We start from the raw sequence: 50700 nt of genomic DNA on the forward strand, positions 1-50700 counted from the left end.
GAAGCCAGTCGCTGTCGAAAACTGCTTAACTCATTGTTTACCAAGGAGTTTTCCGTTTCGACTGCGCCGGAAGTGGGGCGAATTATAGACACTCAGATTTTGCCGTCAACACTTAATTTCGCTTTTCCCTAAGAATCTTCTTTTTACCCAGCAATCCAGGGATTCGACGGCTCACTGGCGGCAAACGCATCATCAAGAGCAGCGCACCTATAAACGCATAGATCGCCCACTCTTTCAGATCGGCACGCACGATCCACAGCATGTGCAGCAAACCCAGCCCGAGAATCACGTACGCCAGTCGATGCAGCTTCTTCCAGCGCGCCCCCAGTCGGCGCTGACTGTAGCGGTTTGAGGTCACCGCTAGCGCCAACAAACCGAGGAAGCCCAGCGAACCGACAATGATGTAGGGACGCTTACGCAATTCGACGCCCAACTGCGACCAATCAAAACCCAGGATAAATGCCATATAGCTGCAAAGGTGCACAACCACATACGCGAAACACCAGAGACCCAACTGCCGGCGGACAGCGATCCACCAAGCCCAGCCCGTCAACTTCTGCAATGGCGTCATGCCTAACGTGATCAACAACAACACCAATGTCCCAAGCCCGAGCCGATCAACCAGCACCTTGCCCGGATCTGGCCCAAGCAAATCCTCGAATGCCTGATACAACCACAGTAGCGGCCAAATCATGACCGCGATGAACACACCTGTACGCCACAACGGATATCGCATCAGTAGTTCTTCCGCAGATCCAGGCCTGTATATAGAGAAGCGACTTCGTCGGCATAGCCGTTGAACATTTGTGTATCTCGCACATTCGGCTTGAACAGGCTATTCGGCAGGCGTCGCTCTCGCGCCTGAGTCCAGCGCGGGTGATCGACAGTCGGGTTCACGTTCGCATAGAAGCCATACTCATCTGCCGCGATGCTCTGCCAGGTAGTCTTAGGCTGCTCGCTCACCAGACTGATACGCACGATGGACTTAACGCTCTTGAAGCCATATTTCCACGGCACCACCAACCGCAGCGGCGCGCCATTCTGGTTGGGCAACTCCCGCCCATACATTCCTACCGCCAGAATCGCCAACGGATTCATCGCTTCATCCAATCGCAGCCCTTCTATATAAGGCCAGTCGATCAAGGCAAATCCCGAACGTTGACCTGGCATGCTCTTCGGATCCTGCAACGTCTCGAAGCGAATGTATTTGGCCTTCGACGTCGGTTCGACCTGTTTGAGCAGCGCAGAGATGGGAAAACCGATCCACGGGATCACCATCGACCACGCTTCAACACAACGCAGCCGATAGATACGCTCTTCCAACTGATAGGGCTTCATGAAGTCTTCCAGCGCATAACGCCCTGGCTTGCCAACTTCACCATCTACCACAACGCTCCACGGTTCCGTTTTCAACGATCCCGCATTCGCCGCCGGATCACCTTTATCGGTGCCGAACTCATAGAAGTTGTTGTAATGGGTTGCATCTTTAAAAGGCGTGATCGCCTCATTCTTGACGCTGATGGCGCCCCACTGGGTCGATGACAGTTTTTCGGCGAACCATGCCGGCGCGTTTCCGGGCTCGACATCAGCGTATCGCGCCGCATCAGCAGCACCAGCCCAGCGCGGCAGACTGCTCACAGCCAGACCCGCCGCAGTCGCACCGAGCAATTGCCGCCGAGAGAGATAGATGGATTCAGACGTGACGTCCGACTCGTGGCAGTCGGACGCTTTGGGGACTTTGATCAGCATGACAACTCCGCAGCATTGGAGGACAGATACATCCATAGACTGCGGAGTATGGGGGAAATTACATCACTCGACGCTTTTGCGACGACGCAGGCGCAAAAGATACTGCACAGGGCCGGAAGCCGCGTAAACGAGAAACGCCAGCAGCAGAATGCGTGGCGGATCGCTGAACACCACAGCGAACACCAGCACCACGGCGAGAATCGCCACGAACGGCACACGCCCTTTCAGATCCAGCTCCTTGAAGCTGTTGTACTTGATGTTGCTGACCATCAGCATGCCCGCAGCCGCCACCATCAGCGCGACCAGGAATGACATCTTCGAGCCCTGAATGCCGTAATCGCTGAATGCCCAGACAATCCCCGCCACCACGCCAGCAGCAGCCGGGCTGGCCAGGCCGATGAAGTAACGCTTGTCCGCCGTACCGACCTGGGTGTTGAAACGCGCCAGACGCAAAGCTGCACCTGCCACATATATGAAGGCGACCATCCAGCCAACCTTACCCATATCACCCAGTGCCCAGCCAAATGCCAACAACGCCGGCGCAACACCGAACGCGACCATGTCCGACAGCGAGTCGTACTCGGCGCCAAATGCACTCTGGGTATTGGTCATCCGCGCAACACGGCCATCCAGGCCATCGAGCACCATGGCGACGAAGATCGCAATCGCGGCGAAGCCGAAATACTTGCTTGCGTCAGCCGTGTTACCAGCGCTCAGCGCAGCCTGGGCACTCATGGAATTGATGATCGAGTAGAAACCGGCGAACAGGTTCGCAGTGGTAAACAGGTTCGGCAGGAGATAGATACCACGATGCCGGACTTTACGACCTTCCGCGTCGTGCCCTTCTTCGATGTGCTCATCGATGGGCAGCAGGCTTTCGGCGTCAGGAGCCTGGTTCGGCTCTTCGGGACGTTCGCTCATGGACATTACCTTGCAACGGGTTGAAAAATTTCGACAGGCGTCTGGGACGACGGTTCGGCCACAAACGATGCAGCTTTATACCAGAACTGCCGGCCCAAACGAAAAAACGCGGCCTAGGCCGCGTTCTTCGTACAAGAATCGCTGACTTAGTTTTTGGCTTTGTCGACGATTTTGTTGGCACCGATCCAAGGCATCATGGAGCGCAGTTGCTCGCCGATGACTTCGATGCCGTGAGCAGCGTTGTTACGACGCTTGGCGGTCATCGAAGGGTAGCCGGTTGCGCCTTCGCTGATGAACATTTTGGCGTACTCGCCGTCCTGAATACGTTTCAGGGCGTTGCGCATGGCCTGACGGGATTCGGCGTTGATGACTTCCGGGCCGGTCACGTACTCGCCGTATTCGGCGTTGTTGGAGATCGAGTAGTTCATATTGGCGATACCGCCTTCGTACATGAGGTCAACGATCAACTTCAGTTCGTGCAGGCACTCGAAGTAAGCCATTTCTGGAGCGTAGCCCGCTTCGACCAGGGTTTCGAAACCAGCTTTTACCAGTTCAACAGTACCGCCGCACAGTACGGCTTGTTCACCGAACAGGTCGGTTTCGGTCTCGTCCTTAAAGGTGGTTTCGATGATGCCGGTACGACCGCCACCCACGCCTGCTGCGTAAGACAGTGCAACGTTTTTGGCGTTGCCCGAGGCGTCCTGGTAGATCGCGATCAGGTCAGGGATACCGCCGCCTTTGACGAACTCGGAACGCACGGTGTGGCCCGGTGCTTTCGGCGCGATCATGATCACGTCGAGGTCGGCGCGTGGAACAACCTGGTTGTAGTGGATCGCGAAGCCGTGGGAGAAGGCCAGAGTGGCGCCTTTCTTGATATTCGGCTCGATTTCGTTTTTGTACAGGGAAGACTGGAACTCGTCCGGGGTCAGGATCATGACCAGGTCAGCAGCAGCAACAGCGGAAGCAACGTCAGTCACTTTCAGGCCGTGGGCTTCAGCCTTGGCAACGGTCGCCGAACCTTTACGCAGACCAACGGTGACGTCAACGCCGGAGTCTTTCAGGTTGCACGCTTGAGCGTGACCCTGGGAGCCGTAACCGATGATGGCGACTTTCTTGCCCTGGATGATCGACAGGTCGCAGTCTTTATCGTAGAAAACTTTCATGAATTTCCCCTATATCCGGCCGTTCAGGCCATTCGCTAATTTGGTTTAGATGCTGAGTACTTTGTCGCCGCGGGCAATCCCGGTGACGCCACTGCGTACGGTTTCCAGAATCGAGGCAGTGCCGATCGATTGAATGAAGCTGTCGAGCTTGTCGCTGGTACCGGTCAGTTGAACGGTATAAACGCTGGCGCTGACATCGACGATCTGCCCACGATAAATATCGGTAGTGCGCTTGATCTCGGCGCGCTGGGCGCCGGTGGCCTTGACCTTGACCAGCATCAGCTCGCGCTCGATGTGAGCACTTTCCGACAGGTCGACCAATTTGACCACTTCGATCAATTTGTTCAGGTTCTTGGTGATCTGCTCGATCACTTCGTCATGCCCGACAGTGGTCAGCGTCAGACGCGACAGGGTCGGGTCTTCAGTCGGGGCCACGGTCAGGCTTTCGATGTTGTAGTTACGCTGCGAAAACAGGCCGACTACACGAGACAGAGCGCCAGGTTCGTTTTCCAGAAGCAAGGAAATAATGTGTCGCATGATTATGTACGCTCCGTCTTGCTCAGCCACATATCGCGCATGGAGCCGTCTTTGATCTGCATCGGGTAGACGTGCTCGCTGGTGTCGACCGAAATGTCGAGAATCACCAGGCGATCCTTCATGGCAAACGCTTCTTCCATCTTCGACTTCAAGTCTTTGGAGTCGGTGATGCGCATGCCGACATGGCCATAGGCCTCGGCCAGCTTGACGAAGTCAGGCAACGATTCCATGTAGGAATGCGAGTGGCGGCTGTTGTAGCTCATGTCTTGCCACTGACGAACCATGCCCAGAACACCGTTGTTCAGGATGACGATTTTTACCGGCAGACCATACTGCAGGCAGGTCGACAGTTCCTGAATGTTCATCTGGATGCTGCCTTCGCCCGTGACACAGGCAACGTCAGCGTCCGGGAAGCTCAACTGGATACCCATGGCCGCCGGGAACCCGAAGCCCATCGTGCCCAGGCCACCGGAGTTGATCCAGCGGTTCGGCTTGTTGAACTTGTAATACTGCGCGGCGAACATCTGGTGCTGACCCACGTCGGAGGCAACATAAGCATCGCCCTTAGTGACTTCGCACAGGGTTTCGATCACGGTCTGCGGCTTGATGACGCTGCCGTCGCCCTTGTCATACGGGAACAGGCCGCGATCACCGCGCCACTCATCAACCTGCTTCCACCAACTGGCAACGGAATCCTTGTTCGGGGTCTCGCCGATTTCCTTGAGGATCGCGACCATTTCGGTCAGGACGCTTTCCACTGGGCCAACGATCGGCACGTCGGCCTTGATGGTCTTGGAGATCGAAGCCGGGTCGATGTCGATATGGATGATCTTGGCGTTCGGGCAGAACTTCGCCGGGCCGTTGATCACACGATCGTCGAAGCGTGCGCCGACTGCCAGGATCACGTCAGCGTGGTGCATCGCCAGGTTGGCGGTGTAGCTGCCGTGCATACCCAGCATGCCGATGAACTGACGATCGGTGCCTGGGTAGGCACCCAACCCCATCAGGGTGTTGGTCACTGGCAGGTTGAGCATTTTCGCCAGTTCGGTGAGCGGCGCGGAGCCACCACCGAGGATCACGCCACCGCCGGCGTACATCACCGGACGCTTGGCTGCCAGGAGCATTTCTGCAGCCTTGCGGATTTGCCCCGAGTGACCGCGAACGGCCGGGCTGTAAGAGCGCAGCTTGGCTTTCTTCGGGAAGATGTATTCGAACTTCTCGGCCGGGTTGGTCATGTCTTTCGGGATATCGACCACGACCGGGCCCGGACGACCGGATTGTGCCAGGTAGAAGGCTTTCTTCATGACTTCCGGGATTTCCGAAGCGTGCTTGATCATGAAGCTGTGCTTCACGATCGGCCGGGAAATACCGATCATGTCGGTTTCCTGGAACGCGTCGGTGCCGACCATGGTGCTTGGCACCTGGCCGGAGATGATCACCATTGGAATCGAATCCATATAGGCGGTGGCGATACCGGTGATGGCGTTTGTGGCGCCAGGACCCGATGTCACCAATACCACGCCGGCTTTACCGGTGGCACGGGCATAGCCGTCAGCCATATGGGTAGCCGCTTGCTCGTGACGAACCAGGATGTGGCTTACTTCCGGCTCTTTGAACAGGGCATCGTAAACATGAAGAAGAGCACCACCCGGGTACCCGTAGATATATTTGACGCCTTCGTCACGCAAAAAGCGGACGAGCATCTCACCGCCAGATAAAAGCTCCACGTTGTTCACCTCTAAAACGCCAGAATACCGCCCACATAAACGGGGACGGGTCTTAATAGGTTTACTTCTCGGCAGAGCATGAGCGACGGTGGTCGCCGACTACGTCAGCACTGACTGAGCAAGTATTGGGATCGTCCCAAGTGTTGCGGGCTTCTCCCACCCAGCGCGAGGTAACGCGTTGCGGGTGTAACAGGTCGGCGCGGATAGGCGCCTCATGATCTGCCGAGTGGGTCTGCTTCTGGCAGTCCCTCTACAGCGGACTTTGGATTCTTCTGTTTCGCCCTCTCCAAGTCAAGTCGTCTGTGTGGTTAATTGTGGGTAAGCACATGAGAACGCAAGAAAAAACCCGGAAACCGCTACTCTGTTAGCTTCGATTGCGCAATTTTGCCAAGGAATCAGCATGCGAACGCTCCTCCTATGCCTTTTGATCGGTGTCAGCCCATGGTGCATGGCCGGTCAAATCTACAAATGGGTCGATGCCCAAGGTGTCACTCACTTCGACGCGCAACCGCCCCAGGGTCAGCCGGCCACCACCGTGCAAATGCCCTCCCCACCTGCCGTTCCGCCACGTGCGATCCCCGGCAGCGGCGCGATCGGCGACCAGCAGTCCATCGACAAAAACGTGAAAAAACAGGTGGCGGAGCAACAAGCCCAGCTCAAGGAGTTTTGTGAGCAGGCGCGCACGAACCTGGCGCAATTGCAGAACAATCCGCGTTTAAGAGAAGAAGTAGAAGGTGAAACACGGCGCCTGACCGATACGCAACGGCAAGAGCGCATCGGCGAGGCACAGCGACAAATCTCGGAAAACTGCCAGTAACCGATGTGTAGGAGCTGACGAGTGCAACGAGGCTGCGGCAGTTCCTACAGGACGATGGTGTCAGCGGGAGGCGGTGATCAGCAGGTCGAACTCTTTGAGCAACACCTGAAGCTGTCGGTCTTTGCCGCCGACATTGCGCGAGGCAAACACCATCTCGGCCATTTCCTGAATACCCGAAGCATTGGGCAACGGCAGATCCTGCTCAAGGATGATTTTCATCTTCGGCAGGAAGATCCACTGCAGCCATTGCTCGAAATCAAGCGTATCGACCGAGAACGGTTCGACGCTGCTCAGGGCTTCGTCGGACGGTCGAACGTCATCCCACCAACCTTGTGTACGCAACTCACGCTCGATCAGCAGCAACTGATCGGCAATTTTCGGGAAACGGACATCCATCACAGCGAAACCTTGGCCTTCTGACGGGCCAACGCGGCACCGGCGGAATCACCTTGTTTCTCACGCGCCTGAGCGATCAGTTCCCACAGGCTGGCCTGCAAGTCCGGACGACCATTGGCCATCGTCAATGCGCGACGGGCGAATTGCTCGGCTTGCGGCGCATCGCCCTGGGCCATGCGCACCTGCGCCAGACGATAAAGCACTTGCGGCTCACGCGGCGCCACACGCTGAGCGCGTTCAAGACTGGAGGACGCACCGTTCAGGTCGCCACCGGCCTGCTGTTGCTGCGCGGTGGTCAACAGCGCGAGTACAGGACCGTCTAGTTGTTCGTCTGCCGACAGACCACCGCCGCCGCTCGCCGACGGAGCTGCGCTCGGCTGCGAAGGCATGCTGTAGCTGCCGGAGCTGACCGGCGCAGAGTCAACCGGCGAAGGGTTGTAAGGCCCCGGGGTAATCGGGCCCGGCGTGATCGGCGCCGTGCTGATCGGGGTCGACGTCGCTGCGCCGCCACCCGGCACCATCACGACAACGCCGGTATCGCCTTGCGGAATCTCTTGCACCTGGCCTTGAGCCGGACGTTTCACCGTCGTCTGGCGGAAACCGCCATTGGCCGAGATACGTTCGCTGTTGGACACGGCGGTACCTGAATCCACCACCGGAATCGAACCGCGCTGCACGCTTGAGCAGCCGCTGAGCAAAGCCACGGCGGTCACTGCTGGGATCAACCACTTGTTCACTTGAAAACCTCTTCGCTTAGTTCATCCAGTCCTTGACCCAATCCATCACCGACTCCGGGGATGCCGGGTTTACGCTCGCGCAACTGGCGCCGGGTGGAGGTTCGCTGCCGCGAATATACGGCATCTGAACCGCGCCAGGACAGTTGGCATCGGAACCTTGCCCGGTGCGCGAATCAACCCAGGCCTGCACGACGTTATCCGGTTGCGGCATATCCAGCGGCAGCGGATCGGCCTTGCGCATGAAACTGCTCCAGACCTGCAACGCGCCGGTGGCACCGGTAAACGGCGTCTTCCCGTTGTCGTCGCGACCGAGCCACACCACTGCCAGCAGATCCTGACTGAAACCGGCGAACCAGCTATCGCGTGAATCGTTACTGGTACCGGTCTTGCCGGCCAGCGTCAGGTTTTTTGGCAGCACGTTATAAACCGAACTGCCCGTACCTTCACGCATGACCCGCTGCATGGCGTTCTGGATCAGATAGATCGACGCCGGATCGAAACGCTGCTCGATCTGGAACGGATATCGCTTGAGCGGCTCGCCCTCGGCGGTCAGCACGCTACGGATCCCTCGCATCGGCGTGTTGAAGCCACCGTTGGCGAGGGTCTGGTACATGGTCGCCACTTCGATCGGCGTCATGCCGCCCGCACCGAGCAGCATCGACGGGAATGCAGGAAATTCGCGGCTCACGCCCAGACGCGCCACGGTCTTCAGCACATTCGGCACGCCAACGGCCAGGCCCAGACGCGACGTCGACAGATTGTAGGAATGCGCCAACCCCTGATAAAGGAAGACCGTGCCGTGGGAGCGGCGATCGTAGTTCTGCGGCTTCCACACTTGACCGTCCGCCCCTTTGATCGATAGCGGATCGTCCGACAGCCAACTGGTCAGCGTGTACTGGCTCGGTTTCTCCAGCGCGGTCAAGTAAACCGCCGGTTTGATCAGCGAGCCGATCGGCCGCACCGCGTCCAGCGCCCGGTTGAAACCGGCAAAACTGGCCTGACGGCTGCCGATCATGGCCTGGACTTCGCCGGTTTCCGGATTGGTCACCACCATGGCGGCTTCCACGTCGTCGGAACCCTTGCGGCCCGCCAGACGCTTGAAGGTGTCATTGACCGACGCCTCGGCTTTCATCTGTAGGATCGGATCGAAGCTGGTGAAAATCCGCAAGCCTTCTTCGGTCAAGTCTTCGTCGCGATAGTCTTCACGCAGCTGACGCTTGACCAGATCGATGAAGCCCGGGAAGGAACTGTCGGCCAACTTGCCGCGCGTGGTCACACCCAACGGCATCTTCTTCGCGGCGGCGACTTGCTCGGCCGTTGCAACGCCCTGCTGCTCAAGGACATCGAGCACCAGGTTACGCCGCTCGAGCGCACGCTCCGGGTTGCGACGCGGGTTGTAATAGGACGGCCCTTTGACCATGCCCACCAGCAGGGCGACCTGATGCAACTTCAGTTCGGACAAAGGCTGGCCGAAGAAGAACTGACTGGCCAGACCGAAACCATGCACCGCGCGCTGGCCGTCCTGACCGACAAACACTTCATTAAGGTAAGCCTCAAGGATTTCCGGCTTCTTGTAATGCAGTTCAAGCAGCATCGCCATCATGGCTTCAGTGAGTTTGCGGCTCAGGCTGCGTTCACTGGTCAGGTAGAAGTTCTTCACCAACTGCTGGGTCAGCGTACTGCCGCCCTGAGTCATTTTTCCACCAGACGTGTTGACCCAAACGGCACGGGCGATCGATTTCGGCGAAACGCCCCAGTGGCTGTAGAAATCCCGGTCTTCCACCGCGACCAGAGTTTCCAGCAAGTACGGCGGCACCTGATCGATCTTGATCAGGATGCGGTCTTCAAGATTCTTCGGGTAAATCCCCCCGATCATTAGCGGCTCCAGACGCACCACGGACAATTTCGAGCCGTTGCTCGCGGAAAGCTCTGCCACGTAATCGCCCGAAAAACGTACACGCACCGATTGCGGCTTTTCCAGACCTTCATAGAACTGGAAGCCACGGGTATTCAGATCGACGGTGTTGCCGTTGACCGCTGCCGCGCCCGGGCCGTTGCTCACAGCTTCGCGGCGATAGCCCAAGGCATCGAGCTCGGTGAGAAAATCACCCTTGCTCAGCTTTTGTCCGACGAACAGCTCAAGCGGCCGCGCGTACACCTTGGCCGGGATCGTCCAGCGCTTGCCGGAGAATTTTTCCTGCACCACGGCATCGAGGTAAACGGCGAAGCCGGCCAGCACCACAAGGGCGACCAGGCTGAGTTTAAGGACCCAACTCATCCACGGGCGCAGGCCCTTGGACGGTGGCTTTTTGGGGGTACGGGGAGTTCGGGATCGAGTCATGGCGGCGGATTATACGCACTTTATAAATCCTCGACAGACGCGCTCCGAGGTTTGCGTCAGGCGGGCGAGCGGCCATAATGGCCGCCATCAATTCGCCCCAGACTCTGAAGGATCGCCCGTGAGCCAGTCACTGATCGCTGCCCTGCAAAACCCGGCCCTCTACCCGCACCCTGTCGATGGGTTCCAGGTCATCGAAACCCATATCTCTTGGGTGCTGCTCACTGGGCCCTTTGCTTATAAAGTGAAGAAACCGGTGAATTTCGGTTTTCTCGACTTCACCACCCTCGACGCACGTGAACATTTTTGTGGCGAAGAGCTGCGCCTTAACAAGCGCCTGACGGATGACCTGTACCTGGAAGTCCTGCCGGTCACCGGCAGCGTCGAAGCGCCACAGATTGGCGGTGATGGCCCGGCCATCGAATACGTGCTGAAAATGCGCCAGTTCCCACAGAGCGGTTTGCTCAGCACCCTGCAAGCCAATGGTGAGCTGACCACCCGGCACATCGACGAAATGGCCGAACAAATCGCCCACTTCCACCTCAATGCGCCGAAAGTACCCGCCGAACACCCTGCCGGCACGCCGGACAGTGTCATGGCGCCGGTGCGCCAGAACTTCGAACAGATCCTGCCGTTCCTCAGCGACAAAAACGATTTGCTACAACTCGAAGCCCTGCAAGCCTGGGCTGAAAGCAGCTTCGAACGCCTCAAGCCGCTTTTTACTCAGCGCAAGGCCGAGGGGTTCACCCGTGAATGCCACGGTGACATCCACCTGGGCAACGCCACGCTGATCGATGGCAAGGTCGTGATCTTCGACTGCATCGAGTTCAACGAACCGTTCCGCTTCACCGACGTGTACGCCGACACCGGTTTCCTCGCGATGGATCTGGAAGACCGTGGCCTGAAGTCCCTGGCCCGTCGCTTCGTCAGCCAATATCTGGAACTGACCGGCGACTACCAGGGCCTCGAAGTCCTGAACTTCTATAAGGCTTACCGTGCGATGGTTCGCGCCAAGGTCGCACTGTTCAGCATGCCGGCCGAAGCCACCCCGGTGCAGCGCGCCACCACGCTGCGCCAGTACCGCAACTACGCGAACCTGGCGGAAAGCTACAGCACCATTCCGTCGCGTTTCATGGCCATCACCCACGGCGTATCGGCCGTCGGCAAGAGCCACGTCGCCATGCGTCTGGTCGAAGCACTCGGTGCCGTGCGCCTGCGTTCCGATATCGAGCGCAAGCGCTTGTTCGGCGAGCAAACCGTGGCCAACGCCCCACAGGCCGGCATTTACAGCGCCGACGCCAGCACCGCCACCTATGCGCACCTGCATGACATTGCCGCGACCATTCTGCGTGCCGGTTTCCCGGTGGTCATTGATGCGACTTACCTCAAGCGCGAGCAGCGTGACAACGCTGCGAAGGTCGCCGAAGACACGGGCACACCTTTCCTGATTCTTGACTGCAATGCGCCACAAGCCGTGATCGAAAGCTGGCTGGCGCTGCGTCAGGCAGATAAAAAGGATCCGTCCGACGCTAATCTGGCCGTGATCGAAGCGCAACAAGCCACTCGCGAAGCACTGACGCCGGAAGAGATTCTGCGCAGCAAGCGTGTTCAGACCAACGAGTCCGGGACGCTGGACACCGTCGTCGCCCAGATTCGCCAGCGCCTGCCGGGCCTGTAAGAAACTATTTCAGCCGTGAAGCGCTCGCCCGCTTCACGGCTGCCAAATAGTGGCACTATACTGGCGTCATAAAACCAACAGGTGATCTGACATGAGCCAGCCGAAACTTCTCGACACCCCGCTGTATGCCCTGCTTCACAAGGACGACGTCAAAGGCTTCAACAATGAGCGCCCGAACGTCGGCTCTATCGACATGGTCGGCGGCGACTTTCGCGGGCTCGACCTGCGCGAGTTGAACGCCAACGGCGTGGATTTCCGTGATGCCTATTTCCGGTCCGCCGATTTGCGCGGCATCGACTTCCGCCAAGCGTTGCTGGAAGGCGCCAGCCTCGCCCATGCGCAGATTTCCGGGGCGTACTTCCCGCCGGAGCTGAGCGCTGACGAAATCCTCATGTCGATGAATTTCGGTACACGCCTGCGCTATCGGACCCGCTAAACGCCAACATTGCCTGACCTGTCCAGCGCCCCTGCCTTGCGCTGGACTGCCTGCTGCGTGGTTTTTTCCCACATCTCGTCGCCCTTCCTTCCTGCCGATCTAGCGCATGCTTAGAAGCATTTGCGACTAATCCGATCAAAGAATCACGCTTTTCCTACTGATGGCTACACTCCTGAGAAGCTCGTCCACGCACCATTCGGCCGTCGCAAGGAGGCTTGATGAATGATGAACTGCAACACCTGAAAAATCTTGGCAAGACGTCGGCGCAGTGGCTGCATGCCGTGGGTATTCACAGCGCCTCGGACTTGCGTCGCCTGGGCGCCGTAGACGCGTATCGGGCAGTGCGCACCCGTGGGTTTAGGGCGTCGAAGGTGTTGTTGTATGCGATCGAGGGCGCATTGATGGATGTGCACTGGAATGACATTCCCGCCGAACGTAAGGACGCCCTTAACAAACAGTTGGAAGCCATTTCCTCTCGCCACAAAAATTGAACAGGCATAGATCGCCATGTACCTGCTCGGAGAACAACCGGCGCATGCCGAAACGTTGATCAATCATTTGCAATGCCTTCCAGCGCAATGGCTGGAAGGCTTTGCACCTTGCGGACCCGCGTTAGCGTTATCTGAAACCCATGACTTGCAGGCCCAACTGCCCGACGATCAAGTGTTCCTGTTGTCGGAGGGATTGATCCACGGCTGGATGGGTGGGCGTGCCTTGTTCTACTGGCACCAGGGCGATCTGATCGGTTTGCAACAGGGACAGGCATGGACAGAGTGCCGTTTGAGCAGCGAGGGGCCGGTGCGTTTGACCCCGTATAAGCGAACGGAATTGTTTCAATATATTTATCAGGATCCGTTACGTGCCGAATCCTTCGTTCGTTACCTGACTGGTCAGCAGGCGCTACTCGCTCACGCCATTGCCGAGTTGAAACCCCGGGAGTTTCGCAGCACCAATGGCTTTAAACGTGTAGAGGCTGGCGACGTGTTGATCCAGCAAGGTGACACGGCCGACCACGTTTTTGTGATTATCGAAGGTCATGCCGAAGCATTCGTCGATGGGCGCAAGGTCGGTGACGTGCCGAAGGATGAAATCTTCGGCGCCATGGCGGTGTTCACGGGTGAACCGCACAATGCCACGGTGATTGCCCGCGAGGCGATTACGATCATGCTGATCCCTGGCGATCAGTTCCTGAGCCTGACACGCACTCATCCAAAAATCGCTCACAGCCTGATTGAAGGCATGGCCCGGCGTATTGGCCAACTGAATAAACAACTTACGCAGCGCTGAGCTTGCCCAATGTTTACGGGGCATTCTCGCCATGTGCCAGAACTAATTCCGGCAAATGAGAAATCAGCTGTTGACTCGGTAATGAGAATCGCTATGATTATCACAACTGGTCGCGAGATCAGTCGATTTTCTGAAAAGCCCTTGGTTCGGACTCTCAGATTATCTCCTCATCAGGCTAATCACGGTTATTTGACCCGGCTCTTGCCGGGTCTTTTTTGCCTGTGGAAAAGCGGGCGTCGCTGTCACGACTTGCCGAACTGTTTGCGCATTTGCGCGCAGTAGTCCTGCGGCGGCGTGGCCGCTGTGTACCAGACGTAATCGGCCATGGCCGACGTGACTTCGCTGCCCTCCTCTGCCAACAACAGAACCGTCGGCGCCCGTGACGCGCCTAGATCAAGTAGATGCAGCGGCACGCCAACATCCTTGCGCGCATGCCAGACACCGGCGAATAACAGCGACGGCTCAGGCGCCGCGAGCAGACGCTCGGCCATGCGCCGGTCGCGCTGTTGTTGCACAGCGAGCATCGCGGGCATTTGCGATTCAGGGAGCAACCCACAGTGGGACTCGGCGATTTGCTTGAGCAATTCGGCTTTCACTGTCGACGCATTGCTGCGCGCACCGCTCAGCGTCGGCGGCGTGCCATACAGCGCACGAATCTCCGGGTTATCAAGATTGGCCGCCAGCAACGGATAGTTCTGAATCAGGGCAAAGCGCACAATCGGGCCATAAAGATTCCAGTCCCAGCCATCCTGCCAATCGAGCGCAACGGGCAGATCGCCAGGCAATGGGCCTTGGTGCGCCGCATTCACCCGCGCCTGTTGATCCGGCGTCAGCATTTCCAACAGCAGGCTGCCTTGCGTTCGCCGCTCGCCCAGAGCCTGCAACAGCCACAGTTGCACTGCGTGGTGATCGGCATTGTCATGCTGCTCGCCGACAATCACTTGAGCAGGCATGGCCAACTGCTCCAACAATTCCTGTGCGCTGATGACCTCACCGCTGCGCAGATCGCGGATGTCTCCATTGACGGGAGGTGGCGGCGCGACATGTGAGCAGCCGCCAAGCAATAACACCACCAGCAGAAAGATCCCACGCATGCCTTCACCTCGATGACGTACTCAGCGGGCGATGATCAACGGATGCCCACGCTCCGGGTGCGGCTGCACCAATACTTCCAGACCAAACACCGCTTTGAGCGGTTCCGGACGCAGAACCTGCTGCGGCGTGTCCAGCGCCACCGGGCGCCCGCCTTCCAGCAGCAACAAGCGATCACAATAGCGCGCTGCCAGGTTCAGATCATGCAGGATCACCAGCACCGCCGCACCGCGATCGGCAAACTCGCGCACCGCTTGCAGGGTCGTGTGCTGATGCAGCGGATCAAGCATCGACGTCGGTTCATCGAGCAACAACGTCTGTCCGGCTGCGCCCGGCCATAACTGCGCCAGCACCCGCGCCAGATGCACGCGCTGACGCTCGCCACCGGACAGCGCCAGATAACTGCGGCCCAAGAGGTGCCTGGCGTCCGCAGCTTGCAGCGCGGCGGCGATAATTTCGTCATCGCGTACCCGACCGCTCTGATAAGGCAAGCGCCCCATGCCGACGACTTCTTCGACCCGAAAGGCAAAATCGAGCGTCGAGACCTGCGGCAACACCGCCAGTCGCCGGGCCCGCTCACTGCCACTCCAGTGGCTCAAGTCTTTGCCGTCGAGCAAAACTCCGCCGTCGTCGGCTGCCAGCTCACCGCACAACGCCCCAAGCAAGGTGCTCTTGCCGGCGCCGTTAGGCCCCAGCACGCCAAGCACTTCGCCGGCCTCTAGTTGCAGGGTGACATCGCTCAACACGGTCTTGCGTCCGCGGCGTATGTGCAAACTGTACGCAGACAACATCAGGCACGGCCCCGCAATAACAGGTAAAGAAAGAACGGCGCACCGATGAACGCGGTGACGATGCCGATGGGCAATTCTGCCGGTGCCAACGCGAGACGCGCCACCAGATCGGCCAGGAGCAACAAACTTGCGCCGGCCAACACCGAGGCGGGTAACAACGTGCGGTGATCGGGACCGGACAGCAAGCGCACCAGGTGCGGCACCACCAACCCGACAAATCCGATCATCCCCGCCGCCGCCACTGCGGCACCGACACCAAGCGCGGTACAGAACACCAGTTCACGCTTGAGCCGCTCGACATCGATGCCCAGATGCCCGGCTTCCGACTCGCCAAGCAGCAAGGCATTCAACGCCTTGGCTCGTCGCGGCAACCAAAGAGCTACGCCCACGCTGATCAACAGCAATGGCCACAATCGTGAATAACTGGCGCCATTGAGACTGCCGAGATTCCAGAACGTCAGCGTGCGCAAAGTCGCGTCATCAGCCAGATAAGTGAACAGCCCGACCGCCGAACCGGCCAGCGCCGTCAGGGCAATACCGGCCAGCAACATGGTCGCCACGTTGGTCTGACCGTTGCGCCGCCCCAGCCGATAAACCAGCGCCGTTACCCCGAGCCCGCCGAGAAACGCACACACCGACAACAGATACGGCCCGAACCACTCAGGCAACCCACCAAAGAACGAGCCGCCAACAATCGCCACCGCCGCCCCGAGCGCCGCGCCACTGGACACGCCGACCAGACCCGGATCGGCCAATGGATTGCGAAACAGTCCTTGCATCGCCACGCCGGACAAGGCCAGCACACCACCCACCGCCAGCCCTAGCAAGGTACGCGGCAGGCGGATCTGCCCGAGGATCAACTCCGCTTGTTCCAATCCCTGCGGAGCAATCGGCACGCCGATCAGGCGCAATGCCGCGCGCAAGGTATCGAACAGCGGCAGACTGACCGGCCCCAACGCCAGCGACAACCAAATCGCCAGCAAACACAGCAGGATCAGGCCAATAAACAAGCTGCGCGGTTTGACCAGAGTCATTGGCCGCTCGTGGCAGGATAGAAACCGTCAGACAGCGTTTTCAGCGCCGCCGGCAAGCGCGGCCCGAGTCCGCCGACCAGCAACGTCGGATCCAGCTCCAGCACCCGGCCGGATTTTGCCGCGCGGCTCGAGTTGAGAATCGGGTTTTCCTTGAACAGCGCAACCTTCGCCGCCTCGCCGGTCAAGGCGCGATCTGCAAACACCAACACTTCAGGATTAAGGCTGGCGAGGGATTCCACGGAAAACGGTTTGTAGCCGGAATGGGTCGCCAGGTTGTGCCCGCCGGCCTGTTGCAGCAACCAGTCAGCGGCGGTGTCCTTGCCGGCAATCAACGGCTTGCCTCCCGCATGCCCCAACAGCAACAGCACGCCCGGCGCTTTCTGTATTGTTTGCTTGGCGGCTACGCGGGTGTTTTGCGCATCGAGTTGCTGTTGATAACTTTGCAACTGTTGCGTCGCCTGGGTTTCAGCGCCGAGCAACTGCCCGAGACGTTTCAGGTTTTTCTCCAGCGTCGGCAAATCCGGTTGAGCCGAGAACAGTTCGACCTGCACACCCGAAGTTCGCACCTGCGAAATCACCGGTGGCGGGCCCATTTCCTCAGTGCCGATGAGGATCTGTGGACGCAGACTGAGAATGCCCTCCGCGGACAAGCTGCGTTGATAGCCGATGCTCGGCAATGATTTCAGCGCTGGGGGATGCTGGCTGGTGGTATCGACGCCCACCAGTTTCGATTCGCCGCCCAACGCGCTGACCCACTCCGACAACGCGCCACCGGCGCTGACCCAACGTTGCGGCAGGTCAGCCGACGCCGCCGAGTGGCTGACGAAAAGTCCGACACACAGCACGGCAACGCGGGTACTCAGGCGCATAAGCAGGTTCCTTGAAAGGTTTTCCCGGGCATCCGGATGACAGGCCAAGTATCCTCGGCAACTGGCGGCGCCCTGCGGACAAGGCGGCCATTTGATAATTGTTTGCATTTAAACGTCAAGCTCGGACATATCCGGACACGAGCCGACATCAGAGGATAGTCATGAAGTTTCTTTGCACAGGCGCCGATCTGGTTGAAGCCGAAAGTCGCGGTTTCGACATCGATGGCAAAAAGCTGTTCGCCGTGCGCCGCAGCGGTCGGGCCTATGTCTATCTCAACCGCTGCCCGCACCGAGGGGTCGGGCTGGAATGGCAGCCTGACCGGTTCCTCGACGCGAGCAACAGCCTGATCCAGTGCGCCACCCACGGCGCCCTGTTCCTGATCGAGGACGGCGAATGTGTCTCGGGACCGTGCGCCGGCCAATCACTGACCGCGATCCCTTGCCACGAGGATGCGCAAGGGCTGTGGATCGATGTCTAGTCGCCGAGAATGACGTCCAGTCGGCGGTCGATGACGACTTCTTCATGGCTCAAACGCACGCCATAGGCCAACACTTCGACGCCGCAGGCCACCGCTTCGCGTAACGCATCGGCGTAAGCCGAATCGATTTCCTGTGCAGGACGCACCGCCTCGATGCCGGTGAGATTCACGCAGTACAACTGCACCGCTCGGATGCCGTCTCGCGCCAGATGTGCCAGCTCACGCAAATGCTTGGTGCCGCGCTGGGTCACAGCGTCGGGAAACGCCGCCACCGCCGTACCGCCGAAGCCCAACGTGACACTTTTGACTTCTACATAAGCCGGACCATCCGGGTATTCGAGACGGAAATCAATACGACTGCTTTCCTGTCCGTAAGCCACTTCCCGCTTTAACGCAGTAAAGCCGTTCAGCTCGGTAATCACGCCTGCCTGCAACGCTTCTTCAACCAGCGCATTGGCGCGTCCGGTATTCACGCAAAACAGCCGGCCCTGCGGGGTTTCGCCAATTTCCCAGGTGCCGGGCAACTTGCGTTTCGGGTCGTTGGATCGACTGAACCAGACTTGCCCGCCCTCGACCTGGCAGTTGAGCATCGAACCGGTGTTCGGGCAGTGAATGGTCAACAACTCGCCGCTGACGGTTTCGATATCGGTGAGAAACCGCTTGTAACGACGGATCAGGCGCGCTTCTTCCAACGCAGGATAAAACCGCATCAGGCTTGCCAACTCTTCAAACCACGAGCAATTCGCTCCACTGCTTCTTGTAGGCGAGGAAGACTTTGGGTGTAAGCAAAGCGCACATGATGACTGGCCTGATAGCGACCGAAATCCAGCCCCGGCGTAATCGCCACATGCTCGGTTTCAAGGAAATGTCGGCAGAACGCGAAGCCATCGCCGCCGAACTGGCTGATATCGGCATAAAGGTAAAACGCGCCTTCCGGTTCCACGGCGATGTTGAAACCCAACTCGCGCAGGGCCGGCAACAGGAAGTCACGACGACGGCCGAACTCGGCGCGGCGCTCTTCAAGAATGGCAATCGTGTCCGGTTCGAAGCAGGCCAGCGCCGCGTGTTGCGCCATGCTCGGCGCGCTGATGTAGAGGTTTTGCGCGAGTTTTTCCAGCTCGCCGACCGCCGCTTCCGGCGCCACCAGCCAGCCCAGGCGCCAACCGGTCATGCCGAAATATTTTGAGAAGCTGTTGAGGACAAACGCGCTGTCATCGACTTCCAGCACACTGGCCGCATCAGTGCCGTACGTCAGGCCGTGATAGATCTCGTCCACCACCAAATGGCCATGCCGCGCCTTGATGGCTGTGGATAACCCGGCGAGTTCATCGCGGGTCAAAATTGTCCCGGTCGGATTGGCTGGTGAGGCTACCAGGGCGCCGACGCTGTCGTGATCCCAATGACGCTCCACCAGATCCGGCGTCAGTTGATAGCGCACGTCCGGGCCAACCGGCACCAACTGCGCCGCACCCTCGACCAGCCGCAGGAAATGTCGGTTGCACGGGTAGCCGGGGTCGGCGAGCAACCAGTGTTTGCCCGGATCCACCAGCAAGGCACTGGCCAGCAGCAACGCGCCAGAACCGCCGGGGGTGATGAGAATGCGTCGCGGATCGATCGTCAGGCCATAGCGCTGTTGATAAAAACCGCTGATCGCCTCACGTAATTCCGGGATGCCCCGGGCGGCCGTGTAGCGAGTCTTGCCCGCCGACAGCGCAGCCTGACCCGCGCGAATGATCGGTTCGGCGGTGGTGAAGTCTGGCTCGCCGATTTCCAGATGGATCACGTCGTGGCCTGCCGCTTGCAATTCATTGGCCCGCGCCAGTAACGCCATCACATGGAACGGTTCGATCGCACGACTGCGCGCACTGTAGGGCTGAGCCATTGGCCTTCCTTCGAGGGGAAAAAGAAACGATTCTACCCGCGTGCCGGAACGAGCGAGAACCCGCAGCGGTCACAGCCTCATGAACCCTGGCCGAAAACGCTCTAACGTCAGCACCAGGATTGACTAAAATCAGTCATTGAACAGGCCTCCAGCACCGCCAGACATGCCTTGCCAACTATTTGCAAGCCCCACGGGCCACCGGTTCGACATCCGGGAGTAGCGCGGCTCGAATTGATCTGGTAAGTTCGCCCGCTTGCAGTCGCAGGGCCGGCAGGTGTCGGTGATGGAGCAATCCTGCGCAATGGATTACAAGAGTAGAGGCGGTCTATTTCATGTCCACCCAGGCAAAACAACAGCAGCAATCGACGATCAGCGGCTTCGAACCCTACGTTCCGAAGGCCGGTGAAGAGTACATGGGCGCTCCGATGCGCGCGCACTTCACCAAGATCCTCAACAAGTGGAAACAGGACTTGATGAAGGAAGTCGACCGTACCGTTGATCACATGAAAGACGAAGCGGCCAACTTCCCTGACCCGGCCGACCGTGCCAGTCAGGAAGAAGAATTCGCCCTCGAGCTGCGTGCCCGCGACCGTGAGCGCAAGTTGATCAAGAAGATCGACAAGACGCTTGAACTGATTCAGGACGAAGAATACGGCTGGTGCGAATCCTGCGGCATCGAGATCGGCGTCAAGCGTCTCGAAGCCCGTCCGACCGCCGATCTGTGCATCGACTGCAAGACACTGGCGGAAATCAAGGAAAAGCAGGTCGGCAAATAATTCTGGCCTGAACGAAAAACGGAGCGTGCAAACGCTCCGTTTTTGTTTCTGCTTTTTGTGTAGGAGTGAGCCTGCTCCCGATGGCGGCTGGACTTCACATCAACGTTGACCGGCCTATCGCTATCGCGAGCAGGCTCACTTCTACAAGTAGACCCGTGCACGCCTGAAGAAGTAGTTTCGCGCCCATGACTGCCAAAAACCAACCCCACTACATCGGCCGCTTCGCCCCCACGCCCAGCGGACACTTGCACTTCGGTTCGCTGGTCGCCGCGCTCGCGTCTTATCTCGACGCGCGCTCCGGGGGCGGTCGTTGGCTCGTGCGCATGGAGGATCTCGATCCGCCCCGCGAAGAACCCGGTGCCCAGGCCGCGATCCTCAGGGCACTTGAGAGCTATGGTTTCGAATGGGACGGCGACATGGTGCGCCAGAGTGATCGCCACGACGCCTACGCTGAAGTGCTCAATCGCCTGTTCAATCACGGCCTAGCCTACGCCTGCACATGCTCGCGCAAACAACTGGAGCCGTATTACGGCATTTATCCGGGCTTGTGCCGCAACGCCGGCCACAGTCAGGAAGGGGCGGCGATCCGTCTGCGCGTGCCGGAGCTGGAATATCACTTTATCGACCGCGTGCAGGGCGAATTCCGTCAGCACTTGGGCCGTGATGTCGGCGATTTCGTGATCCGTCGTCGCGACGGCCTCTACGCGTATCAACTCGCCGTGGTGCTGGATGACGCCTGGCAGGGCATCACCGACATCGTGCGCGGCGCCGATCTGCTCGACTCGACGCCGCGTCAGTTATATCTGCAAGAACTGCTCGGTTTTCCTCAGCCGCGCTACCTGCACCTTCCGCTGATTACCCAGCCGGACGGCAACAAACTCGGCAAATCCTACCGCTCGCCGCCGTTGACTGAAGACCAGGCCACGCCCCTGCTGCTTCGGGCATTACGCGCACTCGGCCAAAACCCCGGCAGCGAACTGGCCCACGCCACGCCCGCCGAGCTGCTCAAGTGGGGCGTGGCCCACTGGGATGCGGCCAAAATCCCGCGCACACTGACGCTGCCCGAAGCGCAACTGACATGACGGCACTTGCAGTCGCGCGCCCATCCGTTACCATCGCCGCACGTTTTCGGGCACGCGCATAAAAAAGAGAGGCCGGGATGTACATCTATCGCTTGGTCCTGCTTTTGGTCGTGGGAATCTATCTGTTTTCTCCAGCCATCATGGATTGGTGGATCGACGCCACGGGCGCCTGGTACCGGCCGTATCTGCTCTGGCTGATCCTGATTGTCGTGACCTTCATTCTCCAGAGCCAAAAAGATGCCGATGAGCTTTAGCCTGACCCAGATGATCCTGGTCAGCGCCGCCTACCTGACGGTGCTGTTCGGCGTCGCGTGGATCAGCGAACGGGGCATGATCCCGCGGGCGATCATTCGCCATCCGCTGACGTACACCCTGTCGCTTGGCGTCTATGCCAGTGCCTGGGCGTTTTACGGCACGGTCGGCCTGGCCTATCAATATGGTTACGGTTTTCTGTCCAGTTACCTGGGCGTGTCCGGGGCGTTTCTGCTGGCGCCGGTGCTGCTCTATCCGATCCTGAAGATCACCCGCACTTACCAACTGTCGTCACTGGCCGATCTGTTCGCGTTCCGTTTCCGCAGCACCTGGGCCGGGGCGCTGACGACGATCTTCATGCTGATCGGCGTCCTGCCGTTGCTGGCCCTGCAGATCCAGGCTGTGGCCGACTCCATCGGCATTCTCACTGGCGAGCCGGTACAGAATCGCGTGGCGCTGGCGTTCTGTTCGCTGATCATTCTGTTCACGATTTTTTTCGGCTCCCGACATATCGCGACGCGCGAGAAACATGAAGGCCTGGTGTTCGCCATCGCTTTCGAGTCGGTCATCAAACTGATCGCCATTGGCGGCGTCGGCCTTTATGCGTTGTACGGCGTGTTCGACGGCCCGCAACAACTTGAGCTGTGGCTGCTGCAAAACCAGACCGCCCTCGCCGCCCTGCACACGCCGTTGCAGGAAGGGCCGTGGCGCACGTTGCTGCTGGTGTTTTTTGCCTCGGCCATCGTGATGCCGCACATGTACCACATGACCTTCACTGAAAACCTCAACCCGCGCTCACTGGTCAGCGCGAGTTGGGGCCTGCCCTTGTTCCTGTTGCTGATGAGCCTGGCGGTGCCGCTGATTCTCTGGGCGGGGCTGAAACTCGGCGCGACCACCAACCCGGAATATTTCACCCTGGGTATCGGCATCGCGGCCAACAGCAAGGCCTTGGCGTTGCTCGCCTACGTCGGCGGACTGTCGGCGGCAAGCGGCCTGATCATCGTCACCACCCTGGCGTTGTCCGGGATGGCGCTCAATCACCTGGTGCTGCCGCTTTATCAGCCGCCGGCCGAAGGCAACATCTACCGCTGGTTGAAATGGACGCGGCGGGCGCTGATCGTCGCGATCATCATGGCCGGTTTCGGCTTCTACCTGATGCTCGGCGCCGAGCAGGATCTGGCCAACCTCGGCATCGTCGCCTTCGTCGCCACCCTGCAATTCCTGCCCGGCGTGCTCTCGGTGCTGTACTGGCCGACCGCCAACCGTCGCGGCTTCATCGCCGGACTGCTGGCGGGGATTCTGGTGTGGGTGGTGACCATGCTGCTGCCGCTGGTCGGCAATCTGCAGGGTTTCTACATCCCGCTGCTGAACATGATTTACGTGCTGGACGACACCAGTTGGCACATGGCAGCCATTGCCTCGCTGGCAGCGAACGTGCTGATGTTCACCCTGATCTCGCTGTTCACCAATGCCAGCCCGGAAGAGGCCAGCGCGGCCGAAGCCTGCGCGGTGGACAACGTGCGTCGTCCGCAACGCCGCGAATTGCACGCCGCATCGCCTCAGGAGTTCGCCACGCAATTGGCCAAGCCTCTCGGCGCCAAAGCCGCACAGAAAGAAGTCGAGCAAGCCCTGCGCGACCTCTACCTGCCTTTCGACGAGCGCCGCCCGTATGCCTTGCGCCGTTTGCGCGATCGCATCGAGGCCAACCTGTCCGGCCTGATGGGCCCGAGCGTGGCGCAAGACATGGTTGAAACCTTCCTGCCCTACAAGGCCGGCGGTGAAAACTACGTCACCGAAGACATCCACTTCATCGAAAGCCGCCTTGAGGACTACCACTCGCGCCTCACCGGTCTTGCCGCCGAACTCGATGCGTTGCGCCGCTATCACCGGCAAACGTTGCAAGAACTGCCAATGGGCGTCTGCTCGCTCGCCAAGGATCAAGAGATCCTGATGTGGAACAGGGCGATGGAAGAACTCACCGGCATCGCCGCTCAACGGGTCGTCGGCTCGCGATTGAACACCATCGGCGAACCATGGAAGAATTTGCTGCAAGGTTTTATCGATCGTCCGGACGAACACTTGCACAAACAGCACTTGGCCCTCGACGGTCAGACCCGCTGGCTCAATCTGCACAAAGCGGCGATCGATGAGCCGCTGGCGCCAGGCAACAGCGGCTTGGTGCTGCTGGTGGAAGACCTGACCGAAACGCAGATGCTCGAAGACAAACTGGTGCATTCCGAACGCCTCGCTAGCATTGGCCGCCTGGCCGCAGGCGTGGCCCACGAAATCGGCAACCCGGTCACCGGCATCGCTTGTCTGGCGCAAAACCTGCGTGAAGAACGCGAAGAGGACGGTGAGCTGACGGAAATCAGCGGGCAGATTCTCGAACAGACCAAACGCATTTCCCGCATCGTCCAGTCGCTGATGAGCTTCGCCCATGCCGGCAGCCACCAGCACAGTGACGAGCCCGTCTGTCTGGCGGAAGTCGCGCAGGACGCCATCGGCCTGCTCGCCCTCAACCGGCGCAATTTCGAAGTGCAGTTCTACAACTTGTGCGATCCGGATCATTGGGTCGAAGGCGATCCGCAGCGCCTCGCCCAAGTGCTGATCAACCTGCTCTCCAACGCCCGTGACGCCTCGCCTGCGGGCAGCGCCGTGCGGGTCAAGAGCGAAGCCGGCGAACACACGGTCGATCTGATCGTCGAAGACGAAGGCAGTGGCATTCCGTCGAGCATCATGGATCGATTGTTCGAACCTTTCTTCACCACCAAGGATCCGGGTGAAGGCACCGGTCTGGGCCTTGCACTGGTCTATTCCATCGTTGAAGAGCATTATGGACAAATCACCATCGACAGCCCGGCTGATGTTCAGAGCCAGCGCGGCACCCGTATCCGGGTGACATTGCCGCGTCATGTCGAAGCGACGTCCGCTGTGAACTGAGACCGTCGAGAGTATCGAATCAATGCCGCACATTTTGATCGTCGAAGACGAAACCATTATCCGCTCCGCCTTGCGCCGCCTGCTGGAACGTAACCAGTATCAGGTCAGCGAAGCCGGTTCAGTGCAGGAAGCACAAGAACGCTTCAGTATTCCTACGTTCGACCTGATCGTCAGCGATCTGCGATTGCCAGGCGCTCCAGGCACCGAACTGATCAAGCTCGGTGAAGGTACGCCGGTGTTGATCATGACCAGTTACGCCAGCCTGCGCTCGGCCGTGGACTCGATGAAAATGGGCGCGGTGGACTACATCGCCAAGCCTTTCGACCACGACGAAATGCTGCAAGCTGTCGCCCGCATTCTGCGTGATCGCCAGTCAGCGCCAGCCGCGGGTGAAGTTGTGGCCGGCAAAGCGGGCAATGGCAGCGCCAAATCCGCCGCCGACAACAGCAATGGCGAAATCGGCATCATTGGTTCATGCCCGCCAATGCAGGATCTGTACGTGAAGATCCGCAAAGTCGCGCCAACCGATTCCAATGTCCTGATCCAGGGCGAGTCCGGCACCGGTAAGGAGCTGGTCGCCCGCGCACTGCACAATCTATCCAAACGCGCCAAGGCACCAATGATCTCGGTGAACTGCGCGGCCATTCCGGAAAGCCTGATCGAGTCCGAACTGTTCGGCCACGAGAAAGGCGCGTTTACCGGTGCCAGCGCCGGTCGTGCCGGTCTGGTAGAAGCGGCGGATGGCGGCACGCTGTTCCTCGATGAAATCGGCGAGCTGCCACTCGAGGCCCAGGCCCGTCTGCTGCGCGTGTTGCAGGAAGGCGAGATTCGTCGCGTTGGCTCGGTGCAGTCGCAAAAAGTCGATGTGCGCCTGATCGCTGCAACTCACCGGGATCTGAAAAGCCTGGCGAAGATCGGCCAGTTCCGTGAAGACCTTTATTACCGTCTCCACGTGATTGCCTTGAAATTGCCGGCCCTGCGCGAGCGCGGTGCCGACGTCAACGAAATCGCCAACGCCTTCCTCGCCCGGCAGAGTGCGCGCATCAACCGTACCGACCTGCGATTTGCCGCGGATGCCGAACAGGCGATCCGTCACTACTCCTGGCCGGGTAACGTGCGAGAGCTGGAAAACGCGGTCGAGCGTGCGGTAATCCTGAGCGAAAGCCCGGAAATCTCTGCGGATCTGCTGGGCATCGACATCGAGCTGAGTGACCTGGACGATGACGAGTTCATCGGCCTGCCGGCCCAGACCGGCGGCGGTACCAGTAATAACAGCCATGAACCGACCGAGGATCTGTCGCTGGAAGACTATTTCCAGCACTTCGTCCTTGAGCACCAGGATCACATGACCGAAACCGAGCTGGCACGCAAACTCGGGGTCAGCCGAAAGTGCCTGTGGGAACGCCGTCAGCGCCTTGGCATTCCACGGCGCAAGACGGGCGTGGCGAGCGAGAGCTGAACGTTACCTGTCGAGTGTGCGGGTAACCGCTGAGAATGTGAAAAAACTGTTACCTCAGTTTAGTCACGTAACAGAGGCCGGGGTTTACGGTAACGAAACCCCGGCTTTTTTTTGCCCCGCCAAAACGGTTATATCGACCTAACCCCTTGTTTTACTGGGCTTCGAAAAAGTTGGCACGCCCCCTGCTATATGTTTGGTACAAGAACAATAACAAGCAACGTAAAAGACAATAAAAATAAGACGAATCGACTCACGCACAATAAAAACAAGACGGCGAGAGGCGCAGCTAACTGATTCTTTTGGAGAGGCGTTGTATTTGGGGCTAGCCCCACGACCAGGCCGAGAACAACAAAAACTGTCCTAAGACAGAGCCTGTACTGGTTGGATCGAGAGATCACTGCAATTCAGCGACCAAAGCAATCCGTTTGCTCTTGGCTCCCGATTGGGAGGGTCATGAAGGGAAACCTCATGGCGAGGGCACTCAACAAAAACAAAAAGCCCGAATCAATAATAAAAAGAGCATGCAACTACTTTCTTGGGGAGCTTCGGCTCCCCTTGTAGTTTCTCCCGTTTCAAAATCCCCCTGCTTTCCCCCGCTCTACCCTTGCAGCTCGCGGCTTACAGCTCAAATCTGCGGCCTCCTACACCATCCCTCGACTAAATGCTAGAATCCCCGCCCATCATGCGGTCATCTTTCGTTATGGCCGAACATTCCTTCAAACAGTGCATCCCATGCTGAAGAAGTTGTTCCAGTCATTCCGTACTCCCGTGCGTCGTACGCAACACATCCGTAGCACCCCTGAAGTGCTCAACAGCGGCCAACATTCGCTGCAAAAGACGCAATTCAGCCGCTACGCGGTCAATATCGTCGAACGCCTGCAGGGTGCCGGTTACCAGGCTTATCTGGTCGGCGGTTGTGTCCGCGACATGATGTTGGGCATCACGCCCAAAGATTTCGACGTTGCCACCAGTGCCACCCCCGAGCAGGTCCGGGCCGAATTCCGCAACGCGCGGATCATCGGTCGCCGCTTCAAGCTTGTACATATTCATTTCGGTCGCGAGATCATCGAAGTCGCGACCTTCCGCGCCAATCATCCGGTCAACGAAGACGACGAAGACAGCAATCAGTCTTCGCGCAACGAGAGCGGGCGGATTCTGCGCGACAACGTTTACGGCACGCTGGAAGAAGACGCGCAACGTCGCGACTTCACCATCAACGCGCTGTATTACGATCCGGTCAGCGAGCGCATCCTCGATTACGCCAACGGCGTGCACGACATCCGCAACCACCTGATCCGCCTGATCGGCGATCCGAAGCAGCGCTACCAGGAAGATCCGGTGCGCATGCTGCGGGCCGTGCGTTTCGCTGCCAAGCTCAACTTCGGCATCGAAAAACACACCGTGCAACCGATCCGCGAACTGGCGCCGATGCTGCGCGAGATCCCGTCGGCGCGTCTGTTCGAGGAAGTGCTCAAGCTGTTCCTCTCCGGCCATGCCGCGATCACCTTCGAGATGCTGGTTGATCTGCAACTCTTCGCGCCGCTGTTCCCGTCCAGTGCCGAAGCGCTGGAACACAACCCTGAATACACCCACACGCTGATCAGCGAAGCGCTGGCGAACACTGATCTGCGCATCAAGCAGAACAAACCGGTCACTCCGGCGTTCCTGTTCGCCGCATTGCTGTGGCCTGCCCTGCCGGCCCGCGTATTGCGTCTCCAGGAACGTGGCATGCCGCCGATTCCGGCGATGCAGGAAGGCGCCCACGAACTGATCGCCGAACAGTGTCAGCGCATTGCGATTCCCAAGCGTTTCACCCTGCCGATCCGCGAAATCTGGGACATGCAGGAACGCCTGCCACGCCGCAGCGGCAAACGCGCCGACCTGTTGCTGGACAACCCGCGTTTCCGTGCCGGTTACGACTTCCTGTTGCTGCGTGAAAGCGCCGGCGAGCAGACCGATGGCCTCGGTGAATGGTGGACCGACTATCAGGACGCCAATGACAGCGAGCGCCGCGACATGATCCGCGACCTCAGCGGCAAGGGCGACGAAACCGGCGCACCGCGCAAGCGCCGTCGCAGCAGCGGCTCCAAGCGTAAACGCGCGGGCGCACCGAGCGCCGGCGAGTAAGGCATGGAACGCATCTATATCGGCATGGGCAGCAACCTGGCTGACCCGGCCGAGCAATTGCGCAGCGCTGTCGAAGCGTTGGCGCAACTGCCGGACACCGAACTGGCTGGCGTTTCGTCCTTCTACCAGAGCGATTCGCTGCTGCCGGGGCAACCGCGTTACACCAACGCGGTTGCCGCCCTCGACAGCAACCTCGCGCCGCTGGAGCTGCTCGATGCCCTGCAAGCCATCGAGAATGACCAGGGTCGTGAGCGTCTGCAACGCTGGGGCCCGCGCACACTGGATCTGGACATTCTGTTGTTCGGAGATCGCCTGATCGACGAGCCACGCTTGAAAGTCCCGCATTACCACATGCAGGAACGTGCGTTCGTCCTTTATCCCCTCGCCGAACTCGCGCCAGCCAATCTGCGCCTGGCTGATGGCCGAACCTTGGCAGATCTGCTCGCAGCTTGCCCATTCGTCGGCCTCGAGCGTCTCTGAAACACCGCCTCCGGGGAGCTGAATCGCATCAGTTACGCCGGTAACACTCCCCTCGTAACATCGCGGTAACACACATAATTGACTTCCCGGGTTCTCCTCACGACTATAGGCGTCCCGCTGCCGCCAACCCGGCACACACGGGCGCAATCCAGGCCTTATAAGCACGACAAAAGACCGTGCGCCTGAGTAAATGAAGAATCACGCGCGTTACTCGCAGTAGTTTCCAGAGCGCCTGAACGAGGATTTCTTACATGCCAGCCATCACCCTGACCACGCTCCAGAGCCTCAAGCAGAAAGGTGAAAAAATCACCATGCTCACCTGCTATGACGCGACTTTCGCCCACGCCTGCAACGAGGCCGGTGTCGAAGTGCTGCTGGTGGGCGATTCTCTCGGTATGGTGCTGCAAGGGCACGACAGCACCTTGCCGGTGACCACCGACGAAATGGCTTATCACGTCGCCTGCGTCAAGCGCGGCAACACTGACGCCCTGATCCTGGCCGACCTGCCGTTCATGGCCAACGCCACCCTCGAACAAACCATGACCAACAGCGCCAGGCTGATGCAGGCCGGTGCGCACATGATCAAGGTCGAAGGCGCGCTGTGGCTGGCGGAATCGATCCGTCTGCTCGCCGAACGTGGCGTGCCGGTGTGCGCGCACATGGGCCTCACACCGCAAGCGGTGAACATCCTTGGCGGCTATAAAGTGCAGGGTCGCAACGAAAACCAGGCGCGGCAGATGCGTGCCGACGCCATCTCGCTGGAACAGGCCGGTGCGGCGATGTTGTTGCTCGAATGCGTGCCGAGCGAACTGGCGGCCGAAATCAGCCAGGCGGTGAAAATCCCGGTGATCGGCATCGGCGCCGGTAGCGCGACGGATGGCCAGGTACTGGTGCTGCACGACATGCTCGGTCTGTCGATCAGCGGCCGCGTGGCGAAGTTCGTGAAGAACTTCATGCACGACCAGGACACCATTCAGTCGGCTCTCAAAGCCTATGTCGACGAAGTCAAAGCCGTCACGTTCCCAGGCATCGAACACGGATTCTCCGCATGAACACCGTAAAAACCGTACGCGAACTGCGCGCCGCCGTGGCCCGTGCTCGCAGCGAAGGCAAGCGCATCGGCTTCGTCCCGACCATGGGCAACCTGCACAGCGGCCATGTCGCGCTGGTGACCAAGGCCAAGCAACGCGTGGATTTCGTGGTCGCGAGCATTTTCGTCAACCCGCTGCAATTCGGCGCCGGCGAAGATCTCGACAAATACCCGCGCACGCTGGCCGCGGATCAGGAAAAACTCCTTGAAGCCGGTTGCGACCTGCTGTTCGCGCCCACTGTCGATGAAATGTATCCCGACGGCATGGCCGGACAGACGCGTGTGAGCGTGCCGCAACTGTCCGAAGGCCTGTGCGGCGCCAGCCGTCCGGGGCACTTTGAAGGCGTGGCGACGGTGGTCAGCAAGCTGTTCAACATGGTGCAGCCGGATCTCGCGATCTTTGGCCAGAAGGACTTTCAGCAACTGGCAGTGATCCGCGCGCTGGTGCATGACCTCAATATGCCGATCCAGATCATTGGCGAGCCGACCGTACGTGCCGCCGATGGCCTGGCGCTGTCGTCGCGCAACGGTTTCCTCAGTGAGGAGCAACGCGCCGTGGCGCCGGTGGTCTATCAAACCCTGAGCGCGATTGCCGACGCGATCAAGCAAGGCGAGCGCGATTTCCCGGCGCTGGTCGGCGCCCAGGTCAAACAACTGGAAGCGGCCGGCCTGCGTACCGATTACCTGGAAATCCGCCATGGCGTGACTTTGCGCCCGGCAACGGCTGAAGACCGTGATCTGGTGATTCTGGTCGCGGCGTTCCTCGGTACCACGCGGTTGATTGACAACCTGCACCTGAATCTCGATACCCCCGCCTGACCCCCTCCACCTTCTAGGAGCAGAGCTTGCTCGCGAAAGCGTTCTGACATTCAACGATGACGTTGACTGATCCGACGCCTTCGCGAGCTGGCTCGCTCCTACAACGGCTTTATTTCCTGCTTTCGATCCGTTTGTCGGCCATTTCCCGCTCTCGATGTTAAAAAAGTACAGGGATCTGGTCAGAAGAAGTCAAGACAGAACGCGGCGCGAGGTTTACTGTATTCGCCCTGCGCCTATCAATCGTGTCGACGCAGTTGATCGCACCCCCTAAACAGGCGTGACGGTCTGTTCCGTGTTCAAAAGGCCGTTCAAGTAAAAAGGAAAATCGCAGCGATGGCGTACTACCGCACTCCTCACGACGTTACCGCTCTGCCCGCCTGGCAAGCGTTGAAAGATCACCGCCAAGCCATGCAGGATTTCAGCATGCGCGAAGCCTTCAACGCCGATCCGCAGCGCTTCAATCAATTCACGCTTAGCAGCTGCGGACTGTTTCTCGATTATTCAAAGAATTTGATCAACGCCGAGACCCGCAATCTGCTGGTGGGCCTGGCCAATGAAGTCGATCTGAAAGGCGCGATCAAAGCGCTGTTTGATGGCGAAATCGTAAACGCTTCCGAGGGCCGCCCTGCCCTGCATACCGCCCTGCGCCGTCCCGTGGGCGACAAGCTGTCGGTCAACGGCGTCAACGTGATGCCGGAAGTGCACAAGGTGCTGAACCAGATCACTGATCTGGTCGGCCGCATCCACGACGGTCTGTGGCGCGGTTACACCGAGAAGCCGATCACCGACGTGGTGAACATCGGCATCGGTGGCTCGTTCCTCGGCCCCGAGCTGGTTTCCGAAGCGCTGCTGTCCTACGCCCAGAAAGGCGTGCGTTGCCATTACCTGGCGAACATCGACGGCAGCGAATTTCACGAACTGACGCAGAAACTGCGCGCCGAGACCACGCTGTTCATCGTCTCGTCGAAGTCGTTCAACACCCTCGAAACCCTGAAGAACGCCCAAGCCGCCCGCGCCTGGTATCTGGCCCAGGGTGGCTCAGAGGCCGAGCTGTACCGCCACTTCATCGCCGTATCGAGCAATAACGCGGCGGCCGTGGCATTCGGTATCCGTGAAGAAAACATCTTCCCGATGTGGGACTGGGTCGGCGGCCGTTACTCGCTGTGGTCGGCGATCGGCTTGCCAATCGCGCTGGCCATCGGCATGTCCAACTTCAAGGAACTGCTGTCCGGTGCCTACACCATGGACCAGCATTTCCAGACCGCGCCATTCGAACAGAACATGCCCGTGCTGCTGGCGTTGCTCGGTGTCTGGTATGGCAACTTCTGGGGTGCGCAAAGCCATGCGATCCTGCCGTACGACCACTACCTGCGCAACATCACCAAACACTTGCAGCAACTGGACATGGAGTCCAACGGCAAGAGCGTGCGCCAGGACGGCACCCAGGTGTCGACCGACACCGGCCCAGTGATCTGGGGCGGCGTCGGCTGCAACGGTCAGCACGCCTATCACCAGTTGCTGCATCAGGGCACCCAAGTGATTCCGGCCGACTTCATTGTGCCGATCGTCAGCTTCAACCCGGTCTCCGACCATCATCAATGGCTCTACGCCAACTGCTTGTCGCAGAGTCAGGCGCTGATGCTCGGCAAGACGTTGACGGAAGCCGAAGCCGAACTGCGCGACAAAGGCATGAGTGAGGAAGACGTACGCAAACTGGCGCCGCACAAGGTAATCCCAGGCAATCGTCCGAGCAACACGCTCGTGGTCGAACGCATCAGCCCACGGCGCCTCGGCGCATTGGTGGCGATGTACGAACACAAAGTCTTCGTGCAAAGCGTGGTCTGGGGCATCAATGCCTTCGACCAGTGGGGCGTTGAATTGGGCAAGGAATTGGGCAAAGGCGTCTACAACCGCCTGGTCGGCAGCGACGAAACCACCGCTGACGATCCGTCCACTCAGGGCCTGATCAACTACTTCCGTGGTCGTCACCGCGGTTAATTTGATGCTCGGCCCACAAACCCTGGATCAAACCCGGGGTTTTGTGGGCAGGCTCACTCCTACAGTAGTTTTGGGGTGATTGAAAAATCAGATCCAGCCATCAGATTCCTGATCCGACTTGAACCTGTTGTCCGCTCGGCGCATCTTTATCTTTGTCACAAAACAAGAATAAGGAACCGTCATGTTCGATATCAGCACGTTCCCCCAAGCCGATGCCGTCCGCCGGGCTGCACAGTTGAGTCAGGACGACTATCGGCGGCTGTACCGCCAGTCCGTCGAACACCCCAGTGAATTCTGGGCCGAACAGGCCACACGCTTCCTCGACTGGAACACACCGTGGCAATCCGTCCAGCGGTATGACTTGAAAACCGGTGAAGCCAACTGGTTTGCCGGCGCCAGACTCAACGTCAGCTACAACTGCATCGACCGCCACCTCGCACAGCGCGGCGAGCAGACGGCGCTCCTCTGGGAAGGCGACGACCCCGCCGAGTCGGCGCAGATCACCTACAACAAACTTCATCACCACGTTTGCCGGCTGGCCAATGTGCTGAAAAGCCGTGGCGTGAAGAAAGGCGACCGCGTGTGCATCTACATGCCGATGATTCCTGAGGCCGCCTACGCCATGCTCGCCTGCGCGCGCATCGGTGCGGTGCATTCAGTAGTGTTTGGCGGTTTCTCTCCGGATTCCCTGCGCGACCGCATTCTCGATGCTGACTGTCGCACGGTGATCACTGCCGATGAAGGCGTGCGCGGCGGCAGGTTCGTGCCGTTGAAACAGAACGTCGACAAAGCCCTGCAAAGTTGCCCGGGCGTCAGCACCGTGGTCGTCGTCGAGCGTACCCAAGGCAACGTCGACTGGGTCGAAGGCCGCGATCTGTGGTATCACCAGGCCGTGCGCGACGTCAGCGACGATTGCCCGCCGGAACCGATGGACGCCGAAGACCCGCTGTTCATCCTCTACACCTCCGGTAGCACCGGCAAACCCAAAGGCGTATTGCACACCACCGGCGGCTACTTGCTGCAAGCGGCGATGACCTTCAAATACGTGCTTGATTACCGTGACGGCGAGGTGTTCTGGTGCACCGCCGATGTGGGTTGGGTGACCGGTCACAGCTACATCGTCTACGGCCCGTTGGCGAACGGCGCGACCACGTTGATCTTCGAAGGCGTGCCGAGCTATCCGAGTTCCTCGCGCTTCTGGCAGGTGATCGACAAACACAAGGTCAACATCTTCTACACCGCACCGACTGCCCTGCGCGCATTAATGCGCGAAGGTGCCGGGCCGTTGCAGGACACTTCGCGGCAAAGCCTCAGATTGCTCGGCAGTGTCGGTGAGCCAATCAACCCGGAAGCGTGGGAATGGTATTTCAACGTGGTCGGCGAGCAGCGCTGCCCGATTGTCGATACCTGGTGGCAGACCGAAACCGGCGGCATCATGCTCAGCCCGCTGGTCAGCGCGCAACGGATCAAACCGGGTTGCGCCACGCAACCGATGTTCGGTGTGCAACCGGTGCTGCTCGATGAGTCCGGCAAGGAAATTAAAGGCGCCGGCAGCGGCGTGCTCGCCATCAAGTCGAGTTGGCCGGCGCAGATCCGCAGCGTTTACGGCGACCCGCAACGCATGGTCGACACCTACTTCAAACCGTATCCCGGCTACTACTTCACTGGCGACGGTGCCCGCCGCGACGAGGACGGCGATTACTGGATCACCGGGCGCATCGACGACGTCATCAACGTCTCTGGCCACCGCATCGGCACCGCCGAAGTGGAAAGCGCGTTGGTGCTGCACGACAACATCGCCGAAGCTGCCGTGGTCGGTTATCCCCACGACGTCAAAGGCCAGGGCATCTACGCATTCGTCACGCCCATGAACGGTGTCGAGCCCAATGACGACCTGAAGAAAGAACTGCTGAGCCACGTCAGCAAGGAAATCGGCAGCTTCGCCAAACCGGATCTGATCCAGTGGGCGCCGGCCTTGCCGAAAACCCGTTCAGGCAAGATCATGCGTCGCATCCTGCGCAAGATCGCGTGCAACGAACTCGACAGCCTCGGCGACACCTCGACCCTCGCTGACCCGAGCGTCGTGCAAGGTTTAATCGACACGCGCCTCAATCAGTAATACTGCGGGCGCGACCACAGGCTCGCGCCCGTCTCCACCACTGAGTTGTCATGGAATTCATCCGCACCCGCATCGAAAACCAGATCATGAGCCTGACCGGGCTGTCCCTCGGCAAGCTCGACCTGGAAAATCCTAAGGGCGATCCCGGCCTGTTCGGTCCCGACTCGATCAGTTGGCAAGTCCACGGCGACTTCAGCAGCATGCTCATCGGCGGTATCAGCGCCCTGATGCTGCAAGCCCTGCATCCACTGGCGCTGGCGGGCGTCTGGGATCACTCGAATTTTCGTGAAGACATGCTCGGCCGCCTGCGCCGTACCGGGCAGTTCATCTCCGGCACCACGTTCGGCTCGCGGCGAGACGCCGACTGGCTGATCGAGAAAGTGCGCACCATTCATCTGCAAGTCGTCGGCACCGCGCCGGACGGTCGACCCTATGCCGCCAGCGATCCGGACTTGCTGACGTGGGTGCACGTGGCCGAGGTGAGCAACTTCCTTGCCGCGCATCTGCGCTACCGCAACCCGCATTTATCGCCGGCGGATCAAGATCGTTATTACGCGGAAATCGCCATGGTCGCCGAACGTCTTGGCGCGCACGATGTGCCGCGATCCCGGCAGGACATTGCTGATTATCTTGAACGTGTCCGTCCGCAACTGCTGTGCGACGAGCGCAGCCGTGAAGTCTTGCGAGTGCTGTTGAACGCACCGTCACCCAGCCGCCTCGCCAAACCTTTCGGCGGCCTGATGATGCAGGCCGGCATTGATCTGTTGCCGGACTGGGCGAGCGCCCTATTTGGCGTCAGCCAGAACCCGCTGCAACGCAAACTCATCCGCGCCAGCGTCAACCGCAGCGCGCCGATGCTGCGCTGGGCCGTGCGCAACGGCTCAGAGCAACGGGCCAAGCGGCGGATGGAACCGAGCTGACGCTCGGGAGCGGCAAGCTCGAAGCTTGAAGCTCGCAGCTTCGAAACTGCTAAACTCCCGCGCCCCGATTATCTTCAGCAAGGCGCCCGCATGTCTTCCTTGAATCAGGCGCTGCGCGCCGCCCTCGACCAACGCCAGGACTTGCTCGCCGAGTTGCACAGTCAGGGTACCGATTGCTATCGCTTGTTCCATGGCAGCCAGGAAGGTGCCGGCGGCTTGACCATCGACCGTTATGGCCCGCAACTGCTGGTGCAAAGCTTTCACCAGACGCTGGAACACGACGACTTGCTGCAACTGCACGCCATCGTCAATCAAGTCCTGGGCTTTGACACTCTGCTGGTCTACAACGACCGTTCCCGTGGCAATTCGCGCATTGACCGCGAAGACACCGTCTACCGCGCCGACGATGCTGCACTGGCCGACCTGGTCGGTCACGAATGGGGCCTGAACTACCGCGTGCGCGGGCGTCATGCCGGGCAGGATCCGTTGCTGTTTCTCGACTTGCGCAACACCCGCGGCTGGGTCAAAGAACACGCCCAGGGCAAAAGCGTGCTCAACCTGTTCGCGTACACCTGTGGCGTTGGCCTCAGCGCAGCGGCGGGTGGCGCCCGTGAGGTGTGCAACCTGGATTTCGCCGAGGGCAATCTGGCGGTCGGTCGCGAGAATGGTCTGCTCAATCCGCAGTTGCCGGAAATGCAGTTCATCCAGTCCGATTACTTCCCGGCGATTCGCCAACTCGCCGGCCTGCCGATCAGCCAGCGCCGTGGACAGAAACTGCCGAGCTATCAGCGTCTGGAGCAACGCCAGTACGATCTGGTGCTGCTCGACCCACCGGCGTGGGCCAAGAGTGCGTTTGGCACCGTCGACCTGCTGCGCGACTATCAAAGCCTGATGAAGCCGGCCCTGCTGACTACCGCCGACAATGGCGTGCTGATCTGCTGTAACAACCTGGCGAAAGTCAGCATGGACGACTGGCGTGAACAGGTGCTGCGTTGCGCCGAGAAGGCCGGGCGTCCCGTGCGCGAGTGGAGCGTAATGACCCCGGGCGCCGATTTCCCTTCCCAGGATCAACAACCGCCGCTCAAAACCCTCATCCTCCAGCTATAACTACGTTCCCGCGTAGGAGCTACCGAAGGCTGCGATCTTTTGGCGTCGGCAAGGAACGCGAAGCGTCCCGGGCTGCATTCCCACGCGGAGCATGGGAACGATCAGATCAACAGATCGCAACCTGCGGCAGCGCTTACAAAAGAATCAGACAAATCCTGTCCATGCGTGTTTCTTCGGAACCGGAATCGCGTGCCATACTCCAAGACACTCCGATTCAGACAGATGAAGCCGCACATGCCCAAAGGATTGATTCGCGCGATTGGCGCCCTGTTGACCGCTCTGGCTCTTTACAGCCTGCTGGGATTTCTGATTCTGCCGGGCATTGCGCTACGGATAGCCAATCAGCAACTGGCTAATTACGCCACGGTGCCCGCGCACATTCAGCGGATCGAACTCAACCCGTTCAGCCTTGAAGTCACGCTGTGGGGGTTGGTGATCGGCGAGCCCGGCAAGGAACAGGTCGGCTTCGAACGGCTCTACGCCAACCTGCAAATCGACAGCCTGTGGACGAAAGCGCTGCACCTTTCGGACATCGAGCTGGATAAGCCGAAGACCGAAATCCTCTTCGCCAAGGACGGCAAGCTCAACCTGCTGGGCCTGTTCAATATCCCGGCGAGCGAACCCACACCTGCTGACCCGAACGCCAAGCCGTTTCCGTTGCGCATCGAGCGGATCAAACTGGCCGACGGCAATGTGCATTTTCAGGATGCGCGGCCGAGCGAGCCCATCGAGTTCCTGTACGACCAACTCGATTTCGAACTGAAAAACCTCAGTACCCTGCCCGAAGACAACGCCGACATGACTCTGGTCGCAGCGGGCCCGGAAGGCGGGCAAATCGACTGGACCGGCAACTTCAGCCTGATCCCGTTCACGTCTGAAGGCACCTTGAAAGTCACCGATGGCCAGATGAAATCCTTCTGGCCCTATGTGCGCGATGCAGTGCCGTTGGTGCTGGAAAACGGAGTGGTCAGCCTCAGCACCGACTACAAGCTCAACCTGTCCAAAGAAACCGAACTGCTGCTCAATAACGTCGCCGTCAACATTGCGCCGTTCGCGATCAAGGCTCCAGACGGCCGTCCGCTGGCGAAACTCGAACGCCTCGACATCAGCGAAACCTCGCTGGATCTGGCCAAACAACAAGTGGTCGTCGGCAAGATCCGCAGCCAGAAACTGGAAACCTGGGCCGCGCTGGAAACCGACGGGCAACTGGACTGGCAAAAACTGTTCGCCAGCCAGCCGTCGAAACCGGCTGCCAAAGCCGCCGCCGAACCCGCCCAAACCCCCGCTGCCGCCGACTCGCCCAAAACCGAAACGGCGCCGAGCAAGCCATGGCAAGTGCTGCTCAAAGACGTGCAACTGCGCAACTATCAAGTGCATCTGGCTGACCGCTCGGCGAAGCCGGAAGTGGCGCTTGATGTGGGCCCGCTGAATGTCGACATGCAGAATTTCGACAGCCTCAACGGCTCACCTTTCAACGTCAAACTCGATACCGGCATTGGCAAGCAAGGCAAGATCAGCGCCGACGGCGTGGTCAACCTGGCGCCGGTCACCGCCAGGCTCAATGTAAAAACCCAGGACATCGACCTGCGAGTCGCCCAGTCCTATATCAACCCGTTCATTCGCCTGGAGCTGCGCAGCGGCATGCTTGGCAGTGACCTCGTCGTCGATCTTAAGAGTACCGACCCGCTGGCATTGAGCATCACCGGCCGCGCTCAGGTCGATCAACTGCACACCCTCGACACTCTGAAAACGCGCGATTTCCTCAAATGGCAGCAACTGGTCGTGGAGGGTTTGAACTACCAGCACGGCGACAGCCTGTCGATCGACAAGGTCAACCTGTTCCAGCCCTATGCGCGCTTCATGATCAACGATGACCGCACCACCAACGTGGATGACTTGCTGATCCCGCAGCCGGCGGATTCCGCAGCGAAACCGGCGGCGAAAAACGCCGGCAAGGAAAAACCGCTGGGCATTCACATCGGCGGCATCGCGATCAACGATGGTTCGGCCAACTTTGCCGACTTCAGCCTGACGCCCAACTTCGCCACCGCCATCCAGCAGCTCAGCGGCCAGATCGGAACGATCGACAGCCGTCAGGCGAAGCCCGCCACAGTCGACATCAAAGGCAAGGTTGATCGTTATGCGCCGGTCACCATCAAGGGCGCGGTCAATCCGTTCGACCCGATGGCCAGCCTCGATATCGCCACCAGTTTCAAACGGGTCGAGCTGACCACCCTGACGCCCTACTCCGGCAAGTTCGCCGGCTACCGCATCCGCAAGGGTCGGCTCAATCTCGATCTGCATTATTTGATCACCAAGGGTCAGCTCAAGGCCGAGAACAAAGTGGTGGTCGAGCAACTGCAACTGGGCGAGAAAGTCGACAGCCCGGACGCCGTGAGCCTGCCGCTGAAACTGGCGATTGCGCTGCTCAAGGACGTCGATGGCAAGATTTCCATCGAGCTGCCGGTCACCGGCGATTTGAACAATCCTCAGTTCAGCGTGATGCCGATTGTCTGGCAGACCCTGCGCAACCTGATCGTCAAAGCCGCCGCTGCACCGTTCAAATTGATCGGCGGACTGGTCAGCGGCGGCGGATCCGAGGATCTGGGCACCGTTTCTTTTGCACCGGGTTCAAGCGACTTGAACAAGGACGCCGAAGCGGCGCTGGTCAAGCTGTCCCAGGCACTCAAGGAACGCCCGGCCCTGCGCCTGGAGATCGAAGGCACCGCCGCGCAAAGCAGCGACGGCCCGTTGATCGCCGAGCAACGTCTTGAACGCGAATACCAGTACAACTATTACAAGATGCTCCAGCGCCGTGGCGACAAGGTGCCGGCTCAGGCTTCGCTGTTGCAGGTACCCGAAGGCGAGAAAGGCCCTCTGCTCGAAGGCATCTACCGTACGCGTCTGAAAACCCAGCCGCCGGCCGAATGGAAAGATCTGGGCAAGGAAGAGCGGACAGCGAAAATGCGCGAAGGCGTGATCAAATTCTGGGCCGCCAGCGATGTGCTGTTGCGTCAGCTTGGGCAGGAACGCGCGAGCAGCATCAAGGATTACCTTGTCGACAAAGGCAAGCTCGAAGACGATCGCGTGTACTTCATTGATGCCAATCTGGGCGAGGCCGAAAGCGATGGTCGCGTCGTCACGCAAATGCACCTGGATGCCGAGTGATGAACCACAAAGGGCTGTTCGCGATTGCGCTGACGCTGCTGGCCAGCCAGGCCTCGGCGTCGGATACCTTGCGTTGCGGCAGCCAGTTGATCAGCCTCGGAGATCGCTCCAGCGAAGTGCTGCAAAAATGTGGCGAGCCAGTCAACCGCGATACGCTGGGCTACAAACGCAGCGCCAATCGCCGGGAGGAATTCCAGGTCGAGGAATGGACGTACGGGCCGAGCAACGGCATGTACCAGTACCTGCGTTTCGAAGGTAACCGGCTGCGGCAGATCAACAGCAAGCGCGGCAACTGAATGGTCCTAAATAGAACAGGCCCCGACACAAGTGCCGGGGCCTGTAATGGCCACATCCGTATGGCCGGTCGCATGAACTCTAAAGTTGCGGCAGACGTATAGCTCGGCCCGTCTGTCGCGCCTTCTCCCGGTTCAGGCGAGAAGCTTTAGCCTTACTCGGCTTTCAGGCCGTCAGCGGAAACCGCTTTGACGCCTTTGATTTTCTTGGCGATGGACACTGCCATCTCTTTCTGCGAATCGGTCACTGCAGTGGTGGACGACAGCGACACGACGCCTTTGTTGGTTTCAACTTTGATGTCGGTACCTGGAATGCCTTTTTCGGTCACCAGGTCAGCTTTGACTTTGGTAGTGATCCAGGTATCGGAAGTGACTTCTTTAGCTTCGGTCATTTCACCGGCGGCCAGCACCATTGGAGCCTGGGTAGCCTGAGTGGTCTGAGCGAATGCGCCAGACATGGTCAGGGTCAGCGCGGTAGCAGCAGCGGCAGTGATAGCGAACTTCTTCATACGAGTAACTCCTGTTTTTCTGGAAAGTCTGCTGCGTTGCTTGTCAGCAGGGTTACCGGAGATATTGCGAACGCTGTGCCAACTTTGAGAACGACATTATTCCCTTATAAATCAATGATTTAAAAAATCAGCAAATCTTCGGAATCATGCAAATTGCATGAGTCGGGCAATAAGGACATGCAAACTGCGGTTTTTCGCAAAGTTCATAACCTGCTGAAATTATTAATACTTTTGAGAAACGCTGCGCAAAAGAAATGCCCCGCAAAAAGCGGGGCATCTGTTCGCCTACTACCCATCATGTACCGCTGGCGGTGCAACCTTTTGGGGAGTAATCGGGCGCTACGGTGGTTCCACAAGCCCAACCGCCCGCAGCGGTGCGGGTCAGAGTAATGGTTTTGCTGAGTACCGGAGCAGGAGCATTGATCAGCGTGCACACAATTGTGCCCGCCCCGTCGGCGGCCGTTCCCGACGCAGACAGCGTGCAGTTGGAAGTGGTTGTCACGTCGTCTCCCTTGATGCCCGCGAGCGTCGGGTTCGTGCCTTGGTTGATGGTGTCCTCAAATGGCACCTTCAACGCACTGATTTCCGCCAGACCCGCCGTGACTTTGGATCGGGCCTGATACTTGGAATACTGCGGCAGGGCAATAGTGGCCAAAATACCAATGATCGCCACGACGATCAGCAGCTCGATCAGAGTGAAACCTTGTTGTCTTTTCATAAACACGCTCCATGCATGAGTCGGAATCTCATGATCTGTTCAGGGCTCAGCATAGGCCATGCCAACCGGCCTCAAGCACTGCATGTTGAACGCCATCAAGACGCGACGCGGTTTCCTACAACCCGCAACCGCACTATCTGACACTTTTTGTCACCTGCACCGGGCATGTTTGGCGCTGTCCTTTGACTAGGCTATAAGTCATGAACTGTCTGCGTCCGGAATTCCCATGAATGACATCGCTCTGAGCGGTCTGGCCAAGCAATTGGTGCAGGCCGAACTGCTCACGGAAAAAAGCGCTCAACAGGCTTCGCAACAAGCCCAGCGCAATCGCCTGTCGCTAGTCACCTATCTGGTGCAGAACAAACTGGTAAAAAGCTGGCAGGTTGCTGAAATCGCTTGCGAGCATTTCGGCATGGCCTTCCTCGACCTCAATTGCCTGGACAAGGAAACCCAGCCCAAAGGCCTGATCAGCGAAAAACTGGTGCGCCAGCACCACGCCCTGCCCCTGTGGCGGCGTGGCAACAAACTGTTCGTGGGGATTTCCGACCCGAGCAATCACCAAGCGATCAATGACATCCAGTTCAGTACCGGGCTTAGCGCTGAAGCCATTCTGGTCGAGGACGACAAGCTCAGCGACGCTATCGAAAAGTTCTTCGACACTCACGCCAACGGCCTCGAAGACATGGCCGATGTCGACCTCGAAGGTCTCGACATCGACTCCCTTGAGGACAAGAAGCAAGACGCTATCAGCACTTCCGATGCCGACGATGCGCCGGTCGTGCGCTTCGTCCACAAGATGTTGCTGGATGCAATCAAAAGCGGCTCGTCCGACCTGCATTTCGAGCCCTATGAAAAGAACTACCGCGTGCGAGTGCGCACCGACGGCATATTGCGCGAAGTGGCCAAGCCGCCTATTCAGTTGGCGGGCCGGATCGCCGCCCGGCTCAAAGTCATGGCCAGCCTCGATATTTCCGAACGGCGCCGCCCACAGGACGGACGCATCAAGATGCGTCTGTCGAAAAACAAATCCATCGATTTCCGGGTCAATACGCTGCCGACCCTGTGGGGCGAAAAAGTGGTAATCCGAATCCAGGACCCCACCAGCGCACAGATGGGTATCGATGCGCTCGGTTACGAGCCGGCCCAGAAAGACCTGTATCTGGAAGCCCTCAAGCAGCCGCAAGGCATGATCCTCGTCACCGGCCCCACCGGCTCCGGCAAAACCGTGTCGCTGTACACCGGTCTGAACATTCTCAACACCGTCGACATCAATATTTCCACCGCCGAGGATCCGGTCGAAATCAACATGGAGGGGGTCAATCAGGTCAACGTCAATCCCAAGCAGGGGATGGATTTCGCTCAGGCGCTGCGCTCGTTTCTGCGTCAGGATCCGGACGTGATCATGGTCGGCGAGATCCGTGACATCGAAACCGCCGAGATCGCGATCAAGGCAGCGCAGACCGGGCACCTTGTGCTTTCCACGCTGCACACCAACAGCGCCGCTGAAACCCTCACGCGCCTGCACAACATGGGCATTCCCGGTTTCAACATTGCCACCTCGGTCAGCCTGATCATCGCCCAACGCCTGGCGCGCAAGCTGTGTCATCACTGCAAGAAACCCATCGAGATTCCCCGTGAGACATTACTCAAGGAGGGATTCCCCGAGGAACGCATCGGCGACTTCACGATCTATGAGCCGGTCGGTTGCGATCACTGCAACGGCGGTTACAAGGGACGCGTAGGGATATATGAAGTGGTGAAGAACACATCTGACCTGCAACGGCTGATCATGGCTGAAGGCAATTCACTGGAAATCGACCTGCAAATGCGTCGGGACGGCTTCGACGATCTGCGCACCTCCGGTTTGCACAAGGCCATGCAAGGCATCACCAGCCTTGAGGAAATCAACCGGGTGACCAAGGACTGAACATGGCGGCCAAGGCAGCGAAAATCAGCATCTATGCCTGGGAAGGCACGGACAAGAAAGGCAGCAAGGTCACCGGCGAACTCAGCGGCCAGAACCCGGCGCTGATCAAGGCGCAGTTGCGCAAGCAGGGCATCAATCCGGGCAAGGTGCGCAAAAAATCCACCTCCCTGGTGAGTTTCGGCAAGCGCATCAAACCTCGGGACATCGCCCTGTTCACCCGCCAAATGGCGACGATGATGAGAGCGGGCGTTCCGCTGCTGCAATCGTTTGACATTATTGGCGAAGGCTTCGATAACCCGGCCATGACCAAACTGATCGACGAGGTCAAACAGGAAGTCGCCGCCGGCAACAGTTTCGCCGCCGCCCTGCGCAAGAAGCCGCAATATTTCGATGAGTTGTATTGCAACCTCGTCGATGCCGGCGAGCAATCCGGCGCCCTCGACACGCTGCTGGAAAGGGTCGCGACCTACAAAGAAAAAAGCGAAAGCCTCAAGGCCAAGATCAAGAAAGCCATGACCTATCCGACCGCCGTGGTGCTGGTGGCGGCGGTGGTAACCGGGATTTTGCTGGTCAAAGTCGTGCCGCAATTCCAGTCGGTGTTCTCCGGGTTCGGCGCCGAGCTGCCGGCCTTCACGCAAATGGTCATCAGCCTGTCGGAGTTCATGCAGCAATGGTGGCTGGCGATTCTCGGCGGATTGATCGCCGCGGGTTTCGGCCTGCGCCACGCGCTGAAGACCTCCCAGTCCATGCGTGACCGTCGCGACACCTGGTTGCTGAAACTGCCGCTGGTGGGCACGTTGATGTACAAGTCCGCCGTCGCGCGTTTTGCCCGCACGCTCTCAACCACATTCGCGGCCGGCGTGCCGCTGGTGGAAGCGCTGGATTCAGTCGCTGGCGCCACAGGCAATGTGGTGTTCAAACGTGCTGTGCTGCGTGTTCGCCAGGACGTCGCGACTGGCATGCAACTGAACTTCTCGATGCGCAGCACGGGGGTTTTCCCCAATATGGCGGTTCAGATGACGGCCATTGGCGAAGAGTCCGGCGCGCTTGATGACATGCTCGCCAAAGTCGCGAGCTTCTATGAGGAAGAAGTGGATAACCTGGTCGACAACCTCACCAGCCTGATGGAGCCGTTCATTATGGTGGTGCTCGGTGTTATCGTCGGCGGTCTGGTAGTGGCCATGTACCTGCCGATCTTCCAGCTCGGCTCAGCGATCTGACATGCCCATCGACGAAATGCTCATCCTTTATCCACCGGCCTTTGTGCTGTGCGCATCGCTGCTTGGCCTGGTGGTTGGCAGTTTTCTCAACGTACTGATCTGGCGCCTGCCGAAAATGCTCGAACGCGAATGGCGAGAGCAGGCGCACGACGTACTTGGCCTGCCGATCGAAACACCGCAGCCGACGTACAACCTGATGCTGCCCCATTCGCAATGCCCGCACTGCGCGCATCAGATTCGTGCCTGGGAAAATATTCCCCTGCTCAGTTACCTTTGGCTGCGCGGTCGCTGCTCGGCCTGCGCGGCGCCGATCAGCAAGCGTTACCCGCTGACTGAATTGGCGTGTGGGCTGCTTTCGGCATTCATCGCCTGGCATCTGGGGTTCGGGTGGCCCGCCGGCCTGCTGATCGTCCTGACCTGGGGATTGTTGGCGATGAGTCTGATCGATTGCGATCACCAACTTCTGCCCGATGTGCTGGTGTTGCCATTGCTATGGCTGGGTTTGATCGTCAATAGCTTCGGCTTGTTCGTGCCGTTGCACGATGCGCTGTGGGGCGCGGTGGCCGGTTATCTGGCGTTGTGGTCGGTGTTCTGGCTGTTCAAGCTGATCACCGGCAAGGACGGCATCGGTCATGGAGATTTCAAGTTGCTGGCATTGCTTGGCGCTTGGGGCGGCTGGCAGATTCTACCGCTGACCATTCTGCTATCGTCGCTGGTCGGGGCGGTAGTCGGGGTGATTTTGCTCAGGTTGCGCAATGAAAAAACGTCGACGCCGATCCCGTTTGGTCCCTATCTGGCGATTGCCGGCTGGATTGCCTTGCTCTGGGGTGGTCAAATAACCGGCTTCTATTGGCAGTTTGTCGGTTTGGAATGAATACCCCTGTGGAAAAACCCTGGATTCTCGGCCTGACCGGTGGCATCGGCAGCGGTAAAAGTGCCGCCGCCCAGCATTTCATCGATCTGGGCGTGCATGTCGTGGATGCCGATCACGCGGCGCGCTGGGTGGTAGAACCGGGCCGTCCGGCACTGGCCCGGATCGCCGAACACTTCGGCCCCGGCGTGCTGTTGCCCGATGGCGCGCTTGATCGCGCGGCCCTGCGCAAACTGATCTTTGAAGATCCGCAGCAACGCCTGTGGCTCGAAGCACTGCTGCATCCGTTGATCGCCGAGGAAATCGCTCATCATCTGGCGCTGGCAAAATCGCCCTATGCGATTCTGGTTTCGCCGCTGTTGATCGAATCCGGGCAATACGCAATGACCCAACGCATTCTGGTGATCGACGCCCCGCAACAACTGCAGATCGAACGCACCCTGCAGCGTGACCAGACTAGCGAGCAGCAGATTCAGGCGATTCTCAAGGCCCAATCGAGCCGCGAAGATCGTGTGAGCCGTGCCGACGATGTGGTGGTCAATGATCGCGACCTCGCCTGGCTGCACAGCGAGGTCGAACGCTTGCACCATTTTTACCTGACTTTATCCGGAGGCCAATCATGAGCCAGACCCCAACCGTAGAATGCCCAACCTGTGGCGCCCCCGTGGAATTCACTCCCGAAAACAAATTCCGTCCGTTCTGCTCCGACCGCTGCAAGCTGATCGACCTCGGCGCCTGGGCGTCGGAAGAGCACAAGATTCCCGTCGCCCCGGAGGCCGAGGATGAACTGTTCTCTGGTGATTTCGACCCGCGTCACTGATTCGCTCAGGGACGCATGAAGCCGTAGTCCTGATCGTCGTCGAGGTTTTCCGCCAGAAAACGCAACTCGTCGGCCAGGTCTTCGGCGTTGCGCACCGCCTTGCTTTGCTCCACCACCGCACTGAGCAGGGCGCGCAAACTCAGACCGGGGTCGAACCCCACCTCCTGCGCCATTTCCAGATTCTGCCGTGTTTCCTGCCTCGCCCACTCGTACACACTCATGCCACCGCTCCTGAAGGGATTCGGCTCAGCATGAAAGACGCAGCATCGGGCAGATGTGATGTGAATCAAACCTTCGGATCTTCGTCCTTCCACGGCGCCGAAAGGTAACGCGTGCGATTGAACGTCTCCAGCCATTCGGGGCTGAACACCACCAGCGCGCTGATCACCATGCCGTTGATGAAGGCTTCGGGGAAAATCAGCAGCCACAGGTAGCCGACAAAGTCCTCGAGCCATTCAGGCATTGCGAACAAACCGTCGTACCACAGCAGCGTCAGGCTCAGCACAAGACACAACAATGCCGACAAGGCAGCGGCGAAGAAACCTGAGCAGAAGATATAAACGAAGGGATTACGCGGCTGGGCGCGCTCGACGAGAATTGCGCAGCATTCGGTGACCAGCACCGGCAACAGAATCAGCAAGGCACCGTTGACGCCGACTGCCGCCATATCCTGGCGCCCCATCAACACCAGCGCCATTTGCGCGAACAGCCCACCGACGATCGCCATCGGCCAGTCCAGCAGAAGCGTCACGGCGGTCATGCCAATGAAATGATAAGACACGCCCGTGTCGAAATCCCTGCGCACCAGCCACAGCAGAAAAAGCGCGAACACCGTGCCGAACAACAAATGCTGGCGACGGCTGTCACTGAACAGCTCGACCCACGGCGCACGGCAGATCGCCCAGAGCAACACGGGCAGGTAGATCAGCCAGCCCAACGTAAGGCTCGCGGTCGAGAGCAGTTCAGCACCAATCATGACGACATCATCCTCAAATCCATCCGCCCCATGCAGGCGCCGCCGAAGGCTGCGATCTTTTGATTTTGATTTTCAAGGTCAAAAGATCGCAGCCTTCGGCAGCGCCTACAAGGGCATGAATACATTCGCCCGATTCTGAAGCCACGCAAAGCTTTCTGCTTGTCGTATTTGAACGCTAAGCTTGGGCTATGGATGACTCAGATTATTTACGCCTGCTGACCATCGCGGCCGAGCAGGCCAACGCTTTTCTGTCCAATGCCCGCAAATGGGAGCGTGAGCGTTGGGTCTGCCAGCGTCTGCTGCAAGGCCTGAACATTCCTTACCGCGTCGATGAGTTCGCCCCTGCCGGCGAGCCACCGGACGTGCTGTTTCGCGATGCCAATTTCGAAGTGTTCTTCGTCCTCGACGAAGGTCGTCGGCTCAACGATGAATGGCGGGACGAGTTGCAGCGTCGGCGCAGTGCGTTTTCCCTCAGCCAACTGGTTCGCCGTGAAGCCAAGCCGAAACGCATTCCGGCCAACGAATTCCTGCTGCGACTGGCACCGACCTTGCGCAAAAAGGCGCACAACTACAAAGAGCGCGGCATGGATCTGGGGGAGCTTGATATCATCGCCTTCGCCAGTCTCAAACGAGAAGTACTCGATCTGAACAGTCATTTCCCTCCCCCCACCGAATACCTGCGCCAAGGCTGGCGTTCGTTGTCGCTGGTCGGCCCGACCTTCGCCCGCGTGCTGTTCGCCCATCCGGATGCGCCGGACTTTTTGCGTGGCAACCTGGGCCGCAGCATCGTATTCGACGTAGGAATCAGCCTTTGAGTCCGCTTCAACAACTGATTGCCGATGTCCCGCAAACCGGCGTGGTGCGCTGGATCGGCGTACGCCCGCAATCGCGCGGGCCGATGGTCGAACTCGATGCGGTGGAAGCACGGCTGGAAGCGGGCCTGACGGGCGATCATGCGCGTCCGGGGGTTCGCAATGCGCGGCAGGTGACGTTGATTCAATGGGAGCACTTGCCGGTGATCAGTTCACTGATGGGGCGCCCGAACGATCAGCCGGTGAGTCCTGAAGATTTGCGCCGCAATCTGGTTATCAGCGGGATCAACCTGTTCAGCCTCAAGGGACGACGGTTTCGCATCGGCCAGGCGATTTTCGAGACCACGGGCTGGTGCCAGCCCTGCGCACGCCTGCAAAACAATCTCGGCCCGGGGACTTTTCAAGCCGTGCGCGGGCATGGCGGGATCACGGCGCGAGTGTTACAAAGCGGGATCATTCGTCTCAATGACAGCGTGCAGGTCGAACCGCTGCCGGACAGCGGCTATGCTCCGTTCAATCCCGGGTAAAAGCTTCTGTAGCTTCTACACATTCAGCAACGTCTACCTGACGAGGCCTTTATGACCAGCCGCCTGAACCCCGACGACCAGAAGCATGTCGAAGAGTACCTGCAACTGTCCCAACACCGTGTCGAGCGCCGGCCTTTCCGGCCGTGGATGCTCCTGGTGCTGGTACTGGCGGTGACCATTGGTCTTGGCCTGTTGAGCCGATTTATCAGCTACCTGACGCTATGAGCTGCATTGCGCTCGCGAAGGTAACTGCTCCGATTTCCTTTAGCCTTGCGAGTTATCCCCATGTCTCATCGTATTGTTATTGTCGGCGGCGGCGCCGGCGGTCTGGAGTTGGCTACCCGTCTGGGTAAGACTTTGGGCAAGCGCGGCACGGCCAGTGTGATGCTGGTCGACGCGAACCTGACGCACATCTGGAAACCCCTGTTGCACGAAGTGGCCGCCGGGTCACTCAATTCTTCCGAAGACGAACTCAACTACGTCGCGCAGGCAAAATGGAACCACTTCGAATTCCAACTGGGCCGTATGAGCGGACTCGACCGCGCGCAGAAAAAAATCCAGCTGGCCGCGACCTACGACGAAAACGGCGTCGAACTGGTGCCTGCCCGGGAAGTGCCTTACGACTCGCTGGTGATTGCCGTCGGCAGCACCACCAACGACTTCGGCACCCAAGGCGCGGCGCAGCACTGCCTCTTCCTCGACACCCGCAAGCAGGCCGAGCGTTTCCACCAGCAACTGCTCAACCACTATTTGCGCGCCCATGCCGGGCAGACTGATGCGATCGAGCAGATCAGCGTGGCGATCGTCGGTGCTGGCGCAACGGGCGTCGAACTCGCGGCTGAGCTGCACAACGCCGCCCATGAGCTGGCGGCATACGGCCTGGACCGGATCAAACCGGAAAACATGCACATCACCTTGATCGAAGCCGGCCCACGAGTGCTCCCGGCCCTGCCCGAGCGCATCGGTGGCCCGGTACACAAAACGCTGGAAAAACTCGGGGTCAACGTGATGACCAACGCGTCGGTCAGCGAGGTCACCGCCGACAGCCTGATCACCGCCGAGGGCCAGGAGATCAAGGCCAGCCTGAAAGTCTGGGCTGCCGGGATTCGCGCGCCGGGTTTCCTCAAGGACATTGACGGCCTGGAAACCAACCGCATCAATCAGCTGCAGGTATTGCCGACCCTGCAAACCACCCGCGACGAGAACATCTTCGCCTTCGGTGACTGCGCCGCGTGCCCACAACCGGATTCCGATCGCAACGTGCCACCGCGCGCGCAGGCGGCGCACCAACAGGCCTCGATGCTGGCCAAATCGCTGAAGCTGCGTATCGAAAACAAGCCCCTGCCGGCCTACAAATACACCGACTACGGCTCGCTGATCTCGCTGTCGCGTTTTTCCGCTGTGGGTAATTTGATGGGTAACCTGACCGGTAGCGTGATGCTCGAAGGCTGGCTGGCGCGGATGTTTTACGTGTCGTTATATCGCATGCACCAGATGGCGCTGTACGGGCCGTTTCGTACGGCGATGCTGATGCTAGGCAGCAAGATTGGTCGCGGCACCGAGCCGCGTCTGAAGCTGCATTGATCTAAAAACCTGTGGGAGCGAGCCTGCTCGCGAAAGCGGTGGATCAGTCAGTGATTTAATTGGCTGACCCGGCGCCTTCGCGAGCAGGCTCGCTCCCACGGTGTTTTGTGTTGATTGGAAGGTCTGTCTCTGACTGTATCCCCGCCCCGCTTTCCCCACGCTCGCTTACAAAC

At 59.3% G+C, this 50700-nt stretch carries 49 protein-coding genes; 30 read left to right on the plus strand and 19 right to left on the minus strand.

What is annotated here, in order from left to right; genetic code table 11:
- Nucleotides 1-112 precede the first annotated feature (112 nt).
- The 6 genes from msrQ to GIW69_RS21390 all read right to left on the minus strand — a co-directional run bounded on the left by msrQ (nucleotide 113) and on the right by GIW69_RS21390 (nucleotide 6097).
- Nucleotides 113-736, minus strand: a complete 624-nt coding sequence (gene msrQ, locus GIW69_RS21365; RefSeq protein ID WP_236484767.1) for a protein-methionine-sulfoxide reductase heme-binding subunit MsrQ — start codon at nucleotides 734-736, stop codon at nucleotides 113-115.
- Nucleotides 736-1749, minus strand: coding sequence for a protein-methionine-sulfoxide reductase catalytic subunit MsrP (msrP, locus tag GIW69_RS21370; protein WP_236484768.1), 1014 nt, complete (start codon nucleotides 1747-1749; stop codon nucleotides 736-738). Before msrP ends, msrQ begins: the two co-directional genes overlap by 1 nt.
- Before the next feature lie 63 nt (nucleotides 1750-1812).
- Nucleotides 1813-2670: a CDP-diacylglycerol--serine O-phosphatidyltransferase gene (gene pssA / locus GIW69_RS21375; protein ID WP_236484769.1), complete on the minus strand. Its 858-nt coding sequence runs from the start codon at nucleotides 2668-2670 to the stop codon at nucleotides 1813-1815.
- A 146-nt stretch (nucleotides 2671-2816) separates the two neighbouring features.
- A complete protein-coding gene (gene ilvC, locus GIW69_RS21380) occupies nucleotides 2817-3833 on the minus strand; it encodes a ketol-acid reductoisomerase (RefSeq protein ID WP_007909969.1) in 1017 nt (338 codons plus the stop codon).
- Between the two features lie 45 nt (nucleotides 3834-3878).
- Nucleotides 3879-4370 (minus strand): acetolactate synthase small subunit, encoded by a 492-nt coding sequence (ilvN, locus tag GIW69_RS21385; RefSeq protein ID WP_003176102.1) that lies wholly within the window; start codon nucleotides 4368-4370, stop codon nucleotides 3879-3881.
- A 2-nt stretch (nucleotides 4371-4372) separates the two neighbouring features.
- Nucleotides 4373-6097, minus strand: coding sequence for an acetolactate synthase 3 large subunit (locus GIW69_RS21390; protein WP_236484770.1), 1725 nt, complete (start codon nucleotides 6095-6097; stop codon nucleotides 4373-4375).
- 400 nt (nucleotides 6098-6497) lie between these two features.
- On the opposite strand from GIW69_RS21390, the gene GIW69_RS21395 reads away from it, so the two are divergent.
- Nucleotides 6498-6914, plus strand: a complete 417-nt coding sequence (locus tag GIW69_RS21395; protein WP_236484771.1) for a DUF4124 domain-containing protein — start codon at nucleotides 6498-6500, stop codon at nucleotides 6912-6914.
- Nucleotides 6915-6974: 60 nt separating this feature from the next.
- On the opposite strand, the gene GIW69_RS21400 is transcribed toward GIW69_RS21395, so the two are convergent.
- From GIW69_RS21400 to mrcB, 3 genes are read right to left on the minus strand one after another with little or no spacing between them, the layout of a single operon-like run.
- Nucleotides 6975-7310, minus strand: a complete 336-nt coding sequence (locus GIW69_RS21400) for a YqcC family protein (protein ID WP_236484772.1) — start codon at nucleotides 7308-7310, stop codon at nucleotides 6975-6977.
- On the minus strand, nucleotides 7310-8047 hold the full coding sequence (locus tag GIW69_RS21405; RefSeq protein ID WP_236484773.1) for a tetratricopeptide repeat protein: 738 nt from the start codon (nucleotides 8045-8047) through the stop codon (nucleotides 7310-7312). The genes GIW69_RS21400 and GIW69_RS21405 overlap by 1 nt, the downstream gene beginning before the upstream one ends.
- A 16-nt stretch (nucleotides 8048-8063) precedes the next feature.
- Entirely contained in the window at nucleotides 8064-10388 is a 2325-nt protein-coding gene (gene mrcB / locus GIW69_RS21410) for a penicillin-binding protein 1B (RefSeq protein WP_236484774.1), read from the minus strand.
- Between the two features lie 118 nt (nucleotides 10389-10506).
- Here mrcB and GIW69_RS21415 point away from each other — a divergent pair, with 118 nt between their 5' ends.
- The 4 genes from GIW69_RS21415 to GIW69_RS21430 all read left to right on the plus strand — a co-directional run bounded on the left by GIW69_RS21415 (nucleotide 10507) and on the right by GIW69_RS21430 (nucleotide 13786).
- Nucleotides 10507-12063, plus strand: coding sequence for a bifunctional aminoglycoside phosphotransferase/ATP-binding protein (locus tag GIW69_RS21415; RefSeq protein ID WP_236484775.1), 1557 nt, complete (start codon nucleotides 10507-10509; stop codon nucleotides 12061-12063).
- Nucleotides 12064-12154: 91 nt separating this feature from the next.
- The gene (locus tag GIW69_RS21420; protein WP_236484776.1) at nucleotides 12155-12499 is read left to right on the plus strand and encodes a pentapeptide repeat-containing protein; all 345 of its coding nucleotides are present in this window, start codon (nucleotides 12155-12157) and stop codon (nucleotides 12497-12499) included.
- A 218-nt stretch (nucleotides 12500-12717) separates the two neighbouring features.
- Nucleotides 12718-12990: a TfoX/Sxy family protein gene (locus tag GIW69_RS21425; protein ID WP_003228231.1), complete on the plus strand. Its 273-nt coding sequence runs from the start codon at nucleotides 12718-12720 to the stop codon at nucleotides 12988-12990.
- 16 nt (nucleotides 12991-13006) lie between these two features.
- Nucleotides 13007-13786, plus strand: a complete 780-nt coding sequence (locus GIW69_RS21430) for a cyclic nucleotide-binding domain-containing protein (RefSeq protein ID WP_236484777.1) — start codon at nucleotides 13007-13009, stop codon at nucleotides 13784-13786.
- 242 nt (nucleotides 13787-14028) lie between these two features.
- Here GIW69_RS21430 and GIW69_RS21435 read toward each other — a convergent pair whose 3' ends face one another.
- From GIW69_RS21435 to GIW69_RS21450, 4 genes are read right to left on the minus strand one after another with little or no spacing between them, the layout of a single operon-like run.
- Nucleotides 14029-14880 carry a ChaN family lipoprotein gene (locus GIW69_RS21435; protein ID WP_236484778.1) on the minus strand — a complete coding sequence of 284 codons (852 nt, stop codon included), beginning with the start codon at nucleotides 14878-14880 and terminating at the stop codon, nucleotides 14029-14031.
- A 21-nt stretch (nucleotides 14881-14901) separates the two neighbouring features.
- Complete coding sequence (locus GIW69_RS21440; RefSeq protein ID WP_236484779.1) at nucleotides 14902-15669, minus strand: heme ABC transporter ATP-binding protein; 768 nt, start codon at nucleotides 15667-15669, stop codon at nucleotides 14902-14904.
- Nucleotides 15669-16652, minus strand: coding sequence for an iron ABC transporter permease (locus GIW69_RS21445; RefSeq protein WP_236484810.1), 984 nt, complete (start codon nucleotides 16650-16652; stop codon nucleotides 15669-15671). The genes GIW69_RS21440 and GIW69_RS21445 overlap by 1 nt, the downstream gene beginning before the upstream one ends.
- Nucleotides 16653-16699: 47 nt before the next feature.
- Nucleotides 16700-17572, minus strand: a complete 873-nt coding sequence (locus tag GIW69_RS21450; RefSeq protein ID WP_236484780.1) for an ABC transporter substrate-binding protein — start codon at nucleotides 17570-17572, stop codon at nucleotides 16700-16702.
- A gap of 161 nt (nucleotides 17573-17733) precedes the next feature.
- On the opposite strand from GIW69_RS21450, the gene GIW69_RS21455 reads away from it, so the two are divergent.
- The gene (locus tag GIW69_RS21455; protein WP_236484781.1) at nucleotides 17734-18051 is read left to right on the plus strand and encodes a Rieske (2Fe-2S) protein; all 318 of its coding nucleotides are present in this window, start codon (nucleotides 17734-17736) and stop codon (nucleotides 18049-18051) included.
- Here GIW69_RS21455 and sfsA read toward each other — a convergent pair.
- Nucleotides 18048-18761 (minus strand): DNA/RNA nuclease SfsA, encoded by a 714-nt coding sequence (gene sfsA, locus GIW69_RS21460; protein ID WP_236484782.1) that lies wholly within the window; start codon nucleotides 18759-18761, stop codon nucleotides 18048-18050. The genes GIW69_RS21455 and sfsA overlap by 4 nt on opposite strands.
- Nucleotides 18761-19933, minus strand: coding sequence for a pyridoxal phosphate-dependent aminotransferase (locus GIW69_RS21465; RefSeq protein WP_236484783.1), 1173 nt, complete (start codon nucleotides 19931-19933; stop codon nucleotides 18761-18763). Before GIW69_RS21465 ends, sfsA begins: the two co-directional genes overlap by 1 nt.
- Before the next feature lie 332 nt (nucleotides 19934-20265).
- Between GIW69_RS21465 and dksA the strand changes: the two genes are divergently transcribed.
- From dksA to GIW69_RS21540, 15 genes are all read left to right on the plus strand, one after another.
- A complete protein-coding gene (gene dksA, locus GIW69_RS21470; RefSeq protein WP_236484784.1) occupies nucleotides 20266-20709 on the plus strand; it encodes an RNA polymerase-binding protein DksA in 444 nt (147 codons plus the stop codon).
- A gap of 185 nt (nucleotides 20710-20894) precedes the next feature.
- Nucleotides 20895-21791, plus strand: a complete 897-nt coding sequence (gluQRS, locus tag GIW69_RS21475) for a tRNA glutamyl-Q(34) synthetase GluQRS (protein ID WP_236484785.1) — start codon at nucleotides 20895-20897, stop codon at nucleotides 21789-21791.
- A 77-nt stretch (nucleotides 21792-21868) separates the two neighbouring features.
- Nucleotides 21869-22045 (plus strand): hypothetical protein, encoded by a 177-nt coding sequence (locus GIW69_RS21480; protein ID WP_003176118.1) that lies wholly within the window; start codon nucleotides 21869-21871, stop codon nucleotides 22043-22045.
- A complete protein-coding gene (locus tag GIW69_RS21485) occupies nucleotides 22029-24983 on the plus strand; it encodes a sensor histidine kinase (protein WP_236484786.1) in 2955 nt (984 codons plus the stop codon). The genes GIW69_RS21480 and GIW69_RS21485 overlap by 17 nt, the downstream gene beginning before the upstream one ends.
- 22 nt (nucleotides 24984-25005) lie before the next feature.
- Entirely contained in the window at nucleotides 25006-26442 is a 1437-nt protein-coding gene (locus GIW69_RS21490) for a sigma-54-dependent transcriptional regulator (protein ID WP_236484787.1), read from the plus strand.
- Between the two features lie 732 nt (nucleotides 26443-27174).
- A complete protein-coding gene (locus GIW69_RS21495; RefSeq protein ID WP_236484788.1) occupies nucleotides 27175-28569 on the plus strand; it encodes a polynucleotide adenylyltransferase PcnB in 1395 nt (464 codons plus the stop codon).
- A 3-nt stretch (nucleotides 28570-28572) separates the two neighbouring features.
- Nucleotides 28573-29049 (plus strand): 2-amino-4-hydroxy-6-hydroxymethyldihydropteridine diphosphokinase, encoded by a 477-nt coding sequence (folK, locus tag GIW69_RS21500; protein WP_236484789.1) that lies wholly within the window; start codon nucleotides 28573-28575, stop codon nucleotides 29047-29049.
- 251 nt (nucleotides 29050-29300) lie between these two features.
- A complete protein-coding gene (gene panB / locus GIW69_RS21505) occupies nucleotides 29301-30101 on the plus strand; it encodes a 3-methyl-2-oxobutanoate hydroxymethyltransferase (RefSeq protein ID WP_236484790.1) in 801 nt (266 codons plus the stop codon).
- The gene (gene panC, locus GIW69_RS21510; protein WP_236484791.1) at nucleotides 30098-30958 is read left to right on the plus strand and encodes a pantoate--beta-alanine ligase; all 861 of its coding nucleotides are present in this window, start codon (nucleotides 30098-30100) and stop codon (nucleotides 30956-30958) included. The genes panB and panC overlap by 4 nt, the downstream gene beginning before the upstream one ends.
- A gap of 333 nt (nucleotides 30959-31291) precedes the next feature.
- On the plus strand, nucleotides 31292-32956 hold the full coding sequence (pgi, locus tag GIW69_RS21515; protein WP_236484792.1) for a glucose-6-phosphate isomerase: 1665 nt from the start codon (nucleotides 31292-31294) through the stop codon (nucleotides 32954-32956).
- Nucleotides 32957-33137: 181 nt separating this feature from the next.
- Nucleotides 33138-35075 carry an acetate--CoA ligase gene (gene acs, locus GIW69_RS21520; RefSeq protein WP_236484793.1) on the plus strand — a complete coding sequence of 646 codons (1938 nt, stop codon included), beginning with the start codon at nucleotides 33138-33140 and terminating at the stop codon, nucleotides 35073-35075.
- Nucleotides 35076-35125: 50 nt separating this feature from the next.
- A complete protein-coding gene (locus tag GIW69_RS21525) occupies nucleotides 35126-35995 on the plus strand; it encodes an oxygenase MpaB family protein (protein WP_236484794.1) in 870 nt (289 codons plus the stop codon).
- Between the two features lie 90 nt (nucleotides 35996-36085).
- Nucleotides 36086-37102 (plus strand): class I SAM-dependent methyltransferase, encoded by a 1017-nt coding sequence (locus tag GIW69_RS21530; protein WP_236484795.1) that lies wholly within the window; start codon nucleotides 36086-36088, stop codon nucleotides 37100-37102.
- 222 nt (nucleotides 37103-37324) lie between these two features.
- Nucleotides 37325-40270 carry a DUF748 domain-containing protein gene (locus GIW69_RS21535; protein ID WP_236484796.1) on the plus strand — a complete coding sequence of 982 codons (2946 nt, stop codon included), beginning with the start codon at nucleotides 37325-37327 and terminating at the stop codon, nucleotides 40268-40270.
- Nucleotides 40270-40566 (plus strand): DUF2845 domain-containing protein, encoded by a 297-nt coding sequence (locus GIW69_RS21540; protein ID WP_236484797.1) that lies wholly within the window; start codon nucleotides 40270-40272, stop codon nucleotides 40564-40566. The genes GIW69_RS21535 and GIW69_RS21540 overlap by 1 nt, the downstream gene beginning before the upstream one ends.
- Nucleotides 40567-40718: 152 nt before the next feature.
- Here GIW69_RS21540 and GIW69_RS21545 read toward each other — a convergent pair whose 3' ends face one another.
- A complete protein-coding gene (locus GIW69_RS21545; RefSeq protein WP_236484798.1) occupies nucleotides 40719-41072 on the minus strand; it encodes a BON domain-containing protein in 354 nt (117 codons plus the stop codon).
- 295 nt (nucleotides 41073-41367) lie between these two features.
- Entirely contained in the window at nucleotides 41368-41790 is a 423-nt protein-coding gene (locus GIW69_RS21550) for a pilin (RefSeq protein ID WP_236484799.1), read from the minus strand.
- Nucleotides 41791-42016: 226 nt separating this feature from the next.
- Between GIW69_RS21550 and pilB the strand changes: the two genes are divergently transcribed.
- From pilB to yacG, 5 genes are read left to right on the plus strand one after another with little or no spacing between them, the layout of a single operon-like run.
- The gene (gene pilB / locus GIW69_RS21555; protein ID WP_236484800.1) at nucleotides 42017-43717 is read left to right on the plus strand and encodes a type IV-A pilus assembly ATPase PilB; all 1701 of its coding nucleotides are present in this window, start codon (nucleotides 42017-42019) and stop codon (nucleotides 43715-43717) included.
- Between the two features lie 2 nt (nucleotides 43718-43719).
- Nucleotides 43720-44937 carry a type II secretion system F family protein gene (locus GIW69_RS21560; protein ID WP_236484801.1) on the plus strand — a complete coding sequence of 406 codons (1218 nt, stop codon included), beginning with the start codon at nucleotides 43720-43722 and terminating at the stop codon, nucleotides 44935-44937.
- Nucleotide 44938: 1 nt separating this feature from the next.
- On the plus strand, nucleotides 44939-45811 hold the full coding sequence (locus GIW69_RS21565; RefSeq protein ID WP_236484802.1) for a prepilin peptidase: 873 nt from the start codon (nucleotides 44939-44941) through the stop codon (nucleotides 45809-45811).
- Complete coding sequence (gene coaE / locus GIW69_RS21570) at nucleotides 45808-46431, plus strand: dephospho-CoA kinase (protein WP_236484803.1); 624 nt, start codon at nucleotides 45808-45810, stop codon at nucleotides 46429-46431. Before GIW69_RS21565 ends, coaE begins: the two co-directional genes overlap by 4 nt.
- Nucleotides 46428-46628 (plus strand): DNA gyrase inhibitor YacG, encoded by a 201-nt coding sequence (yacG, locus tag GIW69_RS21575; protein ID WP_236484804.1) that lies wholly within the window; start codon nucleotides 46428-46430, stop codon nucleotides 46626-46628. The genes coaE and yacG overlap by 4 nt, the downstream gene beginning before the upstream one ends.
- A gap of 5 nt (nucleotides 46629-46633) precedes the next feature.
- Here yacG and GIW69_RS21580 read toward each other — a convergent pair whose 3' ends face one another.
- Together GIW69_RS21580 and GIW69_RS21585 are read right to left on the minus strand one after the other, a co-directional pair.
- Complete coding sequence (locus GIW69_RS21580) at nucleotides 46634-46849, minus strand: hypothetical protein (protein WP_236484805.1); 216 nt, start codon at nucleotides 46847-46849, stop codon at nucleotides 46634-46636.
- A 65-nt stretch (nucleotides 46850-46914) separates the two neighbouring features.
- Nucleotides 46915-47604: an energy-coupling factor ABC transporter permease gene (locus GIW69_RS21585; RefSeq protein WP_236484806.1), complete on the minus strand. Its 690-nt coding sequence runs from the start codon at nucleotides 47602-47604 to the stop codon at nucleotides 46915-46917.
- Between the two features lie 188 nt (nucleotides 47605-47792).
- Between GIW69_RS21585 and GIW69_RS21590 the strand changes: the two genes are divergently transcribed.
- The 4 genes from GIW69_RS21590 to GIW69_RS21605 are packed head-to-tail and all read left to right on the plus strand — an operon-like array spanning nucleotide 47793 to nucleotide 50527.
- Complete coding sequence (locus GIW69_RS21590) at nucleotides 47793-48419, plus strand: DUF1780 domain-containing protein (RefSeq protein ID WP_236484807.1); 627 nt, start codon at nucleotides 47793-47795, stop codon at nucleotides 48417-48419.
- Nucleotides 48416-48943, plus strand: coding sequence for an MOSC domain-containing protein (locus GIW69_RS21595; RefSeq protein WP_236484808.1), 528 nt, complete (start codon nucleotides 48416-48418; stop codon nucleotides 48941-48943). The genes GIW69_RS21590 and GIW69_RS21595 overlap by 4 nt, the downstream gene beginning before the upstream one ends.
- A 51-nt stretch (nucleotides 48944-48994) precedes the next feature.
- Complete coding sequence (locus GIW69_RS21600; RefSeq protein WP_128605912.1) at nucleotides 48995-49168, plus strand: DUF3094 domain-containing protein; 174 nt, start codon at nucleotides 48995-48997, stop codon at nucleotides 49166-49168.
- Between the two features lie 60 nt (nucleotides 49169-49228).
- On the plus strand, nucleotides 49229-50527 hold the full coding sequence (locus GIW69_RS21605; protein WP_236484809.1) for an NAD(P)/FAD-dependent oxidoreductase: 1299 nt from the start codon (nucleotides 49229-49231) through the stop codon (nucleotides 50525-50527).
- Nucleotides 50528-50700: the final 173 nt, after the last annotated feature.

Origin of the sequence: Pseudomonas syringae (assembly GCF_021605415.1) — a bacterium.
In the GTDB taxonomy this organism is placed as follows: Bacteria; Pseudomonadota; Gammaproteobacteria; order Pseudomonadales; family Pseudomonadaceae; genus Aquipseudomonas; species Aquipseudomonas syringae_S.

Coding starts and splice junctions, on each gene's coding strand:
- GIW69_RS21490 (WP_236484787.1), top strand. CDS start 25,006: ATGCCGCACATTTTGATCGTCGAAGACGAAACCATTATCCGCTCCGCC.
- GIW69_RS21560 (WP_236484801.1), top strand. CDS start 43,720: ATGGCGGCCAAGGCAGCGAAAATCAGCATCTATGCCTGGGAAGGCACG.
- GIW69_RS21590 (WP_236484807.1), top strand. CDS start 47,793: ATGGATGACTCAGATTATTTACGCCTGCTGACCATCGCGGCCGAGCAG.
- GIW69_RS21455 (WP_236484781.1), top strand. CDS start 17,734: ATGAAGTTTCTTTGCACAGGCGCCGATCTGGTTGAAGCCGAAAGTCGC.
- dksA (WP_236484784.1), top strand. CDS start 20,266: ATGTCCACCCAGGCAAAACAACAGCAGCAATCGACGATCAGCGGCTTC.
- GIW69_RS21540 (WP_236484797.1), top strand. CDS start 40,270: ATGAACCACAAAGGGCTGTTCGCGATTGCGCTGACGCTGCTGGCCAGC.
- GIW69_RS21465 (WP_236484783.1), bottom strand. CDS start 19,933: ATGGCTCAGCCCTACAGTGCGCGCAGTCGTGCGATCGAACCGTTCCAT.
- GIW69_RS21525 (WP_236484794.1), top strand. CDS start 35,126: ATGGAATTCATCCGCACCCGCATCGAAAACCAGATCATGAGCCTGACC.
- ilvN (WP_003176102.1), bottom strand. CDS start 4,370: ATGCGACACATTATTTCCTTGCTTCTGGAAAACGAACCTGGCGCTCTG.
- GIW69_RS21605 (WP_236484809.1), top strand. CDS start 49,229: ATGTCTCATCGTATTGTTATTGTCGGCGGCGGCGCCGGCGGTCTGGAG.
- GIW69_RS21545 (WP_236484798.1), bottom strand. CDS start 41,072: ATGAAGAAGTTCGCTATCACTGCCGCTGCTGCTACCGCGCTGACCCTG.
- msrP (WP_236484768.1), bottom strand. CDS start 1,749: ATGCTGATCAAAGTCCCCAAAGCGTCCGACTGCCACGAGTCGGACGTC.
- GIW69_RS21485 (WP_236484786.1), top strand. CDS start 22,029: ATGCCGATGAGCTTTAGCCTGACCCAGATGATCCTGGTCAGCGCCGCC.
- gluQRS (WP_236484785.1), top strand. CDS start 20,895: ATGACTGCCAAAAACCAACCCCACTACATCGGCCGCTTCGCCCCCACG.
- panB (WP_236484790.1), top strand. CDS start 29,301: ATGCCAGCCATCACCCTGACCACGCTCCAGAGCCTCAAGCAGAAAGGT.
- GIW69_RS21550 (WP_236484799.1), bottom strand. CDS start 41,790: ATGAAAAGACAACAAGGTTTCACTCTGATCGAGCTGCTGATCGTCGTG.
- GIW69_RS21420 (WP_236484776.1), top strand. CDS start 12,155: ATGAGCCAGCCGAAACTTCTCGACACCCCGCTGTATGCCCTGCTTCAC.
- coaE (WP_236484803.1), top strand. CDS start 45,808: ATGAATACCCCTGTGGAAAAACCCTGGATTCTCGGCCTGACCGGTGGC.
- GIW69_RS21565 (WP_236484802.1), top strand. CDS start 44,939: ATGCCCATCGACGAAATGCTCATCCTTTATCCACCGGCCTTTGTGCTG.
- yacG (WP_236484804.1), top strand. CDS start 46,428: ATGAGCCAGACCCCAACCGTAGAATGCCCAACCTGTGGCGCCCCCGTG.
- GIW69_RS21395 (WP_236484771.1), top strand. CDS start 6,498: ATGCGAACGCTCCTCCTATGCCTTTTGATCGGTGTCAGCCCATGGTGC.
- GIW69_RS21430 (WP_236484777.1), top strand. CDS start 13,007: ATGTACCTGCTCGGAGAACAACCGGCGCATGCCGAAACGTTGATCAAT.
- GIW69_RS21585 (WP_236484806.1), bottom strand. CDS start 47,604: ATGATTGGTGCTGAACTGCTCTCGACCGCGAGCCTTACGTTGGGCTGG.
- GIW69_RS21535 (WP_236484796.1), top strand. CDS start 37,325: ATGAAGCCGCACATGCCCAAAGGATTGATTCGCGCGATTGGCGCCCTG.
- pilB (WP_236484800.1), top strand. CDS start 42,017: ATGAATGACATCGCTCTGAGCGGTCTGGCCAAGCAATTGGTGCAGGCC.
- mrcB (WP_236484774.1), bottom strand. CDS start 10,388: ATGACTCGATCCCGAACTCCCCGTACCCCCAAAAAGCCACCGTCCAAG.
- ilvC (WP_007909969.1), bottom strand. CDS start 3,833: ATGAAAGTTTTCTACGATAAAGACTGCGACCTGTCGATCATCCAGGGC.
- GIW69_RS21440 (WP_236484779.1), bottom strand. CDS start 15,669: ATGTTGTCTGCGTACAGTTTGCACATACGCCGCGGACGCAAGACCGTG.
- sfsA (WP_236484782.1), bottom strand. CDS start 18,761: ATGCGGTTTTATCCTGCGTTGGAAGAAGCGCGCCTGATCCGTCGTTAC.
- GIW69_RS21600 (WP_128605912.1), top strand. CDS start 48,995: ATGACCAGCCGCCTGAACCCCGACGACCAGAAGCATGTCGAAGAGTAC.
- GIW69_RS21425 (WP_003228231.1), top strand. CDS start 12,718: ATGAATGATGAACTGCAACACCTGAAAAATCTTGGCAAGACGTCGGCG.
- GIW69_RS21400 (WP_236484772.1), bottom strand. CDS start 7,310: ATGGATGTCCGTTTCCCGAAAATTGCCGATCAGTTGCTGCTGATCGAG.
- GIW69_RS21530 (WP_236484795.1), top strand. CDS start 36,086: ATGTCTTCCTTGAATCAGGCGCTGCGCGCCGCCCTCGACCAACGCCAG.
- folK (WP_236484789.1), top strand. CDS start 28,573: ATGGAACGCATCTATATCGGCATGGGCAGCAACCTGGCTGACCCGGCC.
- msrQ (WP_236484767.1), bottom strand. CDS start 736: ATGCGATATCCGTTGTGGCGTACAGGTGTGTTCATCGCGGTCATGATT.
- GIW69_RS21480 (WP_003176118.1), top strand. CDS start 21,869: ATGTACATCTATCGCTTGGTCCTGCTTTTGGTCGTGGGAATCTATCTG.
- acs (WP_236484793.1), top strand. CDS start 33,138: ATGTTCGATATCAGCACGTTCCCCCAAGCCGATGCCGTCCGCCGGGCT.
- GIW69_RS21435 (WP_236484778.1), bottom strand. CDS start 14,880: ATGCGTGGGATCTTTCTGCTGGTGGTGTTATTGCTTGGCGGCTGCTCA.
- pssA (WP_236484769.1), bottom strand. CDS start 2,670: ATGAGCGAACGTCCCGAAGAGCCGAACCAGGCTCCTGACGCCGAAAGC.
- pgi (WP_236484792.1), top strand. CDS start 31,292: ATGGCGTACTACCGCACTCCTCACGACGTTACCGCTCTGCCCGCCTGG.
- GIW69_RS21450 (WP_236484780.1), bottom strand. CDS start 17,572: ATGCGCCTGAGTACCCGCGTTGCCGTGCTGTGTGTCGGACTTTTCGTC.
- GIW69_RS21580 (WP_236484805.1), bottom strand. CDS start 46,849: ATGAGTGTGTACGAGTGGGCGAGGCAGGAAACACGGCAGAATCTGGAA.
- GIW69_RS21495 (WP_236484788.1), top strand. CDS start 27,175: ATGCTGAAGAAGTTGTTCCAGTCATTCCGTACTCCCGTGCGTCGTACG.
- panC (WP_236484791.1), top strand. CDS start 30,098: ATGAACACCGTAAAAACCGTACGCGAACTGCGCGCCGCCGTGGCCCGT.